Source organism: Scytonema sp. PRP1, assembly GCF_036697665.2.
Classification (GTDB): Bacteria; Cyanobacteriota; Cyanobacteriia; order Cyanobacteriales; family Nostocaceae; genus Kalymmatonema; species Kalymmatonema gypsitolerans.
Genome location: NZ_JBAHYJ020000041.1, coordinates 1 through 43,516 on the forward strand (window position 1 = coordinate 1; position 43,516 = coordinate 43,516).

36 protein-coding genes are annotated in these 43,516 nt (G+C 43.5%); 21 read left to right on the forward strand and 15 right to left on the reverse strand.

Annotated elements, in window-relative coordinates:
• A partial coding sequence (locus tag V5G28_RS07750) for an RNA-guided endonuclease InsQ/TnpB family protein (protein WP_332990551.1) occupies window positions 1-729 on the forward strand: 729 nt, incomplete at its 5' end.
• Between the two features lie 82 nt (window positions 730-811).
• On the opposite strand, the gene V5G28_RS07755 is transcribed toward V5G28_RS07750, so the two are convergent.
• The 5 genes from V5G28_RS07755 to V5G28_RS07775 form a co-directional block, all read right to left on the reverse strand.
• Entirely contained in the window at window positions 812-1,117 is a 306-nt protein-coding gene (locus tag V5G28_RS07755) for a hypothetical protein (protein WP_332990553.1), read from the reverse strand.
• Between the two features lie 874 nt (window positions 1,118-1,991).
• Window positions 1,992-2,819 (reverse strand): type I methionyl aminopeptidase, encoded by an 828-nt coding sequence (gene map, locus V5G28_RS07760; RefSeq protein WP_332990555.1) that lies wholly within the window; start codon window positions 2,817-2,819, stop codon window positions 1,992-1,994.
• A gap of 342 nt (window positions 2,820-3,161) precedes the next feature.
• The gene (locus tag V5G28_RS07765; RefSeq protein WP_332990557.1) at window positions 3,162-5,984 is read right to left on the reverse strand and encodes a M16 family metallopeptidase; all 2,823 of its coding nucleotides are present in this window, start codon (window positions 5,982-5,984) and stop codon (window positions 3,162-3,164) included.
• A gap of 146 nt (window positions 5,985-6,130) precedes the next feature.
• Complete coding sequence (locus V5G28_RS07770) at window positions 6,131-6,574, reverse strand: VOC family protein (protein WP_332990559.1); 444 nt, start codon at window positions 6,572-6,574, stop codon at window positions 6,131-6,133.
• Window positions 6,575-6,649: 75 nt separating this feature from the next.
• Window positions 6,650-7,159, reverse strand: a complete 510-nt coding sequence (locus tag V5G28_RS07775) for a TIGR02652 family protein (RefSeq protein ID WP_442994230.1) — start codon at window positions 7,157-7,159, stop codon at window positions 6,650-6,652.
• A 196-nt stretch (window positions 7,160-7,355) separates the two neighbouring features.
• Here V5G28_RS07775 and V5G28_RS07780 point away from each other — a divergent pair, with 196 nt between their 5' ends.
• The 3 genes from V5G28_RS07780 to V5G28_RS07790 all read left to right on the forward strand — a co-directional run bounded on the left by V5G28_RS07780 (window position 7,356) and on the right by V5G28_RS07790 (window position 9,961).
• On the forward strand, window positions 7,356-7,886 hold the full coding sequence (locus V5G28_RS07780) for a gamma carbonic anhydrase family protein (protein WP_332990562.1): 531 nt from the start codon (window positions 7,356-7,358) through the stop codon (window positions 7,884-7,886).
• A gap of 327 nt (window positions 7,887-8,213) precedes the next feature.
• A complete protein-coding gene (locus tag V5G28_RS07785) occupies window positions 8,214-8,339 on the forward strand; it encodes a photosystem II protein Y (protein ID WP_041040054.1) in 126 nt (41 codons plus the stop codon).
• Between the two features lie 287 nt (window positions 8,340-8,626).
• Window positions 8,627-9,961, forward strand: a complete 1,335-nt coding sequence (locus tag V5G28_RS07790) for a bifunctional folylpolyglutamate synthase/dihydrofolate synthase (RefSeq protein ID WP_332990567.1) — start codon at window positions 8,627-8,629, stop codon at window positions 9,959-9,961.
• 102 nt (window positions 9,962-10,063) lie between these two features.
• Here V5G28_RS07790 and V5G28_RS07795 read toward each other — a convergent pair whose 3' ends face one another.
• The 3 genes from V5G28_RS07795 to V5G28_RS07805 form a co-directional block, all read right to left on the reverse strand.
• Window positions 10,064-10,483, reverse strand: a complete 420-nt coding sequence (locus tag V5G28_RS07795) for a GNAT family N-acetyltransferase (protein ID WP_332990569.1) — start codon at window positions 10,481-10,483, stop codon at window positions 10,064-10,066.
• Window positions 10,476-11,549, reverse strand: a complete 1,074-nt coding sequence (hisC, locus tag V5G28_RS07800; RefSeq protein WP_332990633.1) for a histidinol-phosphate transaminase — start codon at window positions 11,547-11,549, stop codon at window positions 10,476-10,478. The genes V5G28_RS07795 and hisC overlap by 8 nt, the downstream gene beginning before the upstream one ends.
• Before the next feature lie 368 nt (window positions 11,550-11,917).
• A complete protein-coding gene (locus tag V5G28_RS07805; protein ID WP_332990572.1) occupies window positions 11,918-13,216 on the reverse strand; it encodes an ABC transporter substrate-binding protein in 1,299 nt (432 codons plus the stop codon).
• A 141-nt stretch (window positions 13,217-13,357) separates the two neighbouring features.
• Between V5G28_RS07805 and pilM the strand changes: the two genes are divergently transcribed.
• The 11 genes from pilM (at window position 13,358) to V5G28_RS07860 (ending at window position 28,775) form a co-directional block, all read left to right on the forward strand.
• A complete protein-coding gene (pilM, locus tag V5G28_RS07810) occupies window positions 13,358-14,470 on the forward strand; it encodes a type IV pilus biogenesis protein PilM (protein ID WP_332990574.1) in 1,113 nt (370 codons plus the stop codon).
• Window positions 14,471-14,618: 148 nt separating this feature from the next.
• A complete protein-coding gene (locus V5G28_RS07815; protein WP_332990576.1) occupies window positions 14,619-15,389 on the forward strand; it encodes a PilN domain-containing protein in 771 nt (256 codons plus the stop codon).
• A complete protein-coding gene (locus V5G28_RS07820) occupies window positions 15,386-16,147 on the forward strand; it encodes a pilus assembly protein PilO (RefSeq protein WP_332990578.1) in 762 nt (253 codons plus the stop codon). The genes V5G28_RS07815 and V5G28_RS07820 overlap by 4 nt, the downstream gene beginning before the upstream one ends.
• Before the next feature lie 311 nt (window positions 16,148-16,458).
• A complete protein-coding gene (locus V5G28_RS07825; protein WP_332990580.1) occupies window positions 16,459-18,609 on the forward strand; it encodes an AMIN domain-containing protein in 2,151 nt (716 codons plus the stop codon).
• Window positions 18,610-19,137: 528 nt separating this feature from the next.
• Window positions 19,138-19,422, forward strand: a complete 285-nt coding sequence (locus V5G28_RS07830) for an HU family DNA-binding protein (RefSeq protein ID WP_009457351.1) — start codon at window positions 19,138-19,140, stop codon at window positions 19,420-19,422.
• A gap of 34 nt (window positions 19,423-19,456) precedes the next feature.
• Window positions 19,457-20,683, forward strand: a complete 1,227-nt coding sequence (gene cobD, locus V5G28_RS07835; RefSeq protein ID WP_332990598.1) for a threonine-phosphate decarboxylase CobD — start codon at window positions 19,457-19,459, stop codon at window positions 20,681-20,683.
• A 217-nt stretch (window positions 20,684-20,900) separates the two neighbouring features.
• Entirely contained in the window at window positions 20,901-22,394 is a 1,494-nt protein-coding gene (locus V5G28_RS07840) for a dihydrolipoyl dehydrogenase family protein (protein WP_332990600.1), read from the forward strand.
• A gap of 633 nt (window positions 22,395-23,027) precedes the next feature.
• Window positions 23,028-23,801 (forward strand): DUF502 domain-containing protein, encoded by a 774-nt coding sequence (locus V5G28_RS07845; RefSeq protein WP_332990602.1) that lies wholly within the window; start codon window positions 23,028-23,030, stop codon window positions 23,799-23,801.
• Between the two features lie 109 nt (window positions 23,802-23,910).
• Window positions 23,911-24,561: a transcription antitermination factor NusB gene (gene nusB / locus V5G28_RS07850; RefSeq protein ID WP_332990604.1), complete on the forward strand. Its 651-nt coding sequence runs from the start codon at window positions 23,911-23,913 to the stop codon at window positions 24,559-24,561.
• A gap of 238 nt (window positions 24,562-24,799) precedes the next feature.
• Window positions 24,800-26,455 carry a signal recognition particle-docking protein FtsY gene (ftsY, locus tag V5G28_RS07855; protein ID WP_332990605.1) on the forward strand — a complete coding sequence of 552 codons (1,656 nt, stop codon included), beginning with the start codon at window positions 24,800-24,802 and terminating at the stop codon, window positions 26,453-26,455.
• Window positions 26,456-27,374: 919 nt separating this feature from the next.
• Entirely contained in the window at window positions 27,375-28,775 is a 1,401-nt protein-coding gene (locus V5G28_RS07860) for a GAF domain-containing SpoIIE family protein phosphatase (RefSeq protein ID WP_332990607.1), read from the forward strand.
• An 11-nt stretch (window positions 28,776-28,786) separates the two neighbouring features.
• Here V5G28_RS07860 and V5G28_RS07865 read toward each other — a convergent pair whose 3' ends face one another.
• Window positions 28,787-29,413: a hypothetical protein gene (locus V5G28_RS07865; protein ID WP_332990609.1), complete on the reverse strand. Its 627-nt coding sequence runs from the start codon at window positions 29,411-29,413 to the stop codon at window positions 28,787-28,789.
• Between the two features lie 69 nt (window positions 29,414-29,482).
• On the opposite strand from V5G28_RS07865, the gene psbP reads away from it, so the two are divergent.
• Window positions 29,483-30,028: a photosystem II reaction center PsbP gene (gene psbP, locus V5G28_RS07870; protein WP_332990611.1), complete on the forward strand. Its 546-nt coding sequence runs from the start codon at window positions 29,483-29,485 to the stop codon at window positions 30,026-30,028.
• 22 nt (window positions 30,029-30,050) lie between these two features.
• The gene (locus tag V5G28_RS07875; RefSeq protein ID WP_332990613.1) at window positions 30,051-30,644 is read left to right on the forward strand and encodes a Maf family protein; all 594 of its coding nucleotides are present in this window, start codon (window positions 30,051-30,053) and stop codon (window positions 30,642-30,644) included.
• A 104-nt stretch (window positions 30,645-30,748) separates the two neighbouring features.
• Here V5G28_RS07875 and V5G28_RS07880 read toward each other — a convergent pair whose 3' ends face one another.
• On the reverse strand, window positions 30,749-31,186 hold the full coding sequence (locus V5G28_RS07880) for a cupin domain-containing protein (RefSeq protein ID WP_332990615.1): 438 nt from the start codon (window positions 31,184-31,186) through the stop codon (window positions 30,749-30,751).
• Window positions 31,187-31,302: 116 nt separating this feature from the next.
• Window positions 31,303-31,608: a small RNA NsiR4-regulated ssr1528 family protein gene (locus tag V5G28_RS07885; protein ID WP_096567696.1), complete on the reverse strand. Its 306-nt coding sequence runs from the start codon at window positions 31,606-31,608 to the stop codon at window positions 31,303-31,305.
• 269 nt (window positions 31,609-31,877) lie between these two features.
• Between V5G28_RS07885 and V5G28_RS07890 the strand changes: the two genes are divergently transcribed.
• Window positions 31,878-32,264 (forward strand): hypothetical protein, encoded by a 387-nt coding sequence (locus V5G28_RS07890; protein ID WP_332990618.1) that lies wholly within the window; start codon window positions 31,878-31,880, stop codon window positions 32,262-32,264.
• 101 nt (window positions 32,265-32,365) lie between these two features.
• Here the strand turns inward: V5G28_RS07890 and V5G28_RS07895 are convergent, their stop codons facing one another.
• The 3 genes from V5G28_RS07895 to V5G28_RS07905 all read right to left on the reverse strand — a co-directional run bounded on the left by V5G28_RS07895 (window position 32,366) and on the right by V5G28_RS07905 (window position 36,222).
• Window positions 32,366-32,620, reverse strand: coding sequence for a hypothetical protein (locus V5G28_RS07895; protein WP_096567691.1), 255 nt, complete (start codon window positions 32,618-32,620; stop codon window positions 32,366-32,368).
• Between the two features lie 163 nt (window positions 32,621-32,783).
• Window positions 32,784-35,879, reverse strand: coding sequence for a phosphoenolpyruvate carboxylase (locus V5G28_RS07900; RefSeq protein ID WP_332990622.1), 3,096 nt, complete (start codon window positions 35,877-35,879; stop codon window positions 32,784-32,786).
• Window positions 35,880-35,994: 115 nt separating this feature from the next.
• Window positions 35,995-36,222, reverse strand: coding sequence for a hypothetical protein (locus V5G28_RS07905; protein ID WP_332990625.1), 228 nt, complete (start codon window positions 36,220-36,222; stop codon window positions 35,995-35,997).
• A gap of 400 nt (window positions 36,223-36,622) precedes the next feature.
• Here V5G28_RS07905 and V5G28_RS07910 point away from each other — a divergent pair, with 400 nt between their 5' ends.
• From V5G28_RS07910 to psbA, 3 genes are all read left to right on the forward strand, one after another.
• A complete protein-coding gene (locus tag V5G28_RS07910) occupies window positions 36,623-39,646 on the forward strand; it encodes a DUF1574 family protein (protein WP_332990627.1) in 3,024 nt (1,007 codons plus the stop codon).
• A 113-nt stretch (window positions 39,647-39,759) separates the two neighbouring features.
• A complete protein-coding gene (locus tag V5G28_RS07915) occupies window positions 39,760-41,259 on the forward strand; it encodes an MBOAT family O-acyltransferase (RefSeq protein ID WP_332990629.1) in 1,500 nt (499 codons plus the stop codon).
• A 739-nt stretch (window positions 41,260-41,998) separates the two neighbouring features.
• Entirely contained in the window at window positions 41,999-43,081 is a 1,083-nt protein-coding gene (gene psbA / locus V5G28_RS07920; protein ID WP_096567680.1) for a photosystem II q(b) protein, read from the forward strand.
• Window positions 43,082-43,195: 114 nt separating this feature from the next.
• Here the strand turns inward: psbA and V5G28_RS07925 are convergent, their stop codons facing one another.
• Complete coding sequence (locus V5G28_RS07925) at window positions 43,196-43,339, reverse strand: CopG family transcriptional regulator (protein ID WP_332990632.1); 144 nt, start codon at window positions 43,337-43,339, stop codon at window positions 43,196-43,198.
• Window positions 43,340-43,516 lie beyond the last annotated feature (177 nt).

A 43,516-nucleotide genomic window follows, 5' to 3' on the forward strand; every position in this document is an offset into this window, starting at 1 on the left:
AAAAATGGTTTAGTTCCTGCACCTCGGTTTTTGAGACAAGCGGAACAAACAATCAAATATTTGAGTAAAAGGAAGCGTCGTAAACGTTCACCAAATTTCAAAAAGAAAGTAAAAGCTTCTAGAAGATGGAAAAAATCTCAAAAACTGGTTAGTAAGTTAAATCGTAAAGTTGCTAACCAAAGACAGAATTTTGTCCACCAGGAAACGACACGGATAATTAGCAGTAACAGCACGGTAGTAACTGAAAAACTAGAAGTTCAAAAAATGAGTGCCAAAGCTAAAAAAGGCAAGCGTAAAAAGCAAAAATCTGGTCTAAATAAATCGATTCTTGATGTTGGAATGGGGATGATAAAAGAATCTCTAAAAGCTAAATTATCAGATATTGGCGGCTTGTTTGTTGAGGTTCCTACTCGTAAAGTGAAACCATCTCAAACTTGCCCTAAATGTGGACATCAAGAAAAGAAGAGTTTAGCCCAAAGAACTCACGTTTGCAATAACTGCGGATATACTCAACAGCGTGATATCGCATCCGCAGAAGTAATGTTGCTTTGGCATTTCAACAATCTACAGGGGTTAGGAACTAGCCTCTTAGACGTAGATGATTCTGGCTCTACTTCAGGCACTCGTAAACGAAAGTCTGCGGGAAGTATGAAGCAACTAGGTCGTGTGAAACGTCAAAAATCTACCCTTACCGGACTGGATGTAGAAACCAGTCCTTCAACGAAGTAAGGGCTGGTAGTTCATGAAATTTCTTGCAAATTAGGAACTTCCAAATTAAAAAATATCCAACTTTTTCTTGTGGGATGGGCTTCTAGCCCGTCCTATTAACTGGGCGGGCGGGGACGCCCACCCCACAAGGTTGATTAAATTTGGTGATGGCAACAGCCGCTAGATATTCTTGAAAAGTTTTGTGAGCGAACTCATAAATTTCTTCTTGTTCCCTTTCGCTGAGTAACTCCCGCACACCTTGGTCATCTTTCTTAATGAACTCTTCTGGTGAGAGTGTTTGCTTTGGAATTGTGGCTAATTTTTCTTGGATCAGTGCTTTGGCTTGTTTAAATGTCTTGTCACGAGGAGAAGATTCATCTAAGGTAAATGCCTGGGTATTTTCTTCCATCAACTTTTGACTTGCTGTCGTTGGGCATCATCCGGAATTTCATCGAGTCCATCAAGCATTACCAGGCACTTGCCTTAAGCGATCGCTCTAGTGCTTTCTCATTCAACTTCATCGGTTGATGAGGCGATTTCTGAGAGGATGTTTGGAAAGTGTCGTCTTGTACCAAAATTTATCAATGATCCCCCAAATCCCCCTTAAAAAGGGGGACTTTTACCTTACTTTTCACGGTATCTGGAAAACCTCGCTTCTATTTCTCTCTCCTTGTAGGAGAGAGACGCAGGAATTTTGGGGAAAGAAAGTTAGATTTTTTGTGGAAAAGTCCACATGACGTGAAAAGTCAGGACTTTTACCCCCCTTTTTAAGGGCAGGGCTGTTTCATTCCCTCAAAGGCTCATAATGTCAAGGGTTAATGAAGTGCGATCGCTCTAAATTACAAGCGGGAAAATTTGAATTTCCTGGGTCGAAATGTAGGTTTTCCATCACGAATGTTCCAAAAATCATCGCGCTTTGATATTGACAAATCCTCCCTCCTTATCGAATGAAACAGCCCTGCCTTTTTAAGGGGGGCAGGGGGGATCAAGTAAAATATTTGATACTTCTCAAACATCCTCTGATGCAAGCGGATAGATGAAAGGCTATTTATAAACAAAATATTAAGTAGGGTGTGTTATGGCTTCAGGTAAGTCAAGATAGCGACAATAAATATTTTTGCCGTAACGCACACCAGATGAATGGTGCGTTATAGCGAAGCGCAACGCACCCTACAATGGTCTGTGAAAAGCTTGAATAAGTAGCCAAATCTGTGAAGAATAGCAAGCAGGCGATCGCCCGTATTTCAGGAGCGAGCGATCGCACTATTCTTGATCGACAATTATTAAACTTGCGAGCGATCCGTTAAAATTTCGTATCCAGTCTCTGTCACCAACACAGTATGCTCAAACTGAGCGGATAGAGAATTATCCACCGTCACAGCTGTCCAACGGTCAGATAAGGTACGTGTATACTTAGAACCAGCATTCAAAATTGGCTCAATTGCCAGCGTCATCCCCGCACGGAGTTTAACATTTGGCATTTCGCGGGTGCGGAAGTTGAAAACTGAAGGTTCTTCATGCAGGTTACGACCAACACCGTGTCCGGTAAAGTCCTGTACTACACTAAACTTATTTGCCTTCACATGGTCTTCAATTGCTCCAGCAATATCCATCAGGTAGTTTCCTGCTTTCACCTGTTCAATGCCTTTGAAAAGAGCTTCTTCTGCTACGCGAATCAGTCTTGCAGCTTCTGGAGTGACTTCGCCCACAGCAATTGTTATGCAAGAATCACCATGAAAGCCTTGGTAATATGCGCCGGTATCGACTTTTAAAACATCTCCAGTACGGATGACTTTTTTGGCACTAGGAATGCCATGTACAACTTCATTATTGATGCTGGAGCAGATAGAACCAGGAAAACCGTGATATCCTTTAAAGCTAGGTGTTGCATCCATTTCCCGGATGCGTCTCTCCGCATGAGCATCCAAATCAGCTGTGGTCATACCTGGCTTTACCAGCTCAGAAATTTCTTTGAGGACGGTTGCCACTATTTTTCCTGATTGCCGCATAATTTCAATTTCACGCGGCGATTTAATTTCAATTCCTCGGCGTTGCTTTTTTTGAGGCTTGTTTTGAGCTGGTTGAGAAAGCAGGTTACTAAGAATGTTCATGGGAAATTAATGAATATCTGTGCCTTGTCGCTTGTATATGAATAGTTCTTTTAACTTTAGTTCTTCTAACTTGTTGAGAAACAATACCTATATTTAAGTTAACTTATTTTTTGCCAAAGGGCTGTCTTTAAAAGCTTAATAGTACTTAAATACCACCTTAGAGGCGATGAATTTGCTCTGGTTTGATAGGGGCTGATGTGTATGAATCCCTATTCGGGATTGAAATGATTACTAATGACAATTTCTCCTGTCATACCCGCTTCTGTGTGTTCCGGTATTGGACAAAGTAAAGACGTGCCATAGCACGTCTCTACAACACTGCGCCCCTAAGCGTCTGTACAACTAATGACTCATGATGCCTTGGTCTGCAAATACAGCAGGTCCAGCTGTCACTACAACAATTTTATCTGGATAAAGTAACTCACGAGCTGCTTGATTGACTTGTTCAAGGTTGACTGCTTGAATTTTTTCGGTAGAATGGCGCAGTTCCTCTTTATCTAGCCCATACACCTCATTCATCAGAATTTTATGTGTTAATTCCTCTGGATCTGCCAGGGATATGATGTAGTTGCTGATCAAGATGCGTTTAGCTGTCTCTACTTCCGGTTCAGTGACGCCTTTTTCATGAATTTCCTTGAGGAGTTCGCGGGTACTGGCGATCGCCTGACGGGTATCTTCTGGAGAAGTTTGCATCTCAATCAAAAATGTTCCAAAATTGCTTCCCGCAAGGAAGTTGCTGTATATTCCGTAGGTTAGCCCAAGGCGATCGCGTACTTCTGCTCCTAGCCGACTCGATAAAGTATCGCCCCCCAAAATCTGATTCAATACCTGAACTGCATAAAAACGGGGATCTTTGCGGTTAATCCCTGTGTTACCCATGTAGGTAATGGCTTGAGCTTTACCCGGAAGAACAGAGTTGACGCTCACAACTTTTTCTGGTATTATATCTGCTGGATAATTCACAGTTGGTGGTGAACCACTTGCTTTCCAGTTACCAAACTCACTTTTTATAAGTCCTTTGACTTGATCTGGAGCAAAATCTCCTACCAGCGCTATCACTGTCGTGTCTGGGCGATAATGTTTTGTCTTAAATTCAATAACATCCTTACGGTTAATCCGTCGCAAACTTTGCTCTGTTGGAAATGTATGTAAGGGATGTTTTTTCGGGTAAACCGATTGTACAAATGTTCTTTGTGCGACTTCTGATGGATCATCTAACTCATGCTTCAACGTAGTTAAGGCTTGTTTGCGAGTCAGTTCTAACTCTTTGGTGGGAAAATTAGCATTTTTGACAACATCTGCTAATGTCTGAACCAGAATCGGTAAGTCAGCCGCCAAGCTATCACCTTCAATCCGCACACCTTCTCGGTACGTTTCAAACTCAAGGCTTGCTCCCCGATCTTCTAAGGTTTTGGCAACAGTTAAAACGTCCTTTGTTTTTGTGCCATTCATTAAATTTTCTGCTACAACAGACGCCAGTCCAGCTTTATCTTCTGGATCAAATTCTTTACCAGCTTTGACGTAGCCAGAAAGTGTCACTGTAGGAGTGCTTCTGTCGGAAACGAGCAATACCCGTAAACCGTTAGATAATGTAAATTGCTCTGGGAGCGTATGACTTCTAGGAACACTAGTCAAATCTACACTCGGTAGGTATTTTGCCACTTCCTGTGTATTCACAGCACCTGAGGCAAAATTTTCCGTGTTGTGTTTGGAGTTCGTCTTCTCAGTATTCCCCGTTGGCTTGACTTGAGTTGGCTTAAAAAAGCCCACTGTACGTGCTTCCGGTTTGAGGTATTTTGTTGCGACACGCTGCACATCCGCCGTCGTTACTTCGCGAATAGCTGCTAGGTATTTTTCTGTATAGCGATAATCACCTGCAGTTGTTTGGTCATTACCCAATTGCAACGCCAGATTGGTGATATCACGGTTACTCAAAATCACAGACGCTTCCAACTGCGCCTTAGCTCGATTCAGTTCTTCTGTTGTGACTCCTTTTTGTGTGAGTTTGGCGATCGCACTTCTAAGAACTGAGTCAATTTTTTTCAAGTCTTGATCGGGATCAGCCGTTACCGACAACTCATACCAGCCTGCTTCAAGCAAGCTAATCACAGAAGCGGAAACATCGCTTGCTAAACCGGATTCTACCAATACCTGCTCAAGGCGAGAATTGCGTCCGTCTGTTAATATACGATCCATCAAATCCAACGCTGGCACATCTGGATGATTCGCATCCGGTAACGGATATACTGCGTGCAATAACGTTGCAGATCCTGGTTCCAAGAGAACAATAGGAGTCCTCGCTTTTGACTCTTGACTCTTGACTCCTGACTCCTGACTTCTGACTCCTGACTGCTGACTCTTAGGTATTTTCCCAAAAATCTCTTTAACTGCTTCGAGGGTTGGTTCGGTTTGAAAATCTCCAACAATCACGACAACAGCATTGTCAGGAGTGTAGAAATTCTGATAGTACTTCCGCACCTGCTCTAAATTAAACTTTTGGACATCAGCTTCCGTACCACCAACAGGTAACCCGTAAGCATGGTTGGGAAACGCCACTTGCATGACAGCGCGGCTGAGGCGGTACTCAGGGCTATTTTCGTAACCTTGCAACTCGGAAATGACAACTCGCTTTTCGCTTGCTAGTTCCACAGAATCAATCACAGCATTTTGCATTCTGTCTGCTTCTAGCTCCAACAAAGCTGTGAGCTTATCGCGCTCTGCTGTATTGTAGTATGCCGTTTGGTCATAGCTCGTGAAAGCGTTTGAGTCACTGCCCAAAGCACTTAACAACCTTCCAAATTGAATTGGACGATTTTTTGTGCCTTTAAACATCATGTGTTCTAACTGATGAGCAATGCCATTTAATCCAGGTTCTTCGTTACGTGATCCTACCTTGTACCATACCTGCACAGTCACCACTGGGCTGGAGTGTACTTCTCTAGTGAGAACAGTCAGACCATTGTCCAAGACTGTTTTGCGAACATTTTCTATCAACGGAGGTATTGTTTTTTTTGATACGATTATTTTATCTGAGTTTAACCAGGTGGAAGCGGCTTGTATCCTCGTTAAAGAAGATGCATCTCCAAGCAACAACACCGTCATCAACCAAAAACTTAATAATAACAAAGGAAAACGATATCGATGCAATTTACGCAACACAGGCATGAATTTTACTACGCAAACTGTAAATAAAATTACAGATTTTTTTCTTGAATATAGTTGAGTTTCTCTGAGTCAGGTGTGATTTCCACAAGACTACAGAGAAGAAAAATTTATTTTACAGACAAAAAATTTTAAGTTCAACTATTCAACTATGAAAGTGTTGCTAATACACGGATAAATTCTAACGGCAAACCATCAGGATCTGCAATAAAAGCTACTTCGTAAAGATGATTACCTATTTGCTGTTGTGTAGGTTCTAAAAGAATTTTCAGTGGTTCCAACAGTTCAGAATTATTTTTTGCTAACACCAAAAAGTTTTCTTTTAAATTTGTTAACCAACTCGGTAAATCGGGTGTCATCTCAGTCAAATCAAATGAGAGATGGTAGTACCCCACATAGTGTTCATCTCCAAAGGCATCTGGAGCGGGTTTTGGTTGAGGAATTTGGATGAGTTCAATTCTGCCGTTGAGTCCTTCCAGCCAACAAGCAAGAGTGTAGCCTGTCGTGAAGCGCTCGCAAACGCTAAACCCTAGCTGTTCGTAGAAGGCGATCGCCCGATGAATATTTGCTGTACGAATCGAAGCGTGATGCATAATTTTAATTATAAGTCATCAGTCATTAGTCATAACTTCTGAGAATTTAGACTAATGACTTTTGACGTTGGATCTTTACTCAAATAATCTGAAATAGGGATAGCGCACTGGCACACCAGGCTCTTTTTCCAAATCGAAATTTATCACTTCCCAACAGGGATCTTCCGAAGAATCAGGGCTAAACTCTACAGGCAAACCATAAAGTCGCGCCGAAGTCATCTCCGGCTGTCCAGAACGCCAAGGCGTGCTACGCTCTAGGTAACCACTCATTAACTCTTGATAGCGTCTGGCAATGATCACCCGTGTTGCTCGGTACCCTTGGGTATAGAGCTTGTCTAGTGCTTCGTGAATTTCAAACCGAATGCCATCAGGATGAGTATGCTGCCGATACCATTCGGCATTCCATCTTCGCCAATGACGCCCTGATTGTAGGTGGATTAATTCTCCAGTTTTCGGATTCGCTTCAAAAGCGCCGTGACGTGGACATAAATAGGTATCTGTTAGTGTCAAAGCCGGGATTGTTTGGCGGCAGTGGGGACACTGAATTTCTGGACCGAATATAGGGTACTGCAAGCCTGGATTCATCATGAAGTGCGTACAAACATATTTTTGTCTCCACCAGTAATATTGGTTCCTTTTACACTTCTGCTCCACCTCACTCGGGTACTGACTTACTGCTGCCGTTGATATTCAAGACTGTACACCGTGATATCCTGGTGAATGCGACCTACCAAGGTTGGAGTTTCTCCAGTGTTCCTGGGTACCATATCTCTATTCTACCGTGTCTATCACTTCCTACTGGTCTTCTCCTGATATTTCTCAAGCTGCCTTCATAGCAGCGAACGCTGTCGTCATCGGTTCGGTAAAAATTGCAGCAGGCGTGAGCATATGGTACGGAGCAGTTGTCAGAGGAGATCTGGAAAGCATAGAAATTGGCGAATGTACAAACATTCAGGATGGAGCAATATTACACGGTGATCCGGGTAAACCTACGGTATTAGAAGATCATGTTACCGTAGGGCATCGCGCTGTCATACATTCCGCTTATATTGAACGCGGCAGCTTAATCGGGATTGGTGCAATTGTTCTAGATGGGGTACGGGTGGGGGCTGGTAGCATTATTGGTGCAGGCGCAGTCGTTACTAAAGATGTACCGCCTTTATCCCTTGTTGTAGGCGTTCCTGGGAAAGTTGTGCGCCAAATCTCACCAGATGAAGCAGCAGAACTCATCGAACACGCCCAACGTTACAAAAAGTTAGCCGACTTTCATGCTGGCAAGGGTACGGATATCGGGTTTACGGTACCTGAGTGAGAGAAACACGGAAATTGTAAATATTCTTTACATTTTGTTTGGGAAAATTCACCGCTTCAGTTAAAAATAAAAATGACAGTTCGATATATAGGATGGGCTACATCCGAATTTACGCCCGTGGACAAGAAGGAGCCCTTCGGGTTCACCAGTCGCCTACGGAGGGAAACCCTCCTGCAGCGCTGGCTCACCGACTCCCTTGAACGAAGCGGGAAGCAGACCCTCTAAAGGAAACTTTAGTTGAATGATAAACTTTAAACAAGTTTAGTCATGTTCTGTGTAGCAGTAGTTGACAAAACTTTATTTCTACATAACACAGGGGTTGTAAATATGGACATTGATATGCGTGTAGCAATTGTTTTAGCACCAGTTCTGATTGCTGCTAGTTGGGCTGCGTTTAACATTGGTGCTGCTGCTTTAAATCAATTACAAAACTTTTTGAATAGAGAAGCCTAGAATCAAATTATCACCATAAATATTTAACCGACTGTTTTTAATGATACGAGCAGTCGGTTTTATTTTTACTGAAGAACTTAGTACTCAGAACTCAGAATTTAGAATTCAGTAGTCAGAATCAAAAAAGGATACAAGTCCCCGTGGCGGTTATGGGAAAAAAGAAAGATATATTTCATGTCCAAGGCACATTTTCCAACGCGCCGTTATGGGGATCTATTCTGGGTTCTATGTTCTGTGTTCTGCGTTATTTTTAAATTTTCCTCACCTTAACCTTCTGACTATCTTTCGTGGATATCAACTCTTTACTACAGCCGTTTCAACGCTTTGGCGTCCATCTTGGATTGGAACGCATTGTTAAACTACTGGCAAATCTTGGAAATCCCCATCATCAAGTCCCAATCATTCATGTTGCAGGTACTAACGGTAAAGGTTCCGTCTGTGCCTATCTTTCTTCTATCCTTACTGAAGCAGGTTATCGCACAGGACGCTACACCTCACCTCATTTGGTTGATTGGACAGAACGCATTTGTCTTAACGAACAGCCGGTTTCCTCTGAACAATTGTGCCAAGTATTACTGCAAGTGCAAGCGGCAATTCGCCCAGATCAAGAGCCGCCAACGCAGTTTGAAGTGATTACCGCAGCCGCTTGGTTATATTTCGCACAGCAAAAAGTCGATGTAGCGGTGGTAGAAGTTGGGCTAGGAGGACGCTTGGATGCTACAAATGTTTGCTTGAACCCCCTCGTCACCATCATCACTTCCATTAGCCGTGAACATTGGCAGGTTCTTGGTCCTACTGTTGCCGATATTGCCAGAGAAAAAGCTGGTATTCTCAAATCTGGATGTCCTGCCGTAATTGGAGCATTGCCAAGCGATGCAGAACAAGTTGTGCGATCGCGTGCTTTGGAATTACAATGCCCTGTGATTGAGCCTAAACCTGCCCGGCAAATTTCTCCAGGATGGGCAGAGTATCAAACAATTTATCATACCCTCTGGGAAGCCGCCGATAGGGCGTCTACAAAATTTATTAAATACCCCTTACCGTTACAGGGGCAATTTCAGTTGACAAATTCAGCTTTGGCTTTAGCCGCTATAGAAATTTTACAAACACAAGGTTGGCAGATTTCTGAGGAAGCCATCATTACAGGAATAGCGAATACTAAATGGCTGGGGCGAATACAATGGACAAGTTGGAAAAACCATAAATTGTTGCTAGATGGCGCTCATAATCCAGCAGCCGCCCAAGTTTTACGAGATTATGTGGATAGTTTAACCCCACCCCCAGCCCCTCCTTGCAAGCAGGGAGGGGAGACGGCTCAGCACTCTGTGAATTGGGTGATGGGAATGCTGTCTACAAAAGACCACGGGTTGATATTCCAAGCTTTACTGCAACCAAATGACGGATTGTATTTAATACCAGTTCCAGATCATAGTTCAGCAGATCCTAGTGAATTAGCAAAACTCGCTCAAAGTATCTGCCCAGAATTAAGTTTTTGCCGTACTTATCCAGATTTATTACCAGCGCTAGAGGCAGCTTTTACCTCTACGGATAATTTGGTAATCTTGTGCGGTTCGCTGTACTTAGTCGGGCATTTTTTAGGAAGTATAGTCCAAAATCATTAGACTTATTGCAAAAGCGAATTGAATGATAATTAAACCACAGATGGACACAGATGGACACAGATTATTTATAGCGGAGCTGATGGACTACCGAATTGCGCTCGTTTACGGCAACGAGGATGTCAAATCTTTGCAATATACTATTTTTGTTTGTATCTGCAAATTCTCAATCACACCTGATATTTTGTATTCTCTCTTCTCAAATAACTTTATCATCGCCAAATTATCACTTTCGGTTGAGGAAAATATGATTTTTCCTTCACATATTTGCTCTACAAATTCCATGATTTTGTTTGCGATCCCTTTTCTTTTGAAATCAGGGCGGATGCACAAAAATCGAATAAAAGGTCTGCCGTAAAAAGTATAGTCAAACGTTACATATCCTGTAATTATTTTTTCGTGTGTAGCTACATAACATTCTTCTCTTTGTATTTCTGCCTTTCTATCTCCGGCAAAAATATCAAATTTATCTATTTCTTCAAAGTCGGTTAATGAAGCTTTTCCAATTCTGATTTTTTCAAGCATTTTCTATTCTGTTTTTATTCAACAAGCTCACTAAGGCTTCGATTAACGTCTGGTTTTGCTCGTCCGTGCCAACCGTAATCCGCAGCTTATCTTCTAACCCAGGTTGCTTATAGTAACGCACCAAGATTCCGAGTTCTTTCAGAGCCAAGTAAAGAGACTCTGCATTTCCCTCGTGAGGAGTTGCCAAAACAAAGTTACCCTGAGAATCAAGCACTCTCCATCCCAGATTCTTCAAGTCTAGGGTTAGCTTTGTCCGCGATATTTTCACTTTATCTGCACAAGCATTTTTGTACGCTTGATCCCGCATTGCTGCTGTACCGACTGCTATGGCGATCGCATCAATGTTGTAACTATCTTTTACCTTAAATAATCCAGCCAGTAATTTTGGATTTGCCACCCCAAAGCCCATGCGCAAACCTGCCAAGGAATACCCTTTCGACAAAGTACGTAACACAATTACGTTCTCGAATTCTTGCACCAACGGCAAAGCCGTATCCTCAGCAAAGTCAACGTAAGCCTCATCAATCGCCACAATTCCTGAGACTTGCTGCGCCAATTCCCGCAGATCATCCAAAGGTACCACGTGCCCAGAGGGGCTGTTCGGAGAAGCAATAAACGTAACTGCTCCATTTGCCGCAACGAGTTCCTTGATTGGTAACTGAAAGTTGGCAGAGTAAGGAACTTCAACCACTTGGGCAGGTTGGATAGCTGCTAAAGTCCGATACAGCACGTAGGTTGGCATGGGATACACAACTTTGCGTACGCTTCCTTCTGCACAGGAGCGTATTAGGACATTCAGCAGTTCATCGCTCCCATTACCCACAATAATCCAATCTGCTGGGACTCCCAACGCATCGCTCACAGCCTGACAAAACTCTCTCGCAAATGGATCAGGGTAGCGCCGTAACCACTCACTATCTAAATTTTGCAGCACTTCCATCGCCTTTGGGGAAGGCGGATAGGGATTTTCATTTGTGTTGAGTTTGATAATTTTTGTTCCTGGTTTGGGCTGTTCACCAGGAATGTAGCCAGTCATGGCATCAATGGCAGGACGGAAGTAGCTCATAGTAAATGATGGGAACTCATCAGTGGTTCCACAGGAAAAGCCACTTGCTAGGTTAATCCTTGAAGTCGCTTTAGACAAGTGCCAATTCTGTTTCCAGACATCAGTCCACCGTGCGCAATGTCGGGTAATTGCTTAGCATTCCGACTTGCCAAAATAAATATCACTAATATTGCGGTGTTTATCTATTACCTCGTTCCCAGTCTCTGATTGGGAATGCCTATTGGGAGGCTCTGCCTCCCTTACTTGCTCAAGAGCCGTCCCAACCGCATTTCCAGGTGGAACCTGGAAACGAGATTTTAACGAGATTTTAGAAACGAGATTTTAGAAGGGTTTTGGCTTAAGTTGACACCAAGAAACTAACTCCCCATCTATCTATTGTTCCACTCTTGTGCTGCATCCTCTACAGCTTTATCTACTGTCTTTTCCCCAAGCATTGCTGCTTGTAGATTCTCGTAAATTGCCTTTTGCAAGCGTTTTATATCCTTGAGCCTGGGAGTTAATACCTCTGCTTGTTGCAGTTCTTGGGCGCTGATCACTCGCGCTTGATCTAAAGGCGAGGCATTGGCGGGTGCGTCTTTGAAGTAGCTGTCAGCCAGCGACTTGACTGTGGAAGGAAGAACATTGGCTGCTTTGGCAAAAGAGAGCTGATTTTCGTCATTTGTGAGAAACAACGCGAATTTGAGGGCGGCGTCGGGTTGTTTGCTGTCGCGGGGGATAACGACGTTCATTACAGCGACATTTTTTTTGCCGTTTTCACCAGTGATTTGTGGTGCAGTTGCGGAAACTTTAGCTATTGCTGGGGCATTTTTGCCAATGTTCTCAAGAAACTCCCCACCAGAAAATAGCAACGCCGTTTCTCCAGCTTGGTACAAATCTACTGCATGACGATGTCCTTGTGTCAATGTTTCTTTGGGTAGAAGCCCTTTTTTGTATAAGTCTACCCAATACTGAAACACTGCTTTGCCTTGTGGGGAGTTAAAAGCTGCTTTACCCCCAGCATCTACCAAAGTCACCCCCATTTGTGCAAACGACTCTAGCACTTCACCAGCATCTTGAGGAACAAACGTCACAAAAAAGGCATATTTACCAGTTTTGTCTTTAATTTGTTGAGCCACTTGGGCTAATTCAGGGTAGGTAGCAGGTGGTTTGTTGATACCTGCCTGTTTTAATAAATCGGTGTTATAAATGGTTAGCCGAGTGGTGAGGTACCAGGGAATCCCAAAACTCTTGTCATTGAGCGTGCTAGCTTTCCAGATATTCGGTAAATATGAGGAACGCACTTCATTTGGAAGTTTTGCATCCAAATCTAACCAGGCATTTCGTCCTGCAAGTTGGGAAGCAAAATCCGGATTGAGGTTGACAACATCAGGTGGTGTTTTTGCGGAAACAGCTGTTAAAATTTTGTTCTCCATTGCCGTCCAAGGTACATCAACCCAGCTAACTTTGATACCGGGATTTTGTGACTCAAAAGACGCAATTAGGCTTTTAAAGTAGTTGGTAAATTGAGGTTGGAGTTGCATTGTCCAAAACTCAACATTTGCCCCTCCTGATGATGCCTGTTTTGTGGTATTGCTGACATTTCCTGTACCACAACTAACAATCCAACTAGTCAATACACCGAGTAACGCCCAAACAATAAATCTTTTGAACTTTTGAATTCTAACCATCGTGCTTGTACTTTTTTATCTTGTTCAGGGTGAAGTGCTTATGCTCAATTGTGGAGATTATAGGCTAAAACAATTTTCTAGCAACAATATCAATTCTTAATATCATTTGATTTTTGCATTGGTAGTCCAACGGGCAAAACTGTGGTCAGGCAATTCAAGAATTTGTTTGGTAAATATTATCAAGGGGTTGGCGTAGAACTGGCACCGCAACGCGTAAATTTAGCTCAGCTACGGAAGCAACGCCAAGGTTTGAAGCTAGAAACTTTAACATCAGTGCCGGTTCCAGAAGGTGTTTTTGTCAATGGTCAAATCACTGATCCCGCAACAATGGCGGAACTAATCCAAGAAGCGATCGCCGAAAGTAAAATCAAAGCTTTTCGTGTTGCTACCGCTGTACCGGGGCGAGACTCAGTTATACGCCTTATATCCGTGCCAGCAGAGTTAGATGACAAAGAACTACAGGAGATAGTACTTAACCACGAAGCAGGTTTGTATTTACCTTATCCTCGTGAAGAAGCTGATATTGATTATCAGAAACTAGGGTACTTTGTAGATGACGATGGCATCGAAAAGGTACAGGTATTGCTAGTTGCTACTCGTAAGGAAATAACCGATAGTTTTATAGATACATTTGAGCAAGCCGGATTGCAAATTGATGTTTTAGAGATTAACAGTTTTGCTCTGATTCGGACAATTCGCGACCAATTACGACAATACAGTTCACAAGAAGCAGCAGTGCTCGTCGATATAGAATTTGATAGCACAGAAATAGCGATCGTTGTGAATGGAGTACCACAATTTTCGCGTACCGTTCCCATTGGAACGTATCAAATGCAAATTGCTATATCTAGGGCAATGAGTTTACCAGTTTCACGAGATATAGAACTTTTGTATGGAATGTCTATTCCTTCAACTTTTATAGATGATGAAGAGAAAACTGGTGTTCCTGAAATGAATCCAGGTATGACAGCGATGATGCGGGTGTTAGGAGAACTCACAGATGAACTGCGCCGTTCTATTAATTTTTATCTCAATCAAAATGAAAATTTGGAGGTAGCACAAATTATGCTAGCAGGACCAGGAGGCGGACTGGGACAAATTGATGAGTTTTTTACACAACGATTAAGTTTGCCAACCTCTCAAATCGATCCAATTGCGGCTTTGTCATTGCAAATTGACGAAGAGAAATACCCCGCAGCCCAACGCCCTGGATTGGCGATAGTGCTTGGTTTAGGAATGCGAGAGGCGCAATAAAATTCAAAATTCAAAATATGTCCTGCGGACACGCTACGCGGAGCGTGAAAGTCCTCCGCAGAAGGCAGAAAATTCAAAAAAATCTAGAATTGGTAGGATACCTGCCTGTTTACAAAATGCAAATTCAAGACGTAATATTTTAAGTAAAATGTATAGCCTAGATATCAACTTTCTCAAAGACCGCTCAATTTACCAGAAGAATTCTAAAAAAAAGCGAGATGGAATATCTCTACGTAGTGGAGATGTAAGACCACTGTATATAGGAGTGGTAGTCAGTATATTTTTTCCGGCTTTAATGGGAACGAGTTGGTGGTTTTTGCAAGCAAAAAATAGTGAAATAGAGCAAAACAGAGCCGAACTGGAACAGGAGAATCAAAGGCTAAAAATAGAAATAGGAAAAATAGAAAAAATCAAAGAAGAAACAAACAAAATAAAGCAGGAAACTCAAGCTTTAGTTAGTGTTTTTGACCAGATTCGTCCTTGGTCAGTTGTGTTACAAGATTTGCGCGAGCGCATCCCAGAAACTGTGCAAATTGATACCATCAAGCAAATTCCACCCACAGCCCCAACAGAAGGACAGCCAGCACCCAATCCTGCTGGAGGTGTGGAAATTTCAGGGTTTGCTCGCTCCTTTGGCGATGTCAACGATTTTATGCTGAGTTTGCAACAATCTCGTTTCTTCAAACCTGCACAGACAAAAATTATCACAGCAGAGTTAGTAGATGCACCGTTACAACCCGACTCTCAATCTGCTACGAACATACAAATGAAACCACCCCAAATAGTCAAATACACAATTCAATCCAGTCTTAGTAATATTCCTGCTTCTGAATTAATTCGGGAATTAGAACAAAAAGCCTCAGTAGGACTAGTAAATAGAATCCGCAGTATGCAACAAATAGGAGTTATTCCAAAATGACTTTCAATGATGATTTAAAATTTGTACAAGCTACGGAATTTGATACAGCTTCTCCAAATTACCTTGTTATTTTTGGCATTTCCCTAACACCTAAACTTATCGGCATTCTTGTAGGAGTTTTAGGGCTTGCAGGAGCAGTTTATGTGCTGATAAATTCCGTTATGCCAGCATGGGAAACTTTTCAACAGCAGCAAACAAAACAAAACCAATTACAGGAAGTGGTTGACCAAAAGAAAACCATTCTTCAACAAATGGAGACAGTTAAACAGGAACAAGCAGTTTCCAAACAGCAACAACTCCAGGTTTTAGCTTTATTTGCTAATGAGAAAACCTTGGATACCCTACCACTGGATCTAAATCGCTTGGTTGAATCTAGCAATACTCAAATTCCTCCAAATGCAGTGAGAGCAAAACTGAGGAAATACGTCCCTACTGGAAAGGCTGAACCCATTACTGATGGGAGTCTTGGTTCATTGGTAAATGGCAAGCTAAAACGCAGCAGTATCAATATAGAAATTATCGGAACCTACGAACAAACACAATCTATTCTCCGTAATATAGAGCGGTTACAGTCTTTGTTGATAGTGAAAGACTATCAATCAAGTTTGGCCCCAGAACCAGCAACTCAACAGGACAAAACTGTGATGCCTAGAGTTGGACCAGCACCTATTAGTACATCTTTCCAGTTACAGGCATTAATGCCACTAAGTCAAGAGGAAGTCGCAGCTGCTGCTAAAGCGACACAACCAAATAAGTAGGTCGGTACAAATAAAGTTAACGAGTTTCGGCAGTCATTAGTCATTAGTCATTAGTCATTAGTCAACAGCCACAAATTATTCTCCCGTGCTCCCGTGCTCCCTCATCTCCCTCATCTCCCTCATCTCCCTCACTCTCTCACTCCGTTCGGGGTTCGGCGAACTCACCCGAGCCGCTGAGCGCTCACGGCGAAGCCCTCACTCCCTCATCCCCCTTGCTCTGAGTACTAAAGTACTCACTACGAACTAGGAGTATATTTTACGTTTCATTTCGCCCACTTACTTAATCGTTTTCCAATTATGAGGAATGAACTGTGAAACAGCTTCACGCTAGTAGTGTTGTGTTAGATGCCGCTGCAATTGTTTTTTTAGCGGCTCAACCAGTATCGGCACAGACTACTGAAATTACTGGAGTGCAGCTCAGTCCACTTAATGGTGGAATAAATATTGTATTAACAACTGCCTCAGGCTCACGCCCACAAATTTTTACGACAAAAAAAGGTAATACTTTAGTTGCAGATATTATTAATACTCAATTACGTTTACCACAAGGAAATAGTTTCCGCCAAGACAATCCGGCTCCAGGCATTGCCTCAGTGACAGTTAATCAACTTGATGCTACTAGTATCCAAGTGAGAGTGACCGGAACAAGCAGCACCCCTAACAATCAACCTGTAGTGCGAAAGCAAAATGAAATTATTCTTGGTTTTACCTCAACAGAGGGAAGACAACCAGCACCGCCTTCTGATTCACCTCAACAAAGTCAAAAGCCAAGCGTTCTGGTTCCCAACCCCCAAGTTAGCATTGACGGCACACCTACACAAGCACCAGGTTCAAACACGAACCAAGCTCCACCTTTCTTACCCAGAGCCGTTGCACCACCAGTAGGTGATATAGCCATTTCAAATATTGATGCTTCTCCTAGCAATATTGACTTGGGAACTCAAGAACGAGTGTCTCGCTTAGTGTTACGAGACGCTCCGGTACGCGAGGTTTTATCACTGCTTGCCCGTGCTGCTGGTCTTAACTTGGCTTTTGCAGGAAGAGAAGCAGGAGAGCAAGCTTCTGGAGGACAACAGGCACAGCAGGGACAACAGGGTAGTGCTGGGAGTGACGGACTAACAATCTCGTTGGATATAGAAAACGAGCCAGTTCAAGATGTTTTTAACTATGTCTTACGCCTCAGTGGTCTTGAAGCAAACCGCAGCGGACGGACAATTTTTGTGGGAGCAAAACTGCCCAATTCTACTCGTGATGTGATTGTGCGTGGTATGCGACTCAATCAGGTAACGGTGGGAGTAGCATTGAACTTTTTAGTCGGCTTGGGGGCAGAAACCGCCGTCAGTCGCGAACGACCCGTTACCAGTGTTAATGCTGTGCCTGTGGGGGCTGGAGCTAACCCCATAACCCAAACCCAGACTACTACAGAAACTAGAATTGAAACTCAACGCATTGATTTTAAAGACTCTAATCCTCTACTGCGAGGTTTACAAGCATTAGGAGACGAGCGCACCAATTCGATTACTTTAATTGGTCCTCCCAGGCAAATTGAAATGGCGATCGCTCAACTCACTCAGCTTGATATCCGCCGTCGGCAAGTTGTAATCAATGTCAAAATTGTTAATGTTGATTTACAAAACACAAAAAACTTTAACACCAGCTTCTCCTTTGGCATAGGTAACAACTTTTTTACTAATGATGGTGGTGCTGCAGTTCTGAATTTTGGGGGTTCCAGACCAGCTAACGCTAATGAAGTGACCACTAGTCTAAGTAGTTCTCCAACAATCAATAACCCTCAACCAGATAATCCCTTAAAATTCCCTAGACGTTTGCTAGCTAGTTTGCAAGCTCAGGTGACAAATGGTAATGCGAAGATTTTGACTGACCCAACTCTAATTGTGCAAGAAGGTCAAAGCGCTAATGTTAACTTGACTCAAGAAGTGGTAGGCAATATTCAAAGGCAAATAGTTCGCGATCAGAATCTTGCCACAGAAACGATTACAGCTGATAAAGAGCAAGTAGGTTTAACGCTAGCTGTTAAAGTTGAACGGATTGACGATAATGGTTTCGTTTCTTTATCGGTAGCTCCTGTTGTAAAAGCACCCCAAGCTCCAGTTGACATAAATGTTGGAGGCGGTAGCCAACAAATCTTTTTGGTATCTGAGCGTTCGCTAAATTCTGGCTTAATTCGCCTCCGAGACGGTCAGACGCTAATTCTTAGCGGTATCATTCAAGATTCAGACCGGGTCACTGTGTCCAAGATTCCGATCTTGGGTGATATTCCTATTCTGGGTGCTTTATTTAGAAGAACAAACAAAACTAGCGATCGCAGCGAGGTAATTGTATTACTAACGCCTCAAATCGTAGAAGATTCAGAACGCTCCTCTTTTGGCTATAACTACACCCCTAGCCCAGATGTACGGCAAATCCTCGAACGTGGTGGTTTACAGGTGCCAAAGCGTTAAAATACAGCAATGAGCCAAACAGCTTCCCTACTGAATCGGATACCATCTCCACAAATCCTTTCGCTAACTTATGGCAACGTCACGAATCAAAACAAGATCCCCGACTTCTTAAAGAAGTCGGGGATCTTAATAAGCTCAAGCCCATAGAGTTATTAAAATACCGTCATTAAACTTAACAAAGACTAACTACCATTCCACCTGTTTATCCCTCCATTCCCCTCTGTTCCCCTAGCAACAGGGGTTTTTACTAAGTATTTTTTCCTACTTTAGGGGTGGTTTTGAGTGAAACAATTGCCTGATTTCTAAAAAAAATCCTGAAATCTATATAAATTAATGGTTTCATCTATCCACTTCTGGCTACGACACTTTAGAATGATTCATTGAAAAGTCGAGCCTATGGGAATTACAGCCTCTTTAAGCATAAAGACTCATAAGAGCGGCTTTTGTAAATCTCCAAACAGAGATTTAAGTAAAGATGTGTCAGGGCGTCTCTGTACACAATCTCAAGTAAACAATTAGGAGTTTGACATGAACAAAGGTGAATTGGTTGATGCCGTAGCTGAAAAGGCTAGTGTTACTAAAAAACAAGCTGATGCAGTCTTAACTGCGGCTTTGGAAACCATCATCGAAGCAGTTTCCTCTGGCGATAAAGTCACTTTGGTGGGATTTGGCTCATTTGAATCACGGGAACGTAAAGCCCGCGAAGGTCGCAACCCCAAAACAAATGAGAAGATGGAAATTCCGGCAACAAAGGTGCCTGCTTTTTCCGCTGGAAAATTGTTTAGAGAAAAGGTTGCACCCCCAAAATCTTAGGTTCTGTTTTGGTTTTTTAGGACACCCTTTTTCTATGCGGCAACCTGCACACGGGGGAAATCTAGCTTGGGCAGCAGCGTTAGCTGGCTGTCCCCCAAGTGCTATTCTGGATTTTTCTGCCAGCATCAGCCCCTTGGGACCTCCAAACAGTGCCTTAGCGGCAATTGAATCCCAATTGGGCAACCTCAGGCACTATCCAGACCCTGATTACGGTGAACTGAGACTTGCTCTCAGTCACTTTCATCAACTGCCTCCTGAATGGATTTTGCCGGGTAACGGCTCGGCAGAATTACTTTCACTGGCAGGTCGGGAATTAGCACAATTAGCCGCAACAGCTTTGATAACTCCAGCCTTTGGCGACTACTATCGGGCGCTGGCGGCATACCACGCTGAGGTACTGGAGTTTCCTTTGTCTTTCGGGACTAACGATCAAGAGTCATTTGTCATTCGTCATTTGTCAGTTATCCATGACAAACAACAAACGACCCTTACAGGTATCTCCTCCCCAGAGGCTGCGCCAACGCCAGTTCCCTACGGCGGGAAACCCACCTATGCCCTAGGGGCGGGCTTCGCCAACAGGACTGGTCTCACAAACGACAAAGGACTATTGCTGAATAACCCCCATAATCCTACGGGGAAGTTATTTTCGCGGGAAGCCATTTTGCCATACTTGAAGGAATTTGCCTTGGTGGTGGTGGATGAAGCTTTTATGGATTTTCTGCCCCCAGGACAGGAACAAAGCCTGGTAGAGGTGGTGCAGGAATATCCAAACTTAGTGATTTTGCGATCGCTCACCAAGTTCTACAGTCTCCCTGGTTTGCGACTGGGATATGCGATCGCCCACCCCGACCGTTTGCGGCGCTGGCAGTTGTGGCGTGACCCTTGGCCGGTAAATACCTTGGCAGCAGCGGCAGCAGTCGCTGCCGTTGCGGATAAAGAGTTTCAAGAACAAACCTGGGCATGGCTACCAGCAGCACGAGATCAACTCTTCCAGGGTTTAGCTTCTTTAAGCGGATTGCAACCCCTGCAAAGTGCGGCTAATTTTTTACTCGTTGAATCACAACAATCTAGTTCGCAGTTGCAGCAAAAATTACTCAAGCATCACCAAATTTTCATTCGTGATTGCCTAAGTTTTTCGGAACTAGGCGATAGGTATTTCCGGATCGCCGTACGCTCTGGGCTAGATAACCAGCGCTTGCTAGAAGCTCTATCATTAGTCATTAGTGATGAGTCATTAGTCATTAAGAGAAAGGACAATTGATCCTGAGGGGTATCTCCTGAGCCTGCGGCACGCCTAACACCGTTAGCGCAAGCTCCTCCGGAGGAGGCACGGAGACGCTGAGCGCAAAGCGTGCCGCTAGGCATACGCGAACGCCAGTTCCCTGGGCGCGGAAAACCCTCATTCACCCTGCGGGCAGGCTACGTCAACAGGACTGGTCTCACAAAGGACAATTGACAAAAGACAAAGGACAAATAACGTGACTATTGACTACGATGTTGTGGTTATTGGTGGCAGTTTAGCTGGACGCTATGCTGCCCTTACTGCTTCTCAACTCAGAGCCAAGGTCGCTTTGGTGGAACCAACGACAAACGGTGCATTAACAAAGTTAAACGCACCTTACGAGTTTATTTCTCACCATGCTTTAAACTACATCAGCAACCTTGCCAAGAAACTGGGTGATGCAACACTATTTGGGCTTCAGACCTCATGTGCTGATAACTCAGAAAAATGCCAAATTTCTGCTCATGCACCCCAAGCCATGTTGTATGCTCATGGCGTTGTCTCCAATCTCCAAGAGCAGCATTCACCTGCCGTTTTAGCTGCCCAAGGAGTTGATCTCATCTTGGGCAATGGTCAATTTGAATCGTCACCCCATCTCTCATTTGCCGTTGATGGGCGAACGCTACGCGCACGCAGCTATTTGCTTGCTACGGGTTCGCGTCCAGCAATTCCAGAGATTACAGGATTACAAAGAACTGGCTTTCTGACCATACCTCAGATTTGGCAAGCGCTCTCGCGTTCTACACCACCTAAACAACCACTTAAACAGTGGGTGATTATTGGCGGTGTTCCCCAAAGCATCGAATTAGCTCAAACTCTAGCGCGGTTTGGTTATGATGTGACCTTGGTTGTAGAACACCCGAATATTCTTCCTGATGTTGATTCTGAGATAGCCCAAATGCTTTGCTATCAGTTGGAAGCAGAAGGTGTGCGCGTCTTTACCAAAACACGAGTCACTCAGGTCAGACAAATTGAGGATAAAAAATGGCTTCAGGTGGGAGATAAGGCAATTGAAACAGATGAAATCGTAGTCGCGACAGCACAGCAGCCAAATATTGAATCTTTAAATTTGGCCGCGGTAGACGTGAAATGGAATCAGCGCCGCCTGCTGGTGAATGAGAAACTGCAAACTACCAACAAGCGCATCTGGGCTTGTGGTGATGTGATTGGTGGGTATGAATTTGTCAATATTGCTCATTACGAAGCCAGAGTAGCCCTGCAAAATGCACTCTTTTTCCCTAGGTTGAAAGTCAATTATCGACATATTCCTTGGGCAGTCTTTACTAACCCAGTATTTGCACAAGTCGGTTTAACAGAAGCGCAAGCCAAACGCCGCTATAGTCCTGATGAAGTTATTGTTTTGCGGCAGTTTTTTAAAACATTATCAGCTGCCCAAATCCGAGACGAAACTACAGGTATGTGTAAAGTGATTGTCCGACCCAATGGGGAAATTTTGGGCGCTTCGCTCTTAGGTGCAGAAGCTTCCGAGTTAATTAATGTTATTGCAATGGCGATCGCCCAAAAAATCAAAGTCAATCGCCTAGCGAATCTCGCTCCTTTGTGTCCCAGTTTCTCTGAAATTTTTGAGCAAGCTGCACTCTCTTGGAGTCAGCAAAAATTGAGTCGCAATCTTGCTTGGCAAGAGTGTCTGGAAAGCTTCTTTGACTTCCGACGGAATTCAAATTTCTAAATTTGAACTTACTCAAACCACACGAATAATTGATTGTCAATACGTATTAAGAATGAAATCAACCGATTCACCACGAGTGAAAACTCTGAGCGGGCAAGCCAGATCACCTTTGAAGGTTGCAAGGTTTCACTTGAACTAATAACCCAAAATTGATTTTCAAGCAATGCCCAAATACGAACTAGCTCTCATTAATGTTATATTTTATAGAACTTCATATTTGTCACAGAATTCTAAATTAGCTGATTGTGCCGCAGAGAGCGCCACTTATGAGCAAAAATACTAACAAAGTTCGGTGATCCCTTCCTAGAACAATTGAGCAGCTTTTTATGTAGCAAGCTAGTATTAGTAATACCTTAAAAGGTTTGCAACAATAGTTTATAAGTCTTACAAAGAAAAGTAACAAGTCGTTAGACTAAAGCGCTACCACCCTGCTTGGTCTGCTTCTATCTGCAGTAAGTAGGAAAATCGCTGGGCTTGCCGCAGAAACAGGCATTTTTTGCGGGATTAGCGCTCACTGTATGCCGTGTTGGACAGTCATTGGGGGCATCTTGCCCGTCAAGGGAGAAGCACGCGGTAACAAACAGCACTCCAAACTGCACAAGACTGTCCTCCCCATTTGACGAATCTACTGCTATGAGTAGTAATCAAAGAAGTTCCACTTGCCCAAAAAAGGAGAATAGGGGCTTGGCAATCAATCACTGGAAACAGGATCTCAAAAATGACCTGATTGCTGGGTTGCTGGTCGTGATTCCCCTAGCAACTACCATTTGGCTCACGATTACTGTTGCAAATTGGGTCATCAACTTTCTTACCCAAATTCCCAAACAACTAAATCCATTTCAGGGAATGCACCCCATCTTGGTCAATGTACTGAATCTCTTAGTGGGACTGATGGTACCACTACTGAGTATTCTGCTGATTGGCTTGATGGCTCGAAATATTGCAGGACGGTGGTTACTAGATGTAGGTGAACGGCTGTTGCAGGCAATTCCCCTAGCTGGACAAGTTTACAAAACTCTCAAGCAACTTCTAGAAACACTCTTAAAAGATAGCAACGGCAAGTTTCGGCGTGTGATTTTAGTAGAATATCCACGCGCAGGAATCTGGGCGATCGGCTTCGTTACGGGTATCATGAGTAGCGAGATCCAGGCTCAGATGTCTCGCCCGATGTTGAGCGTTTTCATACCAACAACCCCCAATCCCACCACTGGATGGTATGCAGTTGTTCCTGAAGACGAGGTTATAAACCTGTCATTGTCGATTGAAGATGCCTTTAAAATTGTAGTTTCTGGTGGCATTGTTGCTCCTAATACCTCCCTACCTCAATTGGTTATTTCTAAAGAACGCCAACGAGAAGTGCCACCCTTAGAAGCAAAACGGCAGGTTATTCCTCTCGAAGAAACTTAAAATCATGTAGTCATTAGTCATTAGTCATTAGACAAGAGCAGTTATTCTTGTCTGCCACTTTTCAACCTAAAACCAAAAATTCTTCCTCATATACTCTGAACTCACTTTTATGCAAGAGCGTAAACCACGTCAAATTGCTCGGGAATTGGCACTATTAAGCCTAAGCCAACTGCCGATGAACCCGAAAAAATTAGAAAAAATACCACAAGAGCAACTCGTACCAAAGTTGGTGCTAGCAGCAGTACGCACCCTGCGATCCGAAGTTCAAGATACTTTAGACAATGCGGCTGGCGAACTGCAACGCAGTAACGATCGCCTTCTGACTAGCCAAACACGCGCCGGTGACCTCAATACCGCCAGAACAATGGTAAAAGAGGCGATCGTCCACACGCAAACAGCAATCAACAAGTTGGCTGCGACTATTGAATTTCCGGAACTCATTCAACTTGCTAATCAAGACAGAGAAGTCCGCGAGTACGCCAAAGACATTATCATCGCTGTTAATGAAAACCGAAACACCATAGACGAGGAAATTTCTACTGCCTTGGTAGATTGGCAAGTCACTCGCCTGGCACACATAGACCGGGATATACTGCGAATCGCTGTGGCAGAAATGAAGTATCTTCAAGTTCCAGAAAGCGTGACAATTAACGAAGCCATAGAGTTAGCTAAGCGCTACAGTGAAGAAGATAGCCATCGATTTATTAATGGTGTTCTGCGGCGAGTCACTGACCAAAGAAAGGTAGCAAGTACTACATAGCAAAAAGGTTCAGTTATTCACTCAAGAAAGAATGCCAACTCAGTTTATTTGTGCCACTCAACCCCTGGCAATCAAATTTTTTCCTAACCTCTCTCCCACGGGCGGGGGAAGGGGTAGGAAATTTTGGGTTGGAAGCGGTGAATCATTTGTGGCAAAGATTTCCTCAAGAAAAAGTTAAAAGTCGAATTAAACTCATAAACTGAAATAAAAACTTAAGTTTTATAACTAACTAGCTGCAATGGTTTTTAATTGGTTCCGCCGTCAACATAACGAGCCTTCTGGTACTCCCTCTCAACAAAAACAGGAAGAAACTCCTGCTGTAAAAGAACCTCAACCACAACCAGCCGAAACCTCAACCTCAGAAACTGCACCTGAGGTAGCGACTGACTTACTGGCTTATGCAAAAGCTGCTTATAAAAATATTCAGCAAAGGCAACAACCCCAGTCAACAGAAACAAAAGAAACTGAGGTAACAGCCCAAGCACCACCAGAAGAACCTGAAACAGAACCAGTTCAGGCAGAAACGGCACAACCCCCAGAAGAAGTTGTTGTAACTGCGGACCAAATTACTGCCGAAGAACCAGATGGCACAGATGAACTCAGCACAGCACCAGAGGTACCAGAAATTGCCGAAGAACCAGATGCTGACAGCTTCATGACCACAGATGTCGCTTCACCAGAACCCACTGAACCACCGATAACACAAGAGGTAACGCAGCCAACAGCACCTACAACTTTATCATTTTTAGAAAGAGCAGCGGCAGAACGGCAAGCAAGACAAGAAAGACTCATAGCAACCGCAATTGAAGTCCCAGAACCAGAGGTTCAACAGCAGGTAGCTGCAACCACCACTGCACCAGAGGTAGCAGGGGAAATTCCTGGATTAGACTTAGATGAAGGATTCTTATGGTCAACAGAAGTCTTGGCGGCACAAGGTCGGCGTCCAGAAGACATTTCTTTTGAAGAAATCACTTGGCTGAAAAAGCTGCGACAAGGCTTAGACAAAACCCGCCGTAACATCCTCAACCAACTCAAGGCAATTGTCGGACAAGGACCACTTAACCAAGCAGCCGTAGGGGAGATTGAGGCATTGCTTTTGCAAGCCGATGTCGGTGTGGAAGCAACAGATTACATCATCAATACTTTACAGAACAAGCTGCGCCAAGAAGTCCTACCACCAGAAGAGGCGATCGCCTACCTGAAAAGCATCTTGCGAGATATGCTGGATGCACCAGTCAAACAATCTAGTAAGCCTATCTTTGTCCCAGAAAAAGAAACTCTCAACGTTTGGCTCATTACTGGGGTAAATGGCGCTGGCAAAACCACCACTATCGGTAAACTCGCACACCTAGCAAATAAATCCGGCTATAAATGCTTGATTGGTGCAGCGGACACCTTCCGCGCCGCCGCTGTGGAACAGGTTAAGATTTGGGGGAGTAGAAGTGGTGTGGAAGTTATTTCCAATCCTGCGAAGAATGCAGATCCAGCAGCAGTTGTGTTTGACGCCATCTCTGCTGCCACAGCACGAGAAATAGAATTACTTCTGGTGGATACCGCCGGACGACTACAAAATAAAAAAAATTTGATGGACGAACTCAGTAAAATTCGTCGCATTATTGACAAAAAAGCCCCCGGTGCTAAGATAGAGTCCCTTTTAGTTTTAGATGCAACTTTAGGTCAAAATGGATTGCGGCAAGCTGAGGTCTTTTCGGAAGCGGCACAACTGAGTGGTGTCGTTTTGACTAAGCTGGATAGTACTGCTAAAGGAGGCGTTGCCCTTGCCGTGGTGCAGCAGTTAGGCTTACCCATTCGTTTTATTGGTGCTGGAGAAGGAATTGAAGATTTGCGTCCTTTTTCTAGCTATGAGTTTGTGGAAGCACTCTTGAATGGTTAGCTTCTAGGACTTACGCCAAAAATCATCAAATATGGGTATCGTTTTTCCACTGTAAGTAAGGTGGGCAGTGCTAAGCACTAGCATATAATCTGCACATCAGTTTACGGCACTGCCCACCCTACTTTGTATTGTGGTCTGAAACAACCGGATGCACGTTAACACATATAGCGGTTCTCAATTGAAAAGAATACAGTTTTAGACTCTTGTGGGATGGGCAGGAAAGCCCGTCCTACTATCCGAGCGGGCTTTCCTGCCCACCCAACAAAACTTGTATTCTACTCAAGTAAGAACCCCTATATTCGTACCAATGCCCACCTGAAAGAAAACTGCTGTAAGTCAAAATTCCCTAACTTAAAGTTTAATAATATTCTCTAGTGGTAAATTAAAGATTTAAAGAGTGACGGTGAAGCAGCAACTGATTGTCTAACTTTTAGATGAAACGTTCTAATTTATACTGTTTCTCGATTTGGTGCCGCAGCTTGTACCTGTTGATGTGATGATTTATCTACAATGCATTTTTGTTTACATATATTCAGCTATGTGGATAAGGGTAAGCCTTTACAATGATCAGACCCTGAGGTACAAGCAGGCATTCTTGACACTTAACGGTTGAGAAGCCAAGCTATTATATATATCCAAAGGTATATGACTAAGTTATTAAAGTATGATATATTTTGGAGCTTATCAGCGTCTATCTAGAATGGTTGTTTTTTGCAGATCGTTTTGTGCTAAAAATATATGACTCTAAATTGTATATATTAAAAAATTAAATAAGCAAATGAAATATGAAAGACTTTTAGAATTTAGACCTTACGTTTTTCTACTCTTGTTAAACTGACAGGCTTGTCACAATATGGTTTAGCAATCCAAAAACGAAAGTATTTATAAGGAATATAAAACAAGAATAATGTAAATCACAATGGTAACTGTGCCTCAACCACCGTCTCAACCAACTGACAGTAATAGTAGTGTCCCGACAACTCAGGTCACTCCAGTTGTGGCACTCAAAGAACTCGTGGCACGGTTGCACCGAGAACAAAATAAAATTCAAGATTTACTGAGTTCTTTGGGATTTGCTCTGCGAAGCTTCAATAATTTGAATCAGTTTTTGGAACTGATTCCTTTGATGGCAACAAGAGTCACAGATGCAGATGGTAGTGCCCTATTTCTGTACAAACCCAATGGTCAAGTAAGATTAGAACAGCTGCATTGGCAGGATAGTGGGCAGCGTAAGAATATCCGCAAGGCACTAGAAACAGCAACGAGTCAAATCACATATGTACCCAATACCCAACCTTTAGCAATGACCACGGGTGCATTGGATGACTATATGCATCGCTGCTTGGGACCAGATATACAAATCTTTGGTACGGCGATTCTGGTAAAGCATACAGAACGGGGATGGCTTTACGTTTTAAGTCGCGAACCAGAATATACTTGGACAGAAACCAGACAAAAGTTAGTCCGCCTAGTGGCAGATCAAACGGCAGTAGCAATAGAAAATGATGAACTTGCCGTAGAACTTAGAAAAAAAGAACGCTTAGACCAAGAACTAGAAATTGGCGCAGAAATTCAAAGGCGACTTTTGCCACGCCAATGCCCTAATATTTCAGGTGTCTCCCTTGCCGCACGCTGTAAACCAGCCAATCGTGTTGGCGGAGACTACTACGACTTTATTCCCACAAATCACAATCAAATTCAGCCAAACAACAAAGGCAGTTTGGATGCAGATGGGCGCTGGGCTTTAGTGATTGGTGATGTTATGGGCAAAGGAGTCCCTGCAGGACTGATTATGACTATGATGCGGGGAATGCTGCGGGGAGAAGTGTTACACGGTCATCCCCCCAAACGAATCCTGCAAAACTTGAATCGAGTGATGTATGCAGATTTGGAAAATTCCCACCGCTTTGTCACTCTATTTTACTCAGAATATGACCCCAAAACACGGATTTTGTCTTTCAGCAATGCAGCACACAATCCGCCAATGTGGTGGCATGCGGCAACGAAAACAGTGAGTCGTTTAGATACCTTTGGAATGCTTATTGGTTTAGATGCTAACAACCAATACGAAGATGGTCAGGCACAGTTAGAGCCGGGAGATATCATTCTTTATTATACAGATGGCTTGACCGATGCAGCTGCTGCAAGTGGCGATCGCTTTGATGAAGAAAACCTCGTTGTGGTATTTAACTACGCTTGTAGGATTTGTACTGGACCAGAGGAAATTCTAGATTATTTATTTAACCAAGTGCAACAATTTATTGGTGGCGATAAGCAAAACACCGATGATATGACATTGGTAGTACTGCAAGCAGAATAGTCAATAGGCAATCACTGACAAACAAGCGCTAGCCAACTTGGGTATGCGTAAGAATTAAGAGCAAGTAACTTTAAGCCGCAATAAGTCTTAAATACCCAACTTGCTGTTGTCTGAAGGTTCTCCATCAAACGAGTCTCTTCACCGAAAGCTTCAAACGCAAGACTCCACCAAGCATTCTCTTGAATGATTAGATGGGTAAGTTCTACTGTACAACCGTTGTCGATACCTTCATTTTTTGAAACAACAGGTTGTGGTGGAAACTCAGGGAAAACTTGGTAAAGTTGTGAATAACGAATTTTCTGGACACTTACCCATGAAGCGTTGTCTAGAACGAGGTTTGGTTGAAAACTTTCTTCTGTAGGATCACAACACAGCCACTTGCCCCATTTCTCCGTGTTACCTTCTACGAATTCGCCAAAACGCACAACGCCTAATTCTGCTTTGCGCCATTTGACTTCTAGCCGTCCTTGACGCAATTTGATTCCCAAGAAGTCACACGTTGGTGAGTAAAGATACAAATCTTCCCGTTCTTCTGGTGGTTGTAGGGGTTCAATCAGACAATTTTGCTTAAACCAAAGTTCAACCTCTTGCGGTATTGTGCCTGGGTAAAACCAGCGTAGTTCGTAAGTTGTCAGCATACATGGGACAATGAAAACGAGAAATTACACTTGGCTTGTGTTGCTTCCAGCCTAAAGGAAACTGTAGAAATGTGGAAAAGAATTGTATTGATTTTGCTATTGGTGTTTAGCTTCAGCTTGAGTCATTCTAGCGTAGCGGCTGCTGCTGGACTGAAAAGCTATGTAGACACCACTGATGGTTATGAGTTTTTATATCCTAACGGCTGGGTGCAAGTTAAAGTTGCCGACGGTCCGGATGTGGTATTCCACGACATCATTGGGGTGACTGAAAATATTTCTGTAGTGATTAGTCCAGTTCCAGAAGGGAAAACTTTGAAAGAACTAGGGACACCAGGAGAAGTAGGATATAAGTTGGGAAAAAACGCTCTTGCTCCTGAAGGTTCTGGTCGCACAGCAGAGTTAGTCAATGCCGCAGAGCGGGAATCTAACGGAAAAACATATTATCTTTTAGAGTATACAATTTCTCTACCTAAGAACCAACAACGCCACAACCTTGCTAGTGTTGCTGTCAGCCGTGGCAAACTTTTTACGTTCAATGCCTCAATTCCTGAAAGACGTTGGGGTAGAGTCAAACGATTAATTGAAGAATCACTAGAGTCTTTCTCAGTTTACTAGTTCTTACTTCCATACTCCTCCTATGGGCAGCCCATCCTTTGTACTCGCCTCTGCTTCTGTTGCACGACGCCGCTTGCTGCAAACAGCCGGAATTCAGCCTTTCGTTTGTGCCAGTGACTTTGATGAGTCACAAGTTCAAATAAATGAACCTGCACAATTGGTAAAAACTTTAGCCCAACGAAAGGCAGAAACTGTCGCCCCTCAGTTTCAATCTGCTTTAATCATGGGTTGTGATTCGGTTTTGGCTATTAACGGCGAAATTCATGGCAAACCAGCAGATGCTGAACAAGCACGTCAACGCTGGCAAAAAATGCAAGGTCGTTTTGGCGACCTTTACACGGGTCATGCCTTAATAGACAATACACAAAAAAAGACTATAGTCAAGGAACAGGTAACAAGAGTTTACTTTGCACAGCTGAGCGATCGCACCATTGAGACTTATGTCGCCACAGGTGAACCTTTAAAGTGTGCTGGTGCGTTTGCCCTTGAAGGTCGTGGAAGTCTGTTTGTAGAAAAAATCGAAGGTTGCCACAGCAACGTGATTGGACTGAGTTTACCTCTGTTACGGCAAATGCTAGCCGAACTAGGGTATAATGTCACGGATTTTTGGCATTGAAACCATATGTAAAACCCCCTGTATTACTTTTAAGGGGGTGATGCCGAAATTCGGTCAAAATAAAACTCTTTGCAAATAATTGTAAAAAGCTGACTGGCGCTAAATCATTTAGATACAGGATCCAGGAAGGCAGTCCCAGGCTTTCTCACCTGAAATAATACTAATGTCGCTGGCTCCGTTGAGCTAGGATTCCTAGCACGCACAACGAGATTAATTGGTTCTATAATCGCTTTGCCAGCAGGTACTGTAACTGAAGGCTGCCCTGACTGAAAATCAACTACATACGAACCGCTCATTGTGTAAGCGAATACAGGTGCTTTATGTGTATGCCAGATACTGACCTCTCCTGGTGCCATAGTCGCCGTGAGAATTTCGCTTTGTAACTCTGATACCTTTGGTATTTCGCTAGTCTTTATATTGAGAACGCTAGTTGGCTCTGGTGTAAATTGCTTTGGTGGAGCCTGTGCAAACGAGCTACCCCAGTACCCAACTCCAAGCATGACAACAAGCAACACTACAACAAGAACTTGTTTAACCTTCATTCCTCACACCTCAAGTGATATGAATATAGTTGACATCTTGAAGTATCCACAGTGTCCCCCGCTCTTAGACAGCGATCGCTACTGGAGCGCACAGCCTTTGGACAATCCCTTTGGTATCATTTAGCGCCGTAGAAAAAGGCAATTTCTTTTTCTTTTAAGGGAGCAAAACCAGCGTCTATCAGTTGTTGGTTGAGTTCTCCTTGGGGAATATGTTTTGCTCCAATTCGCACAATGCGCGATCGCATAGTATTGCTAACTCCGCTACGCTGTCTGTTCGCTTCTAGCCCCATGACTTTGTGATAAAGTTCCAGCTTGACGGGGGGAATAGGGGAACCATCAAAATCTATGCCGCGCTCAATTGCTTCATCAATAGCATCAGCGCCTTTGGTTGCTTGGTTCTCTTGGTTAATTTCAGTAGTCATGGCAATTTAGTCTCACCCTTACTAGAGAATTTTACCAGCCAAGGTGCATTTCCTTTCTTTCCGAGAGCTTTGTTGCCTCGGACATAATTTTTCGTGTTGTACCTCCCAATCCCCAATCCCTAATGCCTAATCCCTAATCCCCAGTCAGCGCTATATTCTTGACTTTTGGCTTCTGTTGAGCATTATTGCTGTATGTTTCGACATACGCTTGTCACTTTTGGAGCTTTTGGTTTAATCTCAAACCAACGGTAAAGCATAATAGTTGCGCTATGTCAGACCCTCACACTCCTCGTCAAAAAGACCGTGCCCTAGAAAAAGCTCTAACCAACAAAATCATTGATGATTATTTTGATAACTCAGAAAGCTGGTTGCGAGCCATTTTACGGATGTGTATCTTCTCTTTGGGTCATTTGGATGGACAACCCGTATTTGTCGTAGAGTGTCCCAATCAAGCAGTAGCTAAACGGTTGAGTCGAAAAACCCATCCTTTTAGAGGAATTGTATATTATTTAACTGACAATTTTAACGCTGGCGATCGCTCTATGTTTTGCTACCAGGAGCCTTCTGAGGGAACTTGGCGTTGTTTTGACACCAGCACAAACTCCTGGAAAACTCTGAGGAAACCACAAACGCCAACAGCCCCAACTGATAGTTAAGAATGAAGAGCGAACAGAGAAGACTGAAAAGCAAAATTTTTCTTGTTTCTTATGTCTTCTCTGTTTCTTCTTTCTTGTGTCTTCTCTGTTTCTTCTTCTTCCTATTGCCGGCTTTGGCGTGTTACTAAACCCCCAACAAACGCACCTAAAACAGTTCCTGTCCACAGCCCTGTTGTGCTCCCTTGCCAAACTGCCCCTGGTGTTACCAAAGCGTTACACATCTCCTTCAAGCCCCAAGGTTGGTTTTGACACTTTTGAGTATGGAGAGTTATAGCCATTTGCCCTGCAATGTAACCTCCAGAAAACCCTGACAGGAGTGCTAAAAAGGTGCAAATTAGAGTTCGATTTTTAGTCATTAGTTATTAGCCATTAGTCATTAGTCATTAGTCATTAGTCATTAGTCATTAGTCATTAGTCATTAGTCATTGTAGAGACGCGCCATGGCGCGTCTCTACATCTTTGTGATTAGTCGAAACTTCTGGACTTTAGACTAATGACTTTTGACGAGAGTGTAGCAGATCAACCAGTATTTCTCATGCCTGCGGCGATCCCGTTGATGGTTAACAATGCCCCTCGCAACAACTCGCCTTTGCTGTAACGAGAGTGAATGACTCCGGAGGTTACATTAGTTCGAGCTTGACGCAGGCGCTTGAGTAGGGAAACTTGTATAAATCCTAGGGGTACAATTGTACCATTGCGTAATTGTACTGATCGCTGCAATATCGGATCTCCATCCAAAAGTCGTTGATGACCGGTGATTTGCAAAACCAAATCCCGTGTCTGGTAGAATTCATTGGCAATTTGTTCAAAAACCTTCTCTAAACGGGCTTTGTCTTCAGGCTGGGATAATTCCTGAACATACTGGTGCGCCATTTGTAAGTCTACTTTTGCCAAGGTCATTTCTGCCTTGGAAATCACCATCTTGAAAAAGGGCCACTTGATATAGAAATAACGCAGCAACTTCAAATGTTCTTCTGGTTCTTCGTTTAAGAATTCTTGCAATGCTGTACCAACACCATACCAAGAAGGTAGCAAGAACCGGGTTTGCGTCCAGCTGAACACCCAAGGAATTGCGCGCAGACTGCTTAAATCTTTCTTGCCAGATGGACGACGCGCAGGACGAGAGCTAATTTGTAGCTGGCTAATTTCCTCAATTGGGGTGACTTGATGGAAAAAGTCAATAAAATCAGGTTGTTCGTAGATGAGGTTGCGGTAGTGAGCACGCGATCGCGCTGCTAGCTCTTCCATGATTTCATTCCAAGGTTCTATATCATCGAACCCCGTCCGCAGCAAGCTTGCTTGAATGACAGCAGTGGTGATAGTTTCCAGATTATACAGCGCTAAGTCCTGCAAGGAGTACTTAGAAGCCAAAACTTCTCCCTGTTCGGTAATTTTGATGCGTCCATTGATACTGTGACCAGGTTGAGCCAAAATAGCTTCATAAGCTGGACCACCACCGCGTCCAACAGAACCACCGCGTCCGTGGAAAATCCGCAAATTCACACCATATTCTTCTGCAACTTTCTGTAATGATTTTTGAGCTTTATGGATTTCCCAGTTACTGCTTAAAAATCCAGAGTCTTTATTACTGTCAGAATACCCCAGCATCACTTCTTGTAAGTTGGGCGTGAGTGGGGATGAAGGGGATGAGGAAGATGAGGAAGATGTTGCTCCCTCATCTTTCTTATCTCCCTCATCTTTCTTATCTCCCTCTGCTCCCTCTGCTTTATACCCTCCTGCTAGCAAAGCACGATACAAGGGCAATGCAAACAGTTCTCCCATGACGCTTATTGAGCGTCGCAAGTCTTCTACCGTTTCAAATAAAGGAACGACTTGAATAGTGCCAACAGCAGTACCGGGATCATAAAGCCCGGCTTCCTTAGCCAGTAGCAACACTTCCAGCACGTCGCTTACCTGGCGACACATACTGATAATGTAAGTTTGGCAGATGTTATAACCAAACTCTTGTTGCAGCGATCGCACCACGCGTAAAGTTTGAATGACATCGTTCGTTTTTTCGGAAAATGGCAGTTCTGCTGGAATTAACGGACGGCGTGTTTGCAGTTCTCCAACCAGCCAAGCTACTCTCTCGTCCTCTGTTAGTTCGTCGTAAGGAACTTTTAAAACTCCCAAGTACTCTAGGACTTCGTTTAAAGCATCTGAGTGACGCGATGATTCTTGGCGGATGTCGAGATGCGTCAGGTTAAAACCAAAAATTTCTACCTGACAGATCAGGTTTTCCAATTCTCTACAGCTTAAACCTGTTTCTGTCAAGTTGCGTTCAATCAGACGCAGTTCTGCTAAAAACTCTGCTCCTGAGCGGTAAATGGGAATATTATTGCTCTTGAGAGTTTCTCGTTTATACAGAGCTAAATTGCGATCGCGAGTATTTTCCAGCCGCTTGAGCACATAAGAGAGCTTCAAGCGATATGGTTCTTGGCGAAACCGCAGAGCCAGTTGCTCGTACACTTCACTCAGTTGAGATTGCTCCAACTCCAAAGATTCCAGCAAGTCTGGTAATATATCACTCCAGTGCAGCGATAAACTCAACAAGTTAATCAACTTCTTCACCGACTTGATATATTTTTCCAACACCATATTGCGCTGATAGCAGGCTGTTTCCCAGGTGATTTCTGGTGTCACCGATGGGTTTCCATCCCTATCTGCTCCTACCCAAGAGCCAAACCTACAGAAGTTTTTCCGGGGAGGTTCCAACCAGGGAAAAGTGGTAGACAATGCATATTTGAAGCGTTTGTACAAGTGGGGAATGGCATCAAATATCACTTCTTGGAAGTAGTGTAAGGCATAGTCTACTTCATCTAATACCTCAGGTTTAAACTGGTGTAGCTCGTCGGTACGCCACCACAGGCGGATTTCTTCGAGCAATTGTTCTCGCACTTCTTGTGCTTCCCAACTAGGAGCACCATTGGTAGAGCGTTTTTCCACTGCATCCAACTGTTGCAATAGATCAACCACGCGCCGCTGCTTATCGCGAATTGTATGACGGACAATTTCTGTTGGGTGCGCTGTGAACACAAGCTGCACGTCCAACTGAGCAATGAGACGTTGAATTTGCTGTGGTGGTACGTTTAGATTGAATAAATGAGGGAACAAAGTGATGAAAGTCCCTCTTTTTTTGCCGTTAGAGTTTGCCTGCCAACTTTTGGTAAGCAAATCTGCTCCTAGTCCACTGTTAACAGGATTTTCTGCTTCTTCCTGGTTTGATGAACATATGAAATCTGGTAAAGTTTCTTGAGTTCCTGATCCTGCTTCTACTTCATAACGAATTAATTGCTGCTGTTGTTCGTAGTCCTGCTCTATGATGTTGATCAACTGGAAATACAAAGCGAAAGCACGAGCTGCTCGAATTGCTTCATTGATGTTCAGCTGCTCTATCAACTTAAATACAGAGGAAGCTTGGTCGTTGATTGCTTGTCCCTCTGGCGAACAAAAATCGCGTAGTTGGCGCAGTAAGTCTACCATCTTTTGACCGCATTCTTGCCGAAGAACAGACTCCCACAATTCCTCGACGACTTGGAGGCGATGGCGCAAAAATAAATCGGAGGCGGGGTAGATATTCACTGCCTGAGTAAAAGAGTATAAAAGGGAACTCATATCCTTTATTGTGGTTAAGGAGGTTAATATTTATGAATCTTTGTTTGTTCGTTTTCGCGCGTTATGGCAATTGCCACAGAAGCATTGACTATCCAAAGTCTATGTTTTCGCTTCGTTATTCTTCGTTATGCTCAGGGAAGTTAAGAATGGGTAGGCGATCGCCTCGAAACAATTCTTCACTTGCTTCTCCGAGCGCTTGTAAGTTTTCTTGGGCAGTTTTTGAAGCGTATAGCAGCAGTAATATAGACACTGTACCAACTTGCAACACAAAAGACTGGGGAATGGTAAACAAAACTAGATTTAATCCAGAATCAGATGAAGGACGATCGGTGACAGGTGACATTGGTATTTCCTAGGAGTTCAATAATGAAAGGAACGAAACCCAAAACTTGACAAAAGTGAATCTTGCGCGCGTTTACACAACTATCTTTGCCGATTTTGCTTTCGTTATAAGGTAACAAAAGTGTTAAAAAAAACGACATAGTGTGATAATTCTATGGTTCTAGTTTACAAGGAATTCGGGATTGGTGATTCAGAATAATGAATTGAGAATCATTCTACTTACCAGTCCTTAGTATCCAGTCCCTTAATCACTCAATTCACCGGAATGCACACCCGCTTGAAAACAGTTTCTCGCCCTTATTTTCTGCTTCCTCCTCGGTTGCACGCCTTGGGGGTAGGGTGCATTGCGGTGAGCTAAAGTACTATCCCCCAACACTCGCTTCCTGTAAAGTCAACTTCCCATGAAAAGAGAATTACCAGAGCGCCAAAAATTTTTAGTGCAGTGGGTAAGCAAAGCAACAGGGATTAGCACTTTCGGGGTGAAAGTCCGGTTGCAAGGAAATAACCTACACATTATGTGTGAAGGTAGAGAATGTCCTCAACGTTGGCGAACTCTGTCTGATTTGCTGCGAGCATTACAACAAACAGACTTGGATGTCCTGACTAGCATTGAGCAACCCGCGATTTACCAAGTCTTCGTCTACGGAAAGAAAAAAGGGGAAAAGCGAGCGAAATGGTGTCATAGGGTTTACCTCAATCAACTTGATCAGCATTTAGAACAGGTGGATCAAGCCCTGCTAGAAGACGAGGAAAAATCCAAACAACCTCGTGGGGCGCTGATTGTTTCTAACGAAAGTTTGGCACGCCAAGGACACCCAGAGGCGATCGCTCGCTATCTTAGCGAAACGCTAAGTCCTTTTGGTATCGCTGTACAGGTTAAGATTATCAAGCAAAAATCCACAGAAAACAATCAGAAAAATCAAAGTCGCCTGTGGATATTTTGTGAATCGAGTTACAGCCCAGATCCATCCTTAATTGCTGAACCAGTCGCCCAAAAATTACGACATCTTAAGCTTTCTGGCTACCAAGATGCTGTGATTGCTTCGCGAGTCAGTGGTGAAAACAAGGTAGATTGGGTGATTAGGGTGGATTTGACACCATCCGAGGTCATGCTTAAGGAATGGGCGCGTTGGGGAGATGTGCAAGCGCTGTCACGATTGTTAAGTGAGACGTTGTCAGAATCGAAAGTCGCACTACAAGCAACTCTCAAAGAATCAACACTACATATATTTTGTACCCCAGCTGCTTCACCACTCTTCACTGCCTCAGCACCAGAGAAGGGACTGTGTTTAGGGTTTATAAAACCGCTTTTAGAAGCAATAGCCCCCCAAGGCATTGTTGCTGCTACAGTATATGGACAAAAAACAACAGACAACAAACCAGTATGGGTTGATTGGTTTTCCTTACCTGCGAAGGAACACCCAGCCTTAGCAATATCAGCCTTAGAACTGGCGAGTTCTGGCGAGAAAGACGCTATTGTTTTCTTACTTGAGCGTTTGCTCAACCCTGATCTGGATTCGCGTCTCAAAACGGGAGGTATTCGCGTCCTTCTGCTCTCTCGAGGGGATTTGTTACACATAATGTGTGATGCACCCGTTTGTCCAGCACGCAAACAAGTTGCCTCACAAGTGACTGAGTTTGTGCGCCAGTTAAAAATCCCTGGAATTGTGGGTGTGCGTGTCTATGGTCGTCGTGCTGGCAACAAGGAACCTTTTTGGCATGACGGCGTCGATTATCAGCACCGCCAACATTTGGAACCAGAAGCGACTCCAGAATTTGCCGCAACTTCTGCCTACGTTCGCGAACTTTTACCCTCTGTTACTGACCAGCCTGTGCTGCGCCCCGAAACCACTGAGGAAGTTTACACTTTTGTCACCCAAGTGGCTGAAGATTGGAGCGCAACTGTAAGAAAAATTCTTTTGGCAACCCAGCTATTTACTGATGTCGAACACTCACAGGAACAAACGACAGATCACCATCATGGACTGAGAGTTGCCTTGGTGTGGGGTACGTTGGGATTATTGCTGACCTTACAAACCGATTGGATTTTGGGTAAATTTATGTCTGGCAGTATACCCTTAACACCCACGGTTGCCAGCGTTTCGCCCAAATCACCCTCTACGACTTCTGAGGCGGAGCACAAACAGAGAACTGTGTTTTTTACTAGCACGAATGGAGAAAAATCTCCTCAACGCGGGAATAATATATCCAATGGTTCTGGGTTGACGCAAGCAAATGACACCCAGCCAAGAAATTTGCCAGCCTCACCCTTGAAGCAAAAGGCAACACCAACTGCCATTCTTTTAGCAACACGTTCTCAGAAAGCGGGAGCATTACTAACGCAGATACCAACTTTCAATGCTCAGCAGTTAGATGAACAACTCGCACTGTACAAACAGCGTCTGGCAAAAACTGGTCATCCGCCAGATGTGCTGATTATTGGCTCTTCCCGCGCTCTTAGGGGAATAGATCCTGTCGCTCTTTCCAAATCTTTGACAACTCAAGGTTCTTCTAGTATCGATGTTTTTAACTTTGGCATTAATGGTGCCACAGCACAAGTCGTCGATTTTATCCTGCGTGGAGTTCTTCAACCATCAGAACTGCCAAAACTGATTGTTTGGGCAGATGGTTCCCGTGCTTTTAACAGCGGTCGAGAGGATATTACCTTTAGAACAATCGCTACATCACCAGGATATCAATACGTATTGGAAAAAACACCACAAAAAACAAGTTCTACTGACACAATCAACAGCATAGAGCAGCAAACAGACAAGGAAACAACAACCGGGGAAACCCAGCAAGGTAACAGCAGCTACAAAGCCGTAGATGAGTGGTTAAATAAAGGTCTAGCTGCCCTATCTGCTAGCTATCAAAAGCGCGACAATCTCAAAAATCTTTTGAAGCAACAATTCAATTCTTTGCCTATTATTAGCGACGCAACCCAACAAGTCAATAAAAAATCGAATAGCATCAATTCAGAAGAAGATGCTTCACAAGCAGTTGACTTTGATGGATTTCTTCCTCTTTCTATCCGCTTCCAGCCTGCTACCTATTATCAAAAACATACAAAAGTCTCCGGAGACTACGACAAGGACTACAAATCTTTTCGACTCGAAGGTGATCAAGATGCTGCTGTGCAAGCACTACTTGAATTTACCCAGTCTCAGAAAATTACCTTAGTCTTTGTCAATATGCCTCTCACTGCATATTATTTAGACTCAGTCCGCTCAAAATATGAGCAAGAATTTCAGCAGTATATGCGGCGTTTGGCTGATAATCCAAACTTTATTTATCGAGACTTGAGTCAATTATATCCTAAGGCAATTGACTACTTTTCTGACCCCAGCCACCTCAACCGCTACGGTGCCTACAAAGTCTCGCAAAAGCTTGGTAATGACCCTATGATTCCTTGGCCCTCTAAGTAAGAGATAGGGGGAAAGTGAAAATACTTTACTAATGACTAATGACAAAGATGTAGAGACGCGCTGAATGAAAGCGTCTCTACAATGACTAATGACTAATGACTAATGACTAAAACATGAACTTTATATCAATTCTCTACGGGCTGTTCTTGCTAAGTGTGCTAGGAATTTACTGGTCTGTCGCCCAACAAAAGTTACGGCTATGGACGTTGGTAATTGCTAGCATTGTGTTCTATGCATCTTTGCAAGTTCATTACATTCCATTACTACTAGCACTCATTTTTCTTACCTTTCGTCTCGGGCGAGAAATTGGTGAAAGCACTATACCAGAACCAGATACTTTAGATTGGCAGCTTAAGAACGAAGAGTGGCAATATGCTCAAATTGATTGGAATCTTCGCCGTCTTAAACTTTTGTGGGTGGGTATAGTTTTGAATGTTTTTTTACTACTGGGTTTTAAATATTTGCTGCCTTTCTTAAGGTTTATTTTCCCCAGTATTATCACCTCCGAAGCTGACTCTTTTAAATTGATTGCACCTTTGGGAATTTCATTTTTCACCTTTGAGTGCATTGCATATTTAGTTGATGTCTATCGTGGCGCACCTCCTGCAAAAGAATTTCTCCAATTTGCTGCATACAAGTTTTTCTTTGCCAAACTGATTTCAGGCCCCATTACTCGTTTCCACAACTTAGCGAATCAATTTAAAAATCTGGGCTTGCTCACTCCTGATATTGTGGCAGAAGGACTATGGCTAATTGCTAGGGGTGCAGTCAAAAAAGGTATTGTAGCAGACCACTTGGGAATTTTTGTTGATTTATGTTTTAGCAACTTGCAAAGAGCGGGTAGCACGGATTTATGGTTAGCGACTTTTGCCTACGGCTTCCAGTTGTATTTGGATTTCAGCGGTTACGTAGATATTGCCCGTGGGAGTGCTTTGTTATTCGGGTTGGTTCTACCTCAAAATTTTGACTTTCCCTACTTCAGCACCAGTATTGCAGACTTTTGGCGACGCTGGCACATCACTCTAGGGGATTGGCTGCGTAATTACCTGTACTTCCCTTTGGGTGGTTCCCGCCAAGGATTGGATCGCACCTGTTTGAATTTGATGATTATCATGCTGATTGCGGGTATTTGGCACGGAGCAGCATTAGGTTTTGTCGTCTGGGGTTTATTTCACGGGTTAGCTTTGGCAATTCATCGGTTCACTGATGCTATCAGCGATCGCTTTGAGGATTTAGAAAATTTTTGGCAACAGCCACTAGGTACAATTTTGGCTTGGCTCCTCACGCAGTTCATGGTTTTCACCTCTTGGATCTGGTTCCGCCTACCGAACCTCGAAGAATCTTCTTTAGTATTTCAGCATCTTTGGGGTTATCCTGCGGATGAGCAATTTGCTCAAAAGGTGTATGTCGATGCCCTCAATCTAAGCCAATACCAACTGGTGATGCTGCTCATTGTATTAGCTACTGTCATGGCTATGACCTACGCCTTTCACCGAACATTCAAGTTACAGTTCAACTGGCCCGTAAAGCTTGTGTTCGTCCCTTTGTGTTTCTACAGTGTTTGGTTACTCGCTCCTGAAGGTAGCTTGCCTTACATATATTTTGACTTCTAGTTGAAATTGAATGTGGGATATGCGGCAATAGTTCCAAAAAGCCCAAAAACCATAGATAAAACTCATATAGGAATGCCATATCATGTCTGACTAACTTTGTAGTGAGGACTTTAGTCCTCTTCCATGAAAACAAGGACTGAAGTCCTCACTACATAAAAGTTTTATTATGGGTAATTTACCAGATTTGGTATAAGAACTTCATTGATGAGTGTTTGAAACTCGCACACGAGTATAAGAACTTCATTGATGAGTGTTTGAAACTCGTACACGAGTATAAGAACTTCATTGATGAGTATTTGAAACTCGCACACGAGTATAAGAACTTCATTGATGAGTGTTTAAAACTCGCACACAAGTATAAGAACTTCGTTGATGAGTGTTTAAAACTCGCACACAAGTATAAGAACTTCATTGATGAGTGTTTGAAACTCGCACACAAGTATAAGAACTTCATTGATGAGTGTTTAAAACTCGCACACGAGTATCACCATTCAAACAGTATTACCAGTGTTCTTACGCTCAGGTGTATTTCACACAATAGAGACCGCTATAAACTTGTTTTCTTTTAAAAAACTTAATTTATTTCAACAAAACTACAAGATGTAAAAAATCATTAAGTCAACACTTCAACTGTCAGTAAATCCATGTAAATATAGCTAGTACAGGTAAATAATTGAATTACCTGGTTTATATTTTTCAAAAAGTTTAAAGCACTCAATTCAAAGCACTCATAAGAACTATGACCACAACCTTACAACGTCGCGAAAGCGGTAACGTATGGGAGCGGTTCTGCGAGTGGATCACCAGCACTGACAACCGTCTATATATCGGTTGGTTCGGTGTGTTGATGATTCCCACCCTGCTTGCCGCTACTATCTGCTTCGTTATTGGCTTCATCGCTGCACCTCCCGTTGACATCGATGGTATCCGCGAGCCTGTTGCAGGTTCCTTAATCTACGGCAACAACATAATTTCTGGTGCTGTTGTTCCTTCTTCCAATGCTATTGGTTTGCACTTCTACCCCATCTGGGAAGCAGCTTCCCTCGATGAGTGGTTGTACAACGGTGGTCCATACCAGTTGGTAGTATTCCACTTCCTGATTGGTATTTTCTGTTGGCTGGGTCGTCAATGGGAGCTAAGCTATCGCTTAGGGATGCGTCCTTGGATTTGTGTAGCTTACTCTGCTCCTGTAGCTTCTGCGACCGCAGTATTCTTGATTTACCCCATCGGTCAAGGTTCCTTCTCTGATGGTATGCCTTTGGGTATCTCTGGAACGTTCAACTTCATGTTGGTGTTCCAAGCAGAGCACAACATCCTGATGCACCCCTTCCACCAACTAGGTGTAGCAGGTGTGTTCGGTGGTGCCCTTTTCAGCGCAATGCATGGTTCGTTGGTAACTTCTTCTCTGGTGCGTGAAACAAGCGAAAGCGAGTCTCAAAACTACGGTTACAAGTTTGGTCAAGAACAAGAAACCTACAACATCGTTGCAGCACACGGCTACTTTGGTCGTCTGATCTTCCAATATGCGAGCTTCAACAACAGCCGTTCTCTCCACTTCTTCCTGGGTGCATGGCCTGTCGTTGGTATCTGGCTCACCGCACTGGGTATCAGCACTATGGCGTTCAACCTCAATGGTTTCAACTTCAACCAGTCAGTTATTGACTCTCAAGGTCGCGTGATTAACACTTGGGCAGATGTCCTCAACCGCGCTAACTTAGGTATGGAAGTGATGCATGAGCGCAACGCTCACAACTTCCCTCTCGACTTGGCTGCTGGTGATGCTGCTCCGGTTGCAATGAGCGCTCCTGCTATCAACGGTTAATTTTGAATAATCCACAGATGTGATGTATCGCGTCTGTACAAGTGGAAAGCGTCCTTCTCAAGTAAGAAGGGCGCTTTTTATTTTGACCGAAATTAATGGGATTCAAGCCCCGTCCTAAAGGAGCGGCTTTTTCTTTAATTTTAGGCTCCTAATTAACTCCCTGAGTACATCCGTCTTAGTTCTACCGACGGCTTGGCAGTATTCTTCAAGAATTTCAAACTCAAATTCTTCAATCCGAAAATCTAATCGTTTTTTCATTATCGCTTCCGCCTTTATGCTGTACAATCTTAGTACAAGCACGTGGGGACAAGGCTTGAAATTATCCCTAGGAAAGAGAATTACCCCTCAATCCCCCCTTGCAAAGGGGGAAGAATTACCCGCCTCAATCCTCCCTAACAAACGCGGAAAAAATTAGTCTCCCTCCCCTTTGCAAGG

Bases quoted from the DNA above. Each gene is read 5' to 3' on its own strand.
- V5G28_RS07755 (WP_332990553.1), bottom strand. From the start codon at position 1,117: ATGGAAGAAAATACCCAGGCATTTACCTTAGATGAATCTTCTCCTCGT.
- map (WP_332990555.1), bottom strand. From the start codon at position 2,819: ATGAACATTCTTAGTAACCTGCTTTCTCAACCAGCTCAAAACAAGCCT.
- V5G28_RS07765 (WP_332990557.1), bottom strand. From the start codon at position 5,984: ATGCCTGTGTTGCGTAAATTGCATCGATATCGTTTTCCTTTGTTATTA.
- V5G28_RS07770 (WP_332990559.1), bottom strand. From the start codon at position 6,574: ATGCATCACGCTTCGATTCGTACAGCAAATATTCATCGGGCGATCGCC.
- V5G28_RS07775 (WP_442994230.1), bottom strand. From the start codon at position 7,159: ATGAATCCAGGCTTGCAGTACCCTATATTCGGTCCAGAAATTCAGTGT.
- V5G28_RS07785 (WP_041040054.1), top strand. From the start codon at position 8,214: ATGGACATTGATATGCGTGTAGCAATTGTTTTAGCACCAGTTCTGATT.
- V5G28_RS07795 (WP_332990569.1), bottom strand. From the start codon at position 10,483: ATGCTTGAAAAAATCAGAATTGGAAAAGCTTCATTAACCGACTTTGAA.
- hisC (WP_332990633.1), bottom strand. From the start codon at position 11,549: ATGAGCTACTTCCGTCCTGCCATTGATGCCATGACTGGCTACATTCCT.
- V5G28_RS07805 (WP_332990572.1), bottom strand. From the start codon at position 13,216: ATGGTTAGAATTCAAAAGTTCAAAAGATTTATTGTTTGGGCGTTACTC.
- V5G28_RS07815 (WP_332990576.1), top strand. From the start codon at position 14,619: ATGTATAGCCTAGATATCAACTTTCTCAAAGACCGCTCAATTTACCAG.
- V5G28_RS07820 (WP_332990578.1), top strand. From the start codon at position 15,386: ATGACTTTCAATGATGATTTAAAATTTGTACAAGCTACGGAATTTGAT.
- V5G28_RS07830 (WP_009457351.1), top strand. From the start codon at position 19,138: ATGAACAAAGGTGAATTGGTTGATGCCGTAGCTGAAAAGGCTAGTGTT.
- cobD (WP_332990598.1), top strand. From the start codon at position 19,457: ATGCGGCAACCTGCACACGGGGGAAATCTAGCTTGGGCAGCAGCGTTA.
- V5G28_RS07845 (WP_332990602.1), top strand. From the start codon at position 23,028: ATGAGTAGTAATCAAAGAAGTTCCACTTGCCCAAAAAAGGAGAATAGG.
- nusB (WP_332990604.1), top strand. From the start codon at position 23,911: ATGCAAGAGCGTAAACCACGTCAAATTGCTCGGGAATTGGCACTATTA.
- ftsY (WP_332990605.1), top strand. From the start codon at position 24,800: ATGGTTTTTAATTGGTTCCGCCGTCAACATAACGAGCCTTCTGGTACT.
- V5G28_RS07860 (WP_332990607.1), top strand. From the start codon at position 27,375: ATGGTAACTGTGCCTCAACCACCGTCTCAACCAACTGACAGTAATAGT.
- V5G28_RS07865 (WP_332990609.1), bottom strand. From the start codon at position 29,413: ATGCTGACAACTTACGAACTACGCTGGTTTTACCCAGGCACAATACCG.
- psbP (WP_332990611.1), top strand. From the start codon at position 29,483: ATGTGGAAAAGAATTGTATTGATTTTGCTATTGGTGTTTAGCTTCAGC.
- V5G28_RS07875 (WP_332990613.1), top strand. From the start codon at position 30,051: ATGGGCAGCCCATCCTTTGTACTCGCCTCTGCTTCTGTTGCACGACGC.
- V5G28_RS07880 (WP_332990615.1), bottom strand. From the start codon at position 31,186: ATGAAGGTTAAACAAGTTCTTGTTGTAGTGTTGCTTGTTGTCATGCTT.
- V5G28_RS07885 (WP_096567696.1), bottom strand. From the start codon at position 31,608: ATGACTACTGAAATTAACCAAGAGAACCAAGCAACCAAAGGCGCTGAT.
- V5G28_RS07890 (WP_332990618.1), top strand. From the start codon at position 31,878: ATGTCAGACCCTCACACTCCTCGTCAAAAAGACCGTGCCCTAGAAAAA.
- V5G28_RS07895 (WP_096567691.1), bottom strand. From the start codon at position 32,620: ATGACTAAAAATCGAACTCTAATTTGCACCTTTTTAGCACTCCTGTCA.
- V5G28_RS07900 (WP_332990622.1), bottom strand. From the start codon at position 35,879: ATGAGTTCCCTTTTATACTCTTTTACTCAGGCAGTGAATATCTACCCC.
- V5G28_RS07905 (WP_332990625.1), bottom strand. From the start codon at position 36,222: ATGTCACCTGTCACCGATCGTCCTTCATCTGATTCTGGATTAAATCTA.
- V5G28_RS07910 (WP_332990627.1), top strand. From the start codon at position 36,623: ATGAAAAGAGAATTACCAGAGCGCCAAAAATTTTTAGTGCAGTGGGTA.
- V5G28_RS07915 (WP_332990629.1), top strand. From the start codon at position 39,760: ATGAACTTTATATCAATTCTCTACGGGCTGTTCTTGCTAAGTGTGCTA.
- psbA (WP_096567680.1), top strand. From the start codon at position 41,999: ATGACCACAACCTTACAACGTCGCGAAAGCGGTAACGTATGGGAGCGG.
- V5G28_RS07925 (WP_332990632.1), bottom strand. From the start codon at position 43,339: ATGAAAAAACGATTAGATTTTCGGATTGAAGAATTTGAGTTTGAAATT.